At 66.0% G+C, this 55487-nt stretch carries 56 protein-coding genes, 2 tRNA genes and 1 pseudogene (2 of these 59 running past the window's edge); 25 read left to right on the forward strand and 34 right to left on the reverse strand.

The features are described from left to right. On the forward strand, positions 1 to 812 hold the final stretch of the coding sequence (locus E2484_RS06200; protein ID WP_137284358.1) for an outer membrane protein assembly factor BamB family protein. The gene continues 1348 nt to the left of window position 1, outside the view; 812 of the gene's 2160 nt are visible here — the last part of the coding sequence; its start codon lies beyond the left edge, outside the window; it ends in the stop codon at positions 810 to 812. Here the strand turns inward: E2484_RS06200 and E2484_RS06205 are convergent. The 4 genes from E2484_RS06205 to E2484_RS06220 form a co-directional block, all read right to left on the reverse strand. Then, positions 809 to 1048, reverse strand: a complete 240-nt coding sequence (locus E2484_RS06205) for a hypothetical protein (RefSeq protein WP_137284359.1) — start codon at positions 1046 to 1048, stop codon at positions 809 to 811. The two genes, E2484_RS06200 and E2484_RS06205, sit on opposite strands and share 4 nt — an antisense overlap. Positions 1049 to 1142: 94 nt before the next feature. Beyond that, positions 1143 to 1733, reverse strand: a complete 591-nt coding sequence (locus E2484_RS06210) for a uracil-DNA glycosylase (RefSeq protein ID WP_137284360.1) — start codon at positions 1731 to 1733, stop codon at positions 1143 to 1145. A gap of 54 nt (positions 1734 to 1787) precedes the next feature. Beyond that, complete coding sequence (locus E2484_RS06215; RefSeq protein ID WP_137284361.1) at positions 1788 to 2348, reverse strand: endonuclease dU; 561 nt, start codon at positions 2346 to 2348, stop codon at positions 1788 to 1790. Positions 2349 to 2351: 3 nt separating this feature from the next. After that, positions 2352 to 2543, reverse strand: coding sequence for a DUF5786 family protein (locus tag E2484_RS06220; protein ID WP_137284362.1), 192 nt, complete (start codon positions 2541 to 2543; stop codon positions 2352 to 2354). A gap of 83 nt (positions 2544 to 2626) precedes the next feature. On the opposite strand from E2484_RS06220, the gene E2484_RS06225 reads away from it, so the two are divergent. Together E2484_RS06225 and E2484_RS06230 are read left to right on the forward strand one after the other, a co-directional pair. Further along, positions 2627 to 3238 carry an MBL fold metallo-hydrolase gene (locus E2484_RS06225; RefSeq protein WP_137284363.1) on the forward strand — a complete coding sequence of 204 codons (612 nt, stop codon included), beginning with the start codon at positions 2627 to 2629 and terminating at the stop codon, positions 3236 to 3238. Between the two features lie 64 nt (positions 3239 to 3302). After that, complete coding sequence (locus tag E2484_RS06230) at positions 3303 to 3608, forward strand: MazG nucleotide pyrophosphohydrolase domain-containing protein (RefSeq protein WP_137284364.1); 306 nt, start codon at positions 3303 to 3305, stop codon at positions 3606 to 3608. A 169-nt stretch (positions 3609 to 3777) separates the two neighbouring features. Here E2484_RS06230 and E2484_RS06235 read toward each other — a convergent pair whose 3' ends face one another. Next, positions 3778 to 3927, reverse strand: a complete 150-nt coding sequence (locus E2484_RS06235) for a 50S ribosomal protein L40e (protein WP_137284365.1) — start codon at positions 3925 to 3927, stop codon at positions 3778 to 3780. A gap of 368 nt (positions 3928 to 4295) precedes the next feature. Between E2484_RS06235 and E2484_RS06240 the strand changes: the two genes are divergently transcribed. After that, a complete protein-coding gene (locus E2484_RS06240) occupies positions 4296 to 4862 on the forward strand; it encodes a hypothetical protein (RefSeq protein WP_137284366.1) in 567 nt (188 codons plus the stop codon). 28 nt (positions 4863 to 4890) lie between these two features. Next, a complete protein-coding gene (locus E2484_RS06245) occupies positions 4891 to 6213 on the forward strand; it encodes a right-handed parallel beta-helix repeat-containing protein (RefSeq protein WP_137284367.1) in 1323 nt (440 codons plus the stop codon). On the opposite strand, the gene E2484_RS06250 is transcribed toward E2484_RS06245, so the two are convergent. The 6 genes from E2484_RS06250 to E2484_RS06275 all read right to left on the reverse strand — a co-directional run bounded on the left by E2484_RS06250 (position 6214) and on the right by E2484_RS06275 (position 12576). Then, the gene (locus tag E2484_RS06250; protein WP_137285315.1) at positions 6214 to 6726 is read right to left on the reverse strand and encodes a DUF367 family protein; all 513 of its coding nucleotides are present in this window, start codon (positions 6724 to 6726) and stop codon (positions 6214 to 6216) included. A gap of 75 nt (positions 6727 to 6801) precedes the next feature. After that, on the reverse strand, positions 6802 to 8088 hold the full coding sequence (locus E2484_RS06255; protein WP_137284368.1) for a ZIP family metal transporter: 1287 nt from the start codon (positions 8086 to 8088) through the stop codon (positions 6802 to 6804). After that, entirely contained in the window at positions 8089 to 9336 is a 1248-nt protein-coding gene (locus E2484_RS06260) for a multicopper oxidase domain-containing protein (protein ID WP_321111967.1), read from the reverse strand. A 451-nt stretch (positions 9337 to 9787) separates the two neighbouring features. Next, a complete protein-coding gene (locus E2484_RS06265; RefSeq protein WP_137284370.1) occupies positions 9788 to 10951 on the reverse strand; it encodes an acyl-CoA dehydrogenase family protein in 1164 nt (387 codons plus the stop codon). 93 nt (positions 10952 to 11044) lie between these two features. Continuing rightward, on the reverse strand, positions 11045 to 11461 hold the full coding sequence (locus E2484_RS06270; protein WP_137284371.1) for a DUF7344 domain-containing protein: 417 nt from the start codon (positions 11459 to 11461) through the stop codon (positions 11045 to 11047). Between the two features lie 398 nt (positions 11462 to 11859). Continuing rightward, positions 11860 to 12576, reverse strand: a complete 717-nt coding sequence (locus tag E2484_RS06275) for a type 1 glutamine amidotransferase (RefSeq protein ID WP_137284372.1) — start codon at positions 12574 to 12576, stop codon at positions 11860 to 11862. A 225-nt stretch (positions 12577 to 12801) separates the two neighbouring features. Between E2484_RS06275 and E2484_RS06280 the strand changes: the two genes are divergently transcribed. Next, entirely contained in the window at positions 12802 to 13845 is a 1044-nt protein-coding gene (locus E2484_RS06280) for a DHH family phosphoesterase (RefSeq protein WP_137284373.1), read from the forward strand. A gap of 67 nt (positions 13846 to 13912) precedes the next feature. Here the strand turns inward: E2484_RS06280 and E2484_RS06285 are convergent, their stop codons facing one another. Then, a complete protein-coding gene (locus E2484_RS06285) occupies positions 13913 to 15478 on the reverse strand; it encodes a class I adenylate-forming enzyme family protein (protein ID WP_137284374.1) in 1566 nt (521 codons plus the stop codon). Positions 15479 to 15541: 63 nt separating this feature from the next. Then, positions 15542 to 16345, reverse strand: a complete 804-nt coding sequence (locus E2484_RS06290; RefSeq protein WP_137285316.1) for an alpha/beta fold hydrolase — start codon at positions 16343 to 16345, stop codon at positions 15542 to 15544. Between the two features lie 106 nt (positions 16346 to 16451). Between E2484_RS06290 and E2484_RS06295 the strand changes: the two genes are divergently transcribed. Continuing rightward, positions 16452 to 16724 (forward strand): hypothetical protein, encoded by a 273-nt coding sequence (locus E2484_RS06295; RefSeq protein ID WP_137284375.1) that lies wholly within the window; start codon positions 16452 to 16454, stop codon positions 16722 to 16724. A 101-nt stretch (positions 16725 to 16825) separates the two neighbouring features. Beyond that, on the forward strand, positions 16826 to 17989 hold the full coding sequence (locus E2484_RS06300; RefSeq protein ID WP_137284376.1) for an HD domain-containing protein: 1164 nt from the start codon (positions 16826 to 16828) through the stop codon (positions 17987 to 17989). A gap of 4 nt (positions 17990 to 17993) precedes the next feature. On the opposite strand, the gene dps is transcribed toward E2484_RS06300, so the two are convergent. Further along, a complete protein-coding gene (gene dps / locus E2484_RS06305; protein WP_137284377.1) occupies positions 17994 to 18728 on the reverse strand; it encodes a DNA starvation/stationary phase protection protein Dps in 735 nt (244 codons plus the stop codon). A 360-nt stretch (positions 18729 to 19088) separates the two neighbouring features. Here dps and E2484_RS25400 point away from each other — a divergent pair, with 360 nt between their 5' ends. The 3 genes and pseudogenes from E2484_RS25400 to E2484_RS06315 all read left to right on the forward strand — a co-directional run bounded on the left by E2484_RS25400 (position 19089) and on the right by E2484_RS06315 (position 21743). Next, positions 19089 to 19214 (forward strand): hypothetical protein, encoded by a 126-nt coding sequence (locus tag E2484_RS25400; RefSeq protein WP_321111972.1) that lies wholly within the window; start codon positions 19089 to 19091, stop codon positions 19212 to 19214. Further along, positions 19215 to 20446 (forward strand): annotated as a pseudogene (locus E2484_RS06310) (RNA-guided endonuclease InsQ/TnpB family protein). It begins immediately after the preceding gene. Positions 20447 to 20546: 100 nt separating this feature from the next. Then, a complete protein-coding gene (locus E2484_RS06315; protein WP_137284378.1) occupies positions 20547 to 21743 on the forward strand; it encodes a YihY/virulence factor BrkB family protein in 1197 nt (398 codons plus the stop codon). A gap of 64 nt (positions 21744 to 21807) precedes the next feature. Here the strand turns inward: E2484_RS06315 and E2484_RS06320 are convergent, their stop codons facing one another. The 6 genes from E2484_RS06320 to E2484_RS06345 form a co-directional block, all read right to left on the reverse strand. Next, complete coding sequence (locus E2484_RS06320; protein ID WP_137284379.1) at positions 21808 to 22005, reverse strand: hypothetical protein; 198 nt, start codon at positions 22003 to 22005, stop codon at positions 21808 to 21810. A gap of 131 nt (positions 22006 to 22136) precedes the next feature. Next, the gene (gene alaS, locus E2484_RS06325; protein WP_137284380.1) at positions 22137 to 24929 is read right to left on the reverse strand and encodes an alanine--tRNA ligase; all 2793 of its coding nucleotides are present in this window, start codon (positions 24927 to 24929) and stop codon (positions 22137 to 22139) included. 194 nt (positions 24930 to 25123) lie between these two features. Continuing rightward, positions 25124 to 26851: a hypothetical protein gene (locus tag E2484_RS06330; protein ID WP_137284381.1), complete on the reverse strand. Its 1728-nt coding sequence runs from the start codon at positions 26849 to 26851 to the stop codon at positions 25124 to 25126. Further along, complete coding sequence (locus E2484_RS06335; protein WP_137284382.1) at positions 26848 to 27615, reverse strand: ABC transporter ATP-binding protein; 768 nt, start codon at positions 27613 to 27615, stop codon at positions 26848 to 26850. The genes E2484_RS06330 and E2484_RS06335 overlap by 4 nt, the downstream gene beginning before the upstream one ends. Positions 27616 to 27729: 114 nt before the next feature. After that, complete coding sequence (locus tag E2484_RS06340) at positions 27730 to 27912, reverse strand: hypothetical protein (protein WP_137284383.1); 183 nt, start codon at positions 27910 to 27912, stop codon at positions 27730 to 27732. Between the two features lie 153 nt (positions 27913 to 28065). Then, positions 28066 to 29097 carry a replication factor C small subunit gene (locus tag E2484_RS06345; protein WP_137284384.1) on the reverse strand — a complete coding sequence of 344 codons (1032 nt, stop codon included), beginning with the start codon at positions 29095 to 29097 and terminating at the stop codon, positions 28066 to 28068. Between the two features lie 245 nt (positions 29098 to 29342). Between E2484_RS06345 and E2484_RS06350 the strand changes: the two genes are divergently transcribed. Continuing rightward, complete coding sequence (locus E2484_RS06350; RefSeq protein WP_137284385.1) at positions 29343 to 30398, forward strand: polymer-forming cytoskeletal protein; 1056 nt, start codon at positions 29343 to 29345, stop codon at positions 30396 to 30398. Between the two features lie 112 nt (positions 30399 to 30510). After that, a complete protein-coding gene (thiL, locus tag E2484_RS06355; protein WP_137284386.1) occupies positions 30511 to 31419 on the forward strand; it encodes a thiamine-phosphate kinase in 909 nt (302 codons plus the stop codon). A 45-nt stretch (positions 31420 to 31464) separates the two neighbouring features. On the opposite strand, the gene E2484_RS06360 is transcribed toward thiL, so the two are convergent. Both E2484_RS06360 and E2484_RS06365 read right to left on the reverse strand, forming a co-directional pair. Then, positions 31465 to 32613: a site-2 protease family protein gene (locus E2484_RS06360; RefSeq protein ID WP_137284387.1), complete on the reverse strand. Its 1149-nt coding sequence runs from the start codon at positions 32611 to 32613 to the stop codon at positions 31465 to 31467. A gap of 151 nt (positions 32614 to 32764) precedes the next feature. Next, on the reverse strand, positions 32765 to 33880 hold the full coding sequence (locus E2484_RS06365) for a site-2 protease family protein (RefSeq protein ID WP_137284388.1): 1116 nt from the start codon (positions 33878 to 33880) through the stop codon (positions 32765 to 32767). Positions 33881 to 34174: 294 nt separating this feature from the next. Here E2484_RS06365 and E2484_RS06370 point away from each other — a divergent pair, with 294 nt between their 5' ends. After that, positions 34175 to 34792, forward strand: coding sequence for a MoaD/ThiS family protein (locus E2484_RS06370; protein WP_137284389.1), 618 nt, complete (start codon positions 34175 to 34177; stop codon positions 34790 to 34792). Positions 34793 to 34822: 30 nt separating this feature from the next. Here E2484_RS06370 and E2484_RS06375 read toward each other — a convergent pair whose 3' ends face one another. Next, the gene (locus tag E2484_RS06375; RefSeq protein WP_137284390.1) at positions 34823 to 35620 is read right to left on the reverse strand and encodes an NAD+ synthase; all 798 of its coding nucleotides are present in this window, start codon (positions 35618 to 35620) and stop codon (positions 34823 to 34825) included. Between the two features lie 211 nt (positions 35621 to 35831). Between E2484_RS06375 and E2484_RS06380 the strand changes: the two genes are divergently transcribed. Further along, positions 35832 to 35902: transfer RNA gene (locus E2484_RS06380), tRNA-Gly, on the forward strand. Between the two features lie 37 nt (positions 35903 to 35939). Here E2484_RS06380 and E2484_RS06385 read toward each other — a convergent pair. The 3 genes from E2484_RS06385 to E2484_RS06395 all read right to left on the reverse strand — a co-directional run bounded on the left by E2484_RS06385 (position 35940) and on the right by E2484_RS06395 (position 37664). Continuing rightward, complete coding sequence (locus tag E2484_RS06385; RefSeq protein ID WP_137284391.1) at positions 35940 to 36572, reverse strand: hypothetical protein; 633 nt, start codon at positions 36570 to 36572, stop codon at positions 35940 to 35942. 61 nt (positions 36573 to 36633) lie between these two features. Then, positions 36634 to 37341 carry an Nmad3 family putative nucleotide modification protein gene (locus tag E2484_RS06390; RefSeq protein WP_137284392.1) on the reverse strand — a complete coding sequence of 236 codons (708 nt, stop codon included), beginning with the start codon at positions 37339 to 37341 and terminating at the stop codon, positions 36634 to 36636. Positions 37342 to 37391: 50 nt separating this feature from the next. Continuing rightward, positions 37392 to 37664 carry a DUF7577 domain-containing protein gene (locus tag E2484_RS06395; protein WP_137284393.1) on the reverse strand — a complete coding sequence of 91 codons (273 nt, stop codon included), beginning with the start codon at positions 37662 to 37664 and terminating at the stop codon, positions 37392 to 37394. Positions 37665 to 37871: 207 nt separating this feature from the next. On the opposite strand from E2484_RS06395, the gene E2484_RS06400 reads away from it, so the two are divergent. Next, positions 37872 to 39140 (forward strand): aryl-sulfate sulfotransferase, encoded by a 1269-nt coding sequence (locus tag E2484_RS06400; RefSeq protein ID WP_137284394.1) that lies wholly within the window; start codon positions 37872 to 37874, stop codon positions 39138 to 39140. Positions 39141 to 39195: 55 nt separating this feature from the next. Here the strand turns inward: E2484_RS06400 and E2484_RS06405 are convergent, their stop codons facing one another. The 3 genes from E2484_RS06405 to E2484_RS06415 all read right to left on the reverse strand — a co-directional run bounded on the left by E2484_RS06405 (position 39196) and on the right by E2484_RS06415 (position 41926). Beyond that, positions 39196 to 40287 carry a PQQ-dependent sugar dehydrogenase gene (locus E2484_RS06405; protein ID WP_137284395.1) on the reverse strand — a complete coding sequence of 364 codons (1092 nt, stop codon included), beginning with the start codon at positions 40285 to 40287 and terminating at the stop codon, positions 39196 to 39198. Positions 40288 to 40437: 150 nt separating this feature from the next. After that, positions 40438 to 40689: a DUF7123 family protein gene (locus E2484_RS06410; protein ID WP_135853640.1), complete on the reverse strand. Its 252-nt coding sequence runs from the start codon at positions 40687 to 40689 to the stop codon at positions 40438 to 40440. A gap of 412 nt (positions 40690 to 41101) precedes the next feature. Further along, positions 41102 to 41926 (reverse strand): molybdopterin synthase, encoded by an 825-nt coding sequence (locus E2484_RS06415; protein WP_137284396.1) that lies wholly within the window; start codon positions 41924 to 41926, stop codon positions 41102 to 41104. Between the two features lie 554 nt (positions 41927 to 42480). On the opposite strand from E2484_RS06415, the gene pyrH reads away from it, so the two are divergent. The 4 genes from pyrH (at position 42481) to E2484_RS06435 (ending at position 47537) form a co-directional block, all read left to right on the forward strand. Continuing rightward, entirely contained in the window at positions 42481 to 43206 is a 726-nt protein-coding gene (gene pyrH, locus E2484_RS06420; RefSeq protein WP_137284397.1) for a UMP kinase, read from the forward strand. Further along, the gene (lysS, locus tag E2484_RS06425) at positions 43203 to 45056 is read left to right on the forward strand and encodes a lysine--tRNA ligase (RefSeq protein ID WP_137284398.1); all 1854 of its coding nucleotides are present in this window, start codon (positions 43203 to 43205) and stop codon (positions 45054 to 45056) included. Before pyrH ends, lysS begins: the two co-directional genes overlap by 4 nt. 175 nt (positions 45057 to 45231) lie before the next feature. Continuing rightward, positions 45232 to 45567, forward strand: coding sequence for a hypothetical protein (locus E2484_RS06430; RefSeq protein WP_137284399.1), 336 nt, complete (start codon positions 45232 to 45234; stop codon positions 45565 to 45567). Between the two features lie 149 nt (positions 45568 to 45716). Beyond that, positions 45717 to 47537, forward strand: coding sequence for a site-2 protease family protein (locus E2484_RS06435; RefSeq protein WP_137284400.1), 1821 nt, complete (start codon positions 45717 to 45719; stop codon positions 47535 to 47537). 28 nt (positions 47538 to 47565) lie between these two features. Here E2484_RS06435 and E2484_RS06440 read toward each other — a convergent pair whose 3' ends face one another. Next, positions 47566 to 48087 (reverse strand): PadR family transcriptional regulator, encoded by a 522-nt coding sequence (locus tag E2484_RS06440; RefSeq protein ID WP_137284401.1) that lies wholly within the window; start codon positions 48085 to 48087, stop codon positions 47566 to 47568. Positions 48088 to 48216: 129 nt separating this feature from the next. Here E2484_RS06440 and E2484_RS06445 point away from each other — a divergent pair, with 129 nt between their 5' ends. The 3 genes from E2484_RS06445 (at position 48217) to E2484_RS06455 (ending at position 52095) form a co-directional block, all read left to right on the forward strand. After that, a complete protein-coding gene (locus E2484_RS06445) occupies positions 48217 to 49761 on the forward strand; it encodes a heme-binding protein (RefSeq protein WP_137284402.1) in 1545 nt (514 codons plus the stop codon). A 133-nt stretch (positions 49762 to 49894) separates the two neighbouring features. After that, entirely contained in the window at positions 49895 to 50800 is a 906-nt protein-coding gene (locus E2484_RS06450; RefSeq protein WP_137284403.1) for an acyltransferase, read from the forward strand. 338 nt (positions 50801 to 51138) lie between these two features. Next, on the forward strand, positions 51139 to 52095 hold the full coding sequence (locus E2484_RS06455) for an AEC family transporter (protein WP_137284404.1): 957 nt from the start codon (positions 51139 to 51141) through the stop codon (positions 52093 to 52095). Positions 52096 to 52235: 140 nt separating this feature from the next. Here E2484_RS06455 and E2484_RS06460 read toward each other — a convergent pair whose 3' ends face one another. Continuing rightward, positions 52236 to 52937, reverse strand: a complete 702-nt coding sequence (locus E2484_RS06460; RefSeq protein WP_137284405.1) for an enoyl-CoA hydratase/isomerase family protein — start codon at positions 52935 to 52937, stop codon at positions 52236 to 52238. A 71-nt stretch (positions 52938 to 53008) separates the two neighbouring features. Between E2484_RS06460 and E2484_RS06465 the strand changes: the two genes are divergently transcribed. Together E2484_RS06465 and E2484_RS06470 are read left to right on the forward strand one after the other, a co-directional pair. After that, positions 53009 to 53731 (forward strand): DUF7114 family protein, encoded by a 723-nt coding sequence (locus E2484_RS06465; RefSeq protein WP_137284406.1) that lies wholly within the window; start codon positions 53009 to 53011, stop codon positions 53729 to 53731. A gap of 64 nt (positions 53732 to 53795) precedes the next feature. Next, a tRNA-Thr gene (locus tag E2484_RS06470) sits at positions 53796 to 53867 on the forward strand. A gap of 88 nt (positions 53868 to 53955) precedes the next feature. Here E2484_RS06470 and E2484_RS06475 read toward each other — a convergent pair. From E2484_RS06475 to E2484_RS06485, 3 genes are all read right to left on the reverse strand, one after another. Next, positions 53956 to 54627 (reverse strand): halocyanin domain-containing protein, encoded by a 672-nt coding sequence (locus E2484_RS06475; RefSeq protein ID WP_137284407.1) that lies wholly within the window; start codon positions 54625 to 54627, stop codon positions 53956 to 53958. Positions 54628 to 54804: 177 nt separating this feature from the next. Continuing rightward, the gene (locus tag E2484_RS06480; RefSeq protein ID WP_137284408.1) at positions 54805 to 54924 is read right to left on the reverse strand and encodes a CcmD family protein; all 120 of its coding nucleotides are present in this window, start codon (positions 54922 to 54924) and stop codon (positions 54805 to 54807) included. Between the two features lie 5 nt (positions 54925 to 54929). Next, positions 54930 to 55487 carry the 3' portion of a cytochrome c biogenesis protein gene (locus E2484_RS06485; protein ID WP_321111986.1) on the reverse strand. It continues 165 nt past the right edge of the window, so 558 of the gene's 723 nt are visible here — the last part of the coding sequence; its start codon lies off the right edge, out of view — the gene reads right to left on this strand; the stop codon is at positions 54930 to 54932.

Here is a 55487-nt window from a genome sequence, read left to right on the forward strand (position 1 = left end):
GCGACCCCGACGTCGAACTCGGCCGCCTCGACCGACTCGGCCGTGGCCCCGTCACCGAGACGTACCGCAAGCGCGTCCGGACCCCGGACGGACCGAAACTGGTCGCCGAGACGCGCCTGCTCGACGGCGCAGACGCCGAGACCCGGCGAGCGTTCGCCGAGGCGGTCGAACGGTGGGCCGACCTCGACTCCGACGCCGTCCTGCCGATTCGGGACTACGACGTCGGCCCGGACGGAGGCCCCGACACCGACTCGACCCCGTGGTTCGAGACGCCCTACGTCGCTGGCGGGTCGCTGGCCGACTCCTGGCCGATTGGCGACCGCGAGCGCGTCGAAGTCGCCTCCGGCGTCGCCCGGACGGTCCACGCCGCCCACCGCGAGGGCGTCGCTCACGGCCGACTCGTACCCCGACACGTCTTCGTCGGCGTCCCGAGTGAGACCCCACGCGCCCGAATCACGGCCGATAGCGTGCTGGTCGGCGGGTGGTTCCTCGCCGACGCGCTTGCGGGGGTCCGGGACGCGGACGACCCGTACGCTCCCCCGGAGCGCGATTCCGGCGGTTCTGGTGATTCCGGAGATTCCGGTGTTTTCGGCGTCAGCGACGACGTCTACCGCGTCGGTGCGTTGGCGTACCACTTGCTCGCTGGCGCGGTTCCGAGTCCGGACCCGACTCCGGCGAGTTCCCGGAACCGCGTACTCTCCGAGGAACTGGACGACGTGCTGACGCGAGCGCTCGCGGCCGACCCGGGCGACCGCTACGACTCGGCGCTCGCGTTCGACGACGAGTTCCGGTGGGCCGCGTTGGACCGCTAGCGACCCCTGACGGCCACGTAGCAGGCCGCGACGACGAGGCATCCGACGCCCGAGAAGAAGGTGGTCGCGCCCCACGCGAGCGGTGCGAGCGACGCGCCGTGCGAGCGCGGGGAACTGCGTCGCCTGCGCGCATCGAGATATATCAGCGACGCCAACACCAGTGGCACGAGGATGGCCGCGGCGGCGACGGCGAGCGATTCGGACTCCGGGACGAGCGTGGGAATCGGCAGGGCCATGAACCCGTTCTTCCGACGCCCGTTCCATTGTTATGTTCTCGTTACTGTCAGGTTGAAAACAGAAATGCCGAGGCGTGAGACGAACCGAGGCCGCTCAGAAGTCGCCGAGTTGCGATTGCCCGCCGGAGTCGTCGCCCGCCATCGCGGCGGCCTTGTCGAGCGCGGCGTCGAGGGCCTCTTCCTGACTGTTGTCGTAGAGGGTCGCCGCGGGGTGGACGCAGATGAGCAGGTCGCGGACCTCGCCGCCGAGGTCGACCTGCTCGACGCTCGCGGCTTCGGTCGTGACCGCCACGTCGCGGTCCAGCAGGTGTTCGCTCGGGACCTTGCCGAGGGTGACGACGACTTCGGGGTCGACCTGCTCGATTTCGGATTCGAGGTAGGGCCAGCAGTTCTCCAACTCCTCGACGGTCGGGTCGCGGTTCTCGGTCGGGCGACACCGCACGCAGTTGGAGATGCGCACGTCCCCGCGGGCCAGTCCCCTGTCTCGCAACTTGTCGTCCAGAATCGTTCCGCTCCGACCGACGAAGGGTTCGCCCTGCTGGTCTTCCTGCTCGCCCGGTCCCTCGCCGACGAACATCAGGTCGGCGTCGGCGGGACCGGTGCCGTTGACGATCTGGCTCCTGCTGTCTACGAGTGCGGGACAGCGCGTGCATTCGGTGACTTCGAGACCGTCCATTTCTCCCATACGTTGGGCCACGGGTTGGTGGTATTAAGAATCGGTGGCCTTCGCTCGCGGTCGCTACTCGCCGCTCCGCCGGAGTTCGTCGCCTGCCCGTGCCGACAACCTCGCCACCCGCAACGGCTCGGGCCGACCGCCCTCCGGCGTGAAGGCCCGGACCGCGTCCCGGGCCTCGCTCGCATCCACTCCGACCGACCGGACGAAGACGGTCTGGTCGTTGACCGAGAGTCGCTCTCTGGGAGGTTGGCGCTCGAAAATCTCTTTCCGGGCCGCCAGTTCCTCGCCTTCGAACTCGGCTTCGAGGGCCTCGACCAGGCCGGGACTCTCCTCGAACGTGACCGAAATCACGGGCCGCCGCGTCGCGTCCGCCACTCGGTGCAGGTCCACGACGTTGTACCACGCCAGCGCGATGCCCGCGACGAAGACGTATCTCACGTCTTCGCGGCCCAGGCCGGAAAACAGGTCGATGATAGCTTCGGTGGCGTCCGTTCCGCCGACGGTGCAGGTCTCGTAGGCGAAGCCGTCGGTGACGCGACTCGCCCGGGTGACGGCACCCGCCAGCGTGCTACGACGTTCCCGATAGGATTCGGCGATACCCAACGCACGGACGCCGGACTTCACGGGTCAGGTCTCGTTCTGTCCGTCGTCTTTGATGTCCTGGAGACGGTCGATGAGTTCGTCGTTCGAGGCTCCGATCTCGAAATCGACACTGCCTTCGTGGGAGTTTTCTTCGGTGTCGACGCCGTTGTCGTCGTCGAGGTCGGCGTCGTACTCCTGGTTTTCTTGTTCGGATTCGTCGTAGCTCCCAAATCCCATGACTGTTCGAATGTAAGCGCTTCGACCACTAAAGTCTCTTGCTGCCCGTCAGCGTTTTGAGGGGTGCGGCCGAACAGCCCGGCATGCAAGTACACGACGTCACCGCGGAGGCGGAGACGTTCACCTGTAACGCCTATCTCGTCGAGGGTGACCGGACCGTTCTGGTAGACGCCGGGAGCATGCCCGGCGTCGTGGACGCCATCGCCGAACACGTAGAAGACGTAGACGCGGTGGCGTTGACCCACCAGCACGGCGACCACGTGGCCGAGCTCGACGCCGTGCTCGACACCTACGACTCGGAACTCCTCTGTTACGACGACCACCCCCGACGGACCAGGAAACTCGAAGACGGCGACACGCTCCGAATCGGCGACGAGGAGTTCGAGGCGGTCTACTCGCCGGGCCACGCCGACGACCACCTCGCGTTCGTCTCCGAGTCGACCATCTTCAGCGGCGACGTGGTCGTGTACAACGACGGCGCGTTCGACGACGGGAGTTTCGGCCGGACCGACATGGCCGGGCAGTCCCGCGAGCGAGAAATCGAGAGCATTCGGACGATTCTGGAGCGACTGCCGGAGAACGTCGAACACATGTACGCCGGGCACGGCGACGAGTTCCACGGGAACGTGCGCGAGGTCGTGGAGCGTTCCCTGGAGCGGGCCGAACGTCGGGAACCGAAGTATCCCGACGAGTAGGCGTCGGCCGACGAGGAATCGACAATCGTTTTATCCTTCGGCATCCCGTTCCGAATCCAGACAGATGAAAGCCCAACGGAAAGTCGCGGCGTTCTTCGCGGAACACGACGTGGAAGGCGAACCGGCCTATCAGATTCTGGACCTCGCGTCGGAGGTCGGCGAAATCGCCAAAGACGCCGCTAACTCCACCGACTACGGGGCTGCGCCCGAGGAGTTGGACGTGAAGACCGACGAACTCGGCGACGCGCTGTTCTCCCTGCTCGCGGTCGCCGAATCGCTGGACGTAGACGCCGACGAGGCGCTGGACGAGGCGCTGGCGAAGTACGAGAAGCGAATCGAGGAGACCGGCGACCCGAGTTCGGGCAGGTAGCGACGCTACCTCCTTCCACTTCGTCTTTCCTGTAGTTCACCGCCGCGTTCTCCGGGACACTCCGAGAAGACGCGCTCGTCAGCAGTTCGGTCTCTGGATTCGAGCGAGGAGAGAAGTAACTAACTCCGACGACTACCCGGTAGTGAGACCGACGGCGGCCCGAGCGACCTCAGGCGTTGCGCGGTTCCTTGCTCTTCGGTCGGAGGTTGCCGTAGCCGCACTTTCGGCAGTTGTCGGCGCCGTTGGGGTTGCGAGCGTTACACCGCATGCAAATCGTCTTGTCGAGGATTCGCGCTTCCGCTTTCTCGAAGCTAGCCATACCGACGCGTTGGCCGTCATCGCATTTAAGTCTTGCAGAGTAGCGCGGGCGACGGTCGGCCGACCCGTCGCCGTCGCGGAACGACGGCGTTCCGCGAGAGCACGACCTCCCGTCGCTGTGGCCGTATTATCGATGCTTTGAGAAATAATTGCACTCGTTAGACACGACTACGCAGTTCCGTACGTCCTGACGACTTCCCTCCTCGACCGCGTGAAAACCTCACCAGTGAAAGCCTCATCCGCGAAAACCTCACCTTCGAACGACGACGCGACAGAGACGCCCGCAGCCGGTGGGTTTCTTCGTATAGACTGCGTGACCTCTCGGAAACCATCGAAAAGCTATACCACCGTCTCCGGCGTGGTTCGGCCATGGCCGACGTCTCACACGGCGCGGCCGAACTCGCACTCGTCCTCCTCGCAGTGAGCGTAGTCGTCGCCGCTCCCGCTGAGACGACCACCGCTACCGACGCACTTACCGCCACTACCGACGTAACTGCCGGAACGATACTCGACGATTCCTCGACGGTCACGACACTCGACCGGGCGGAAGACCCGGCCGACGAGACCACGAGGCAGTCCGGGCCCGTCAACGTGACTCGGAAGTCGGGCGTCGAGATCGAGTTCGCCTGCGACATCGTTCGGGTGTCGGTCCCGGAGGACACGGAGTACTCGCTGGTCGTCCACTACTTCGTCGCCGAGACCGGCGACTACGACCGAGGTCTGGTCGGCCCGGTCGAGGGAACGGTCGAGGAACCGTTCGACGCGGAAATCGTGTTCTTCGAGGTCAACGTCCTCGTCGGCGGGTCGGTCGTCGCGTCGGGATTCATCCCCGACGCGTGCCCGAACACGCCCGGGTTCGCGCTCGCCGGTTCCGACTCGCTCCCGACCACCGACTCGTCCTGCACCTCCGACTCGTCGCTTCCCGGCGACAAATGATAACTTCCCGTCCGGTGACTTCTGCGCCATGCCAGACGGAACCGCCGCCGCGCTCGTCGCGCTGGTGGCCGTCCTCGGGGTCGTCGGCCCCGCGGGTACCGCCGCGGGCATCTCGGCAGACCCCGGTCCAGCGCACGCCGACCGACCCGACCAGACGGACCGAGACGCGACCGAGATTTCCGGTTGCACCACCGTCACGGAACCCGGCGTGTACGTCCTCGCGGGCGACGTGACGAACGGGTCTCCGAGTCGCCCCCGGACCGGTCTCGGGGCCTGCATCGCAATCCGGGCCGACGACGTGACGCTCCGGGGTAACAGCCACACCGTCGCGGCAGGCGACGGCGGACAACCTGGCGTCGTCGGCGTGCTGGTCGGCGGGCGCGAGCGCACCTCGAACGTCACTGTCAGGGGCCTCACGACGACGGGATGGGGCGCTGGCGTCGCCGTCATCGGAGCGGCCGACTCCACGTTCCGGAACGTCTCGGCCGTGAACAACCTCGGCGACGGATTCTTCGCGGAGCGCGCGCCCGGCGTCGAAATCCGCGGCGGGACGGTCCGAGGGAGCAACACCGGCGTCTTCGTCCGCAATGCTCCCGGCGCTCGCCTTGCGGGCCTGACCGTCGAGGAGAACGTCGCGGGCGTCTCGGTTCGGAACTCGGACGGCGCGACGGTCGAACGCGTCGTTGCCGGCCGAAACCGAGCCTACGGCGTCGGTCTCTTCAGGTCGGCGAACGCGACGGTCGCGGACTCGACGATTGCCGGGAACGGCTTCGCTGGCGTGGCGCTGTCGCGCGCCGACGACAACCTCCTGCGAAACCTCACGTTAGCACCGAGATCGTCGTCCGGCGAGGGCGACGCCGTGGGTGTCTACCTGAACGACTCCACCGGCGTCGCCCTCGTCGGCGTCTCGGTGGCCGACTCGCCGGGGTGGTCGATGTACGCGACCGGCGGTTCGACCGCCGCGGGCGAGCGCGTCAGACTCGGCGAGACGTGCCTCTCCTTCGAGAATCGCGACGTGGCGCTCGACTCGGCGACCGACGCGCCACCGCTTCCGACCGAGCGACAGGTCGTCGCGGGTCCGATTCTCGCCGTTCCGACCGCGGCCGACGCGCGACTGTCGCTGTCGGTCGGCTACGACGACGCCGCGGTCGAGCGCGCGAGCACGACCGAGGACACCCTCTCGCTCTGGCGATTCGACGGCGGCGAGGGCTGGCGGCGAGTCGAGTCGGTCGCGGACGCCGAGCGAAACCGCGCGTCGGCGACGTTCGGCAATCTGAGCCGAAACGGGACGGTCGTCGCGCTCGTGGGTGAGGGACTCGCGGAGGCCGAAAACGAGACTGACGCGGAGTAATCAGTTCGCCTGCTCTTCTCCGGCGTCGAGGTACTCCTGCTGGATTTCGACCACTTCGGTCGAGTCCTCGCAGTCGGCGTATCGCCGGAGGGGTTCGGCATTGAGTTCGAGGAAGGTCTCGCCCCACGTAAATTTCGAGAGTATCTGCTCGGCCTGCTCGCGGTCGCCCAGAATCACGAGCGCGGCGGCAAACGCCTCGACCGTATTCAGACGGAAGGGCTTGCCGTAGTTGACGGGGTTGGCCGCCACGAGGAACGGGAGTGCGCGGTGGACGCCCGGCATCTCGAAGAGGGCCTGTCCGGCGGTCTCCCACGAGCAGTCGAGCGCGACCAGCGTGTCGGTCTCGGCGCGGTCGGCCGGGGAGAGCGCCTGCTCGGCGTGGGGGTTCAGCACGATGCCGTAGGGGGTCGCTCCGGCGCTCCGGTGGAGTTCGGCGAGGTCGAACCGCGCCAGTTTCCGGGCCGTACACTTGTCGGGGTCGTCGTCGCCCTCGTAGCGGACGTGGAGATTCACTTCTCTGGCGGGAGGTTGGTGGCAGGCGGTGAAAAGTGACTCGTTCACGGTGGCTGTCGTGGGTCGCGGAAACGGTCAGAGCGCGACCAGCAAGTCGGTCACGTACATGATTCCGAGACCGCCGAGGAACGCGAGGAGATTGGTCGCGCTCGCCACGCGACCGCCCGCGCTCCGGACCATCCGGACGATTTCCCAGTCGACCTGCGCGATGGCACCCACGCCGACCGCGAGGAAGAGCGCGCCGACCGTCGGCGAGTACGCGAGGCTACCGATCCACCCGCCGAGGATGACCGGCGCACCGGCCAGCAGGCCGAGCGCCACGAAGTGGTACCATCCCGGTCGCTCGCCACTGGCGACCGGCGCGACGACCGCTGGACCCTCGGTCACGTTGTGGAGCATGAATCCGACGACCAGGAACGTCCCGAGCGAGACGCGGCCGAGCGCGAACGAACTCCCGATGGCGAGTCCCTCAGCGAGGTTGTGGAGGCCGATTCCGAGCGCGACGAGGTAGGCGACCCACAGACCGCGGTTGGCCCACGCGACACCCGCGTCGGACCGCCTCTCCCGCCACGCGCTCATCGACTGGACGAGCAGGAACGTGCCAGCGGCCCCGAGGACCACGAGTGCGGTCCCCTCGAACGCGCTGGGGACCTCCTCGGCGAGTTCGAGTGCCTCGAACCCGGCGTCCACCGCGAGGAACGCCAGAATCCCGGCGGCGAACACGAGGACTGCGTGGAGCCAGCGGTCGCTCATCGATTGGATGTAGGGGAACCACGCCATCCCGAGCGCGACGGGGACGACGCCGACGAACAGGCCGATAATCGCCAGCGTCCAGAGCAGGTCGAGGCTGAATCCGGGCGTCTGACTCGGTGCGACGATCGTGTGATGGAACGTCGCGCCGTCGGAGAGAACGAGTGCCGCTTCGAGGTCCCAACCGGGGTTCCAGTGGTAGGGGACGACGACGCGGGCGGTCTCCATCGGGGCGAGCGTCCGGTCGCCGCCCGCCCCCTCGACGCGGAAGTTCCAGTAGGCCTCGCCCACGAGCACCTGCGAGATAGTCACGGACTCGGGACCGTTGTTCGTCACGTGGAGCACCATCGTCTCGTCGTTCGGGAGCGTCGTGTGCGTGACCGCGACGTCCGGGAGCGGTTGGCCGCTCTGGACCCCCGCCAACGGTGACGTGAACACGAACAGGCCGAGAACGAGCGCGAGAAGTGCGAGCGGCAGGAGCGCGCTCACCCACCGCGGAAGCCCGAAGGGCCGGGGCCGCTCCCGGTCGGTCGCGACGCCGCCGTCGGTCGTTGCCTCCGGTCGGTTCGAGTCGCCGGTCGTCGTCTCGGAGCGGAGAGAGTCGTCCCTCATTCAGACCACCTCGAAGAAACTCATCCAGCCGAGTTCGGCGAACTCCGACTGGTGGGCGTGGAACATGTACAGCCCCGGTTGGTGGTCGGAGTAGTCGAGTTCGACGATGCCGCGCTGAGCCTGACACTGCATGACGGTATCGATAGTATCGTGCGTCGGCGTCAGGGCCGTCCCGTGGTCGTAGTAGTCGAAGAACTGCGAGTGGGTGTGCAACGAGTTGACGGGGTCGAACTCGGTCGTGTTGACGAGATAGACCCGCTGGCGTTCGTTCTTGTCTATTTGGATGGGACGCTTGGTCTCGCCCGGTTGCCAGTTGCCCTCGCCGTCGGTCTGGCCGACGCCGTAGGCGAAGGCGCGGGTGTTCGCCGCGTACACCTCGTTGTCGCCGTCGAAGTTGGTGTCGAACGAGTTCATCACGACGACCATCTCGTCGACCGCGTCGTTCTCGGAGTATTCGTGGTTCCGACTCTTTGCCTCCTCCACGAGTCGCGTGCGGAACTCGTCGGTAATCGGTCCCCGATAGTCGGTGTACTCGCGGGGGTTCTTCCGGACGCGCTCGGGGTCGGGGTCCACGACGATAGTGCCGTAGAGGCCCCGATGGAGGTGTTCCTTCAGCGGAAGCGAGTGGCAGTGATAGAAGTGGACGCCGGCGGGTTGGGCGATCCACTCGTACGTGAACGACTCGCCCGTGTCGAGCACGCCCGGTCCGTTCTGGGGAGTTCCGTCCATCCGCGGGTTCAGGTTCTTGAGGTGGGGATGGATGGTGTGGGCGTGGCGGCCGAGATTCCGAAACTCGATCCGTATCAGGTCGCCCTCGACCGCCCGAATCGTCGGTCCCGGCACCTGCCCGTTGTAGCCCCACGCCGAGAACTCGACGCCCGGCGCGATGGATATCCTCGTGTCGACGGCGGTGAACTCGAACTCGCGGACGGTCCGGCCGTCCTCCTCGGAGACTCGCTGTGGGACGGCGTCCTGTCCGCTCCGCCCCGTGTTGAACGTCCGCAGGAACTCGTGCGGGTCGAAGTCCGTGTCGCGATACTCGTCGACGGCACCGAAGTTGCCGTGTTCGCGATCGTCGTCCTGATGTTCTTCGTCGGCAGTACCGACGCCGGCCAGCGCCCCGGCCCCCGCGACGCCGAGACCGCCGAGGACCGTCCGACGCGAGACGGGCGCGTCTACGCCCGTTATCGACTCTCTCAGTCGCGTTTCGAGCACCTCGGTCAGCGACCCGGCCTCGTCGTAGTTCATCGAGGGCACCTGCGGTCACCCCTGTCGAGTCCGCGACGTCCTTCGCTCACACTGCCCACCATGCGTTTCGTCGACATGGCTATCGCTAGTCTTTGCGGTGCCAAACAGAATAAATCTTGCTACCACATCTATTTTTTAGACGTCTCTAATTAAGACCGCGCCGACCGACAGTAAGTTGCCGGGCCGAAACGGAGCGTCATCTCCCCGTCCCGCACGACGGAAGCGCTCGCTCGAAAACAGAGACGTGTCCGGACCAAGACCGGAGGCCGGTTCGTCGTCGACACCGACGTCCCCGGACCGACGACGGTCCGCGCGTGGTTCGTGAGTCCCTCGAAAGCGGACCCCGGTCGACTCACGGGAATTCCCGCTGTATTCGGACCCTATCGCGTCACTCAGCGGCGGGAATACCGGTTGCTCACTGGTATCGCGGTGTTACTCGTGCCGCTTCGCGTCACTCGTAGGCCGCGATACCAGTGAGGTCCTCGCCCAGAATCAGGGTGTGAATGTCGTGGGTGCCCTCGTAGGTGTAGACGGTCTCCATGTTGGCCATGTGGCGCATCGGCGGGTAGTCGGTCGTGATACCGTTCCCACCGAGCATCTCGCGGGCGACCCGCGACTGGTCGCGGGCCATCCGGACGTTGTTGCGCTTGGCCATCGAGACGTGCTGAGGTCGCAGGTCGCCGCGCTCCTTCAGGTCGGCGAGTCGGTGCGCCAGCAGTTGGCTCGTCGTGATCTGGGTCGCCATCTCGGCGAGCTTCTGCTGTTGAATCTGGAACCGACCGATGGGACCGCCGAACTGGTCGCGCTCGGTGGCATACTCGCGGGCCGTCTCGAAGCTGTCGCGGGCCGCGCCCACCGCTCCCCACGCGATGCCGTACCGGGCCTGCGTGAGACACGAGAGCGGGCCTTTCATCCCCTCGACGCCGGGGAGGACCGCGTCCTCCGGGACGTACACGTCGTTCAGTCCGATTTCGCCCGTGACCGAGGCTCGCATCGAGAGCTTCTCATCTATCTTGTTGGTCGTCACGCCATCGGTGTCGGTCTCCACCAGGAAGCCCCGGACCGGGTCGTCCTCCGCCGAGCGGTCCCGCGCCCAGACGACCGCCACGTCGGAAATGGGGGAGTTGGTAATCCACGTCTTCGAGCCGTTGAGGACGTACTCGCCCGCGTCCTTCTCGGCGTACGTCTCCATCCCCGAGGGGTTCGAGCCGTGCTCGGGTTCCGTCAGGCCGAAACAGCCCACGAGTTCGCCCGTGCCGAGACCCGGAAGCCAGCGTTCCTTCTGCTCCTCGGAACCGTAGGCGTAGATGGGGTACATCACGAGCGCGCCCTGCACGCTCGCCATCGAGCGAATGCCGGAGTCGCCCGCCTCCAACTCCTGCATCAGGAGTCCGTAGGCCTTCTCGCTCACGTTCGGCAGCCCGTACCCCTCCAGGTTCGGCGCGTAGAAGCCGAGTTCGCCCATCTCGGGGACGAGTTCGGTCGGGAAGGTGCCCTCCTCGAAGTGGTCGGCGATGTCGGGCTTGACCTGCTCCTCGACGAACCGGCGGGCGGTGTCGCGAATCATCCGCTCCTCCTCGCCGAGGTCGTCCTCCAGTGAGACGTAATCGAGCATGACGGGAGTTGTGGGCGGAACCGTGAAAAACACTCCTACTCGCTCGCAAGTGTTTCCGAGTCGTCCAGCGTCCGGGTAGACGCCGGCCGGCCGTCACACGTCGACGTTCTCGTCTCTACTGGCCGCGATGTCGAGATACGCGTCGGCCTGTTCGGCGTAGGGGCCGCGCTCGACCAGCGAATCATCCTCGTCGTAATCGACGAGGCCCATCATCGACAGTTTCGGCAACTGGGAGTGGCGAAGCGAGGTGAACACGCGGCTGCAGTGCTCCTCGGACACGAGGTCGATGGGCTTGTTGGTCTCCCACGACGCGACGGTGTCCACCAGCTCGCGGAGGTCGAGAGGACCTTCTGCTTCCCGCAGGGCGACGAGGACGTACCGACTGCGCTTCGAGGACAGCGCGTCGAAGACGTTGTCCTGCGACAGCGGGGGAACGTCGAAGTCGGGTTCCCGCGGGGACGGAGCCGGTGACGCCGAACGTCCGTTACTGTGGGCTGTGTCGTCTTTCATTTCCCTATGATAGTCACCGAACGGGGGTGGCTTTGGTGGTTCACTAGTAATGGTCTTTAAATAGTGAATGCTACCAAACCGTCGGAGTGCGTAGACGTACCTCCGTGAGATGTCCAAGCGAGACGGTAGGTAGGGCTTTCGGTTCCGGCTATCGACGGACACGTGCGAGGCGCTACGTGAGAGACCACGGAAGTGCTATCGGTGGTCGTCGGAGCGCTCGCGGTAGTCGCGTTCGAATTCGCCAGTACCTCCTCGTCGCCCCGACCAGCAGCTAGTCCTACCAGACGAACAAATACGAAAACTAAAGAAACATATGTATTTCTCTGGAGTTTGTAGAAATGGGCGAGGAACGTAAGAACATTTCCGAAACGATTCTACTCTACGCCGAAACGATTCTACTACGCTGAGACGGCCTCGTTTCCGCCCGAAGCGTCCGCGTCGCGCACCTCGCGGACGTACTCGCAGAAGTTCTCGAAGACCAGTTTGGCCTCGCAGGCCGCCCGGTAGTTCTCGTCGTTGATGCCCGCCAGCACCTCCGCCATGCGGTCGTCCGGCAAGTCCTTGCCCTTCGTGACCGACTCGGCGGTCTCGGCGTCGTACTCGGGGTGGAACTGGACCCCGAACACTCGGTCCTTCCTGAAGGCGTGGTTCGAGTAGTCGTTGGCCGCGATCTCCTCGGCACCCGGCGGGAGTTCGGCCACCGCGTCGGAGTGGGTCGTGAAGACGGTGAACCGCTGGTCGATGCCGTCGAACAGCAGCGAATCGCCCGTGTGTTCGACTTCACGGTAGCCGATTTCGTACTCGCCCATGTCGCTGACCTCGCCGCCCAACACGTCGGCCAGCAGTTGGTGGCCCCAACAGACGCCGAGGCAGGGCAGTCCCGCGTCGATGGCGTCTCCGACCCAGGCTTTCGTGGGCGCAATCCACTCTTCGTCCCAGTAGACGGACGACCGAGACCCGGAGACCACGACTCCGTCGAAGTCGAGGGTCTCGGGCAGTTCGCCGCCCGTCGCGTCGAACTCCACGAGGTCGGCGTCCAACTCCCGCCGGAAGTTCCGCCGGGTGTCGGTGCCGTCGTGGGCGGCGTTGACGAACGCGATTCGCAGTCGACTCATTATCGGACACAAAACACTCCCGGGTCAAAAGAGGTTCTGCTATGGGGAGTTCTGCCGGTATCCGTGACCGACGGTGATTTCGGACGACATCTGAGGACGAGCGCATCCTGATCGTCGGCGGCACCGAGCGCACCGCGACGACGGTGACGCGGAGCTCGACGTGTCCGAACCCCGGCGCCAGAACCATGCACAACCTCTTGGCGCTGTACCGACAAGATAGGGACGATGACCGAAGCCGAGACGCTTTACAACCTCCTCACCGAGAGCGAGGAACTCACCATCGTCTGTCACAACAACCCCGACCCGGACTGTCTGGCGAGCGCGCTCGCGCTCGGTCGAATCGCCACCCACGCGGGCATCGACGAGCGTCGCATCCTCTACAGCGGAGACATCTCCCACCAGCAGAGTCGAGCGTTCGTCAACCTGCTCGAACTGGACCTCAAGCAGTTCGACGCCGAGACGGTCCGCGACCGGGCGGAGGACTCCCTCGTCGCGTTCGTGGACCACTCGATACCGGGCGTGAACAACGAGGTCCCCGAGGACGTGCCGATAGACGTCGTTATCGATCACCACACCGCCGAGGGAATCGAGGCCCGATTCGTGGACCACCGCGAGGGCGTCGGCGCGACGGCGACCATCCTCACCGAGTACGTCCGGGACCTCGGCGTCGAACCCGACGAGATACTGGCGACGGGACTGCTGTTCGCCATCCGGCGCGAGACGCTCGGGTTCCTCCGCGGCGTGACCCGCGACGAGTACGGGGCCGCCCAGACCCTCCACGACCACGCCGACCTGGACATGCTCCGACGGCTTTCGACTCCGGCGGTCAGCGGCGCGACCGTGGACGCCATCGCGGACGCGGTGGACAACAGAACCGTCCGCGGGTCGGTACTCATCTCTCACGTCGGCCGGACGAGCGAACGCGACTCGCTCCCCCAAGCGGCCGACTACCTCGCCACGCTGGAGGGCGTCGAGACGGCCATCGTCTTCGGTATCGTGGACGACGAGATAGAAATCAGTGCGCGCTCGACCGACTCCCGGGTCCACATCGGCAACGTCCTCGACGACATCTTCGAGGACGTGGGGAGCGCTGGCGGCCACCGAGAGATGGCCGGTGGCCAGATTCCGCTCGGCGTCTTCGCCGACTTGGCCAGGTCCGAGACCGGACCCGAGTTCGTCGACATCGTGGCGCGAGTGGTCACGAACCGCCTCGTCACCGGACTCAAACTCGGCGACGAGGCGTCCGAATCCGGAACCGACGCGGCGTAATCTCGGACGACACCCCGGCGAGGAAAACCGGCGAGTCGAACCGCCGACCCTCACTTCTCGCCGACCCTCACTCCTCGTCGAATCGCTCCTCGCCCGAGAGGTCGCGCCGAAGCGCCGCCCGGTCGAGTTCGCCCGTGGAACGACGGGGAAGCGACTCCACCCGATTTAGCTCCCGAACCGCCACGTCTTCGGGGAGTTCTTCGCCGAGGGTCCGGCGGAGCTCGCCCGGTTCGGCGTCTCCGACGAACGCCGCCAACACGCCCTCTTCGGCGGGAACCACCCCGGCGGCAGTCACGCCCTCTCGGGTCTCCAGCGTGCGCTCGACCTCCCGGGGGTGGACGCGGGCCGACGCGGAGTCGAGGGTCTCCCCGGCGCGTCCGAGGAGGTAGTAGTCGCCGTCTTCGCGGGAGGCGAGATCGCCCGTCGGCACCCACTCCGGGAACGTCTCGCCGCCGTCTCCGTCGGTCGCCAGATACCCCCGCGCCGTCACCGGCCCGCGGAACTGGAGTTCGCCGACCTCGCCGTCGGAGACCGGAGTCCCGCCCTCGTCGGCGAGTCGAACGTCGCAGTCGGGGAAGGGCCGACCCACGCAGTCGGGGTCGGAGTCGAAAGTGGAGTCAGAGTCGGAAGCGGGGTCGAAGTCGGCCGAATCGCTCGACCGGCCGGGGAACGCGACGAGGTTGTTCGGTCCGGTCTCGACCCGGCCGTAGGTCCGGACCACGGGAGCGCGCCGGGCCAGTTCCTCGCGTGCGTCCGCGGGGAGCGGAGACCGCGTGCCGACCCACTCGACGCTCCCGAAGTCGGTCGCCTCGAACGCCTCGCTCTCGACGAGTTCGCGGTACTCGGTCGGACCTGCGAACAGCGCGGTCGGACTCTCCTCGTCGACGACCCCGAGGGCGTCCTCGGGGGCGAACGCCCGGAGCAGGACGACCCGCCCGCCGACGTAGAGGAGCGGCAGAGTGAGTCGGTGGAGGCCGTCGGTGTCCGAGAACGGCAGGACGGCGGGCGCGCAGTCGTCCCGGCCGAGACCCCACGCCGCGACCGCGGTGACGCAGTTCCACTCGACCGCCCGCGCCGAGAGGTCCACCACGCGCGGGGCCGTCGTCGGGTCCTCGTTCAGCGACTCGCCGGGCCGGTTCGCGCCCTCATCCTCTCCGACGGCGGGCCGGTCGGCCTCGGCTTTCGTGTGGAGGTAGACCAGCGAGTCCTCGGGGTCGCGGTCGGCGCGCTCGTAGTCCTCGCCGTCCCCGCGGCCGAACTCCTCGAAGGTGTGAGTCAGGTCGCTCGGCAGTTCCCGAACGAGGTCGCGCTGTGCCGCCTCGTGGAGGACCACCGCGGGGTCGATGGTCTCCAGCGGTCGCTCGACGGTCGCGGGCGTGAGTCGATGCGAGACCGGAGCGAAAATCGCGCCGAGTCGCCGGACCGCGAACAGGAGCGCCAGCGTCTCGACTCGGTTGCGCGAGACGACCGCCACCGGGTCGCCCGGTCCGACGCCGAGCGCCGAGAGCCTGCGCGCCATCGCGTCGGCCTCGGATTCGAGGTCGGCGTAACCGACCCGCCGGTCGGCGCTCGCGTCCACTATCGCGGTTCGGTTCCCCCAGAGTGCGGCCCGGCGTTCGAGCGAGAGCGTCATGAAGTGAGGTTCGACATCCCCGAACGTAGGCGTTGTTGCGGACTCGGGCCGGTAGCCGCAGGCTCACTCCTCGGCGTGGTCCGTCAAGAACCCGACCAGCGCGTCGTTGACCGCCTTCGAGCGCTCCACGAAGAAGAGGTGCTCGCCGGGGAACTCTCGGAACTCGCCCTTCGGAAGTCCGTCGGCGAGCAGGCGACCGTTCTCGGCCGAGACCACCCGGTCGTCCGCGCCGTGGAGGACGAGCGCGGGGACCGTACTCTCGTAGAGGCGGTCGCTCACGTCGAAGTCGGCCATCGCCTCGAAGTGGGCGCGCTGGACTTCCCGGTCGGCGTCCTCGTCGCGTCGCCACGAGACGATTCGCTCGACCAGTTCCTCGGTCTCCAGCAGTTCCTCGCCGGAGACCGGTTCGAGCGACTCCCGGAGGGCGTCGGGGTCGTCGGGACTCGCTTCGAGTCGCTCCAGAACGTCGTCGGGAGTCGGCGTCGCTCGCGGACCGCCCGGCGAGGTGCCGAGGAGGGTCAGCGTCCGGGCGCGCGAGAAGTCGAGCGCGTACCGGAGCGCGACCATCCCGCCCATGCCCGCGCCGACGAGGTGGGCCTTGCGCGCGCCGTGGTCGGCGAGGACCGCTTCGAGGTCGGCCGCCATCGCCTCGATGCCGTAGGAGTCGGTTTCGTCGGAGTCGCCGGTCCCGCGCGTGCTCGGTATCACGACCTCGAAGGGACCCGCCAACGCGGGGAACTGCCAACTCCACTGCCACGCGCCGTAGCCTGCATCGGCCAGCAGAACGACGGGCACGTCGCTCTCGACCGCGCCGTCGCCGCCGACCTCGTAGTGAATAGAGACGCCGTCGTTGTCCGCGTAGGGCATGATCGGGGGTTCGGGGCCGCGGCGTTTCATCGTTTCCTTCGGGCGGCGAGGGACGGTCGTGACGTGAATACATTTTTGAACCGAGCGGAAGTATCGGGAGTCAGACGTGTCAGATAACTCTTCGGTCGGCGCGTCGGCCTCGCGCTCGGCCGTGCGGCGACTCGCTCCGGCGACCATCGAAGGACCGCTCTCCGACCTGCTGGGCCTCTTCTCGGTGACGCGACTCGGAGGCGTGGCCGTCGCGGGCGTGGTCGCCTACTTCCTGTTCGTGATTCCCGACGAACTCGCCGTCGTCCTGACCGCGGCGATGGTCGGCGCTGTACTCACCGGACTCCTCCCGCTCGCTATCGTCTTCGCCGTCGTGCGAAGCCCCGTCTGAGCCGTCGTCGGTTCAGTTCTGAGGCGGTAGGTGGTCGTCCGACGCGGCGCGCGGCCGGGGACTGCGCCAGAACTTTGTCGGCCCTACGTCAACCCGCGGGCATGAAGGCCATCAAGGACAGCGTCCACGACCACATCCCCATCTGCGACCTCGCTTCGGACCTGCTCGACACGCCCGAACTCCAGCGCCTCCGCCACATCAAACAACTCAGCACGGTTCGACTCGTCTACCCTTCCGCGAACCACACCCGATTCGAGCACAGCCTCGGCGTCTACTACCTCGCCCGCGAGGCGCTCTCCCTGCTCGGCGTCGACGGCGACCGCTCGAAGGCGGTTCGGGCGGCCGCCTTGCTCCACGACGTGGGTCACGGACCCTACGGCCACCAGACCGAGGGCATCATCGAGCGCCGACTCGGCAAGCACCACGACGAGGTGAGCGACCTGCTCGCGTCCGGGCGACTCGCCGAGGTGCTGGAGTCGCACGGTCTCGACCCAGTAACCGTCGCCGATCTCGTGGCGGGCGACGGGAAGTTGGGCCAACTCGTCGCCGGGGAACTCGACGTGGACCGGATGGACTACCTCGTGCGGGATGCCCACCACACCGGCGTCCCCTACGGCACCATCGACCACTCGCGTCTGCTGGCCGCCCTCCAGTTCCGAGACGACCACCTCGTCCTCTCGGAAGGCAACGTCCAGACCGCCGAGGGGACCCTCGTCGCTCGCGCGCTGATGAACGCCACGGTCTACCGCCACCACGTCTCGCGCATCGCGGGCGCGATGCTCGAACGCGCGGGCGAGCGCCTGCTCGACGCCACCGACCTCGACGCGACCCAGTTCGCCCGGATGACCGACGGCCGACTCCTCGCGGCGCTCCGGGACTGCGAGGAGACCGCCGACGCGGCCCGCCGCCTCGAACACCGGGACCTCCACAAGCGCGCGGTCTGGGCGAAACTCGACGCGGTGCCCGAGGAAGTCGTCGCGGCCGACCGCGAGACGGTCCGGGGCTTCGAGCGCGAGATCGCGGCGACGGCCGACGTGTCGCCCGAGGCCGTGCTGGTCGATACCCCCGGCGAACCGAACATGCCCGAGACCTCGACCCGCGTGGTCGTGGACGGCGAGGTCCGGCGACTCGCCGACGAGTCGCCGCTGGTCGAGGGTCTGCGTGCGGCCGGGCGCGCCCAGTGGCGACTCGGCGTCTACGCGCCCGAGGAAGACGTTCCCGAGGTCGGCGCGGCGGCCGAGCGAGTCCTCGGAATCGAGGCCTGAGCCGTCAGTACTGCGGTCTACGGCCGTAGTTCTGCTGTGATCGCGTCCCACCCTGCGATTGCTGGCGATACTGGGACGGATGGCCTCCCTGCGACGGACCGGGGCCCTGGGACTGCTGGCCCTGCATCGACGCCCCCGGACTGTTCGGAATCGCGTCGGGGTTCACGGCCTGTAGGTGGGCTTCGAGGAAGTAGAGTTGCTTGTCGGTCTCGCGTGAGAGTTCGGTGTACATGTCGGCGGTGTCCTCGTCGTCGTGCTCGACCGCGGCCTCGATTTCGGCCCGGAGGTTGTTGGCGTGGATGCCCACGCGCTCGACCAGCGCCGCGACGTACTCCGGCCCGGTGGTCACGTCCGGCGGAATCTCAGGAATCCGGCTGTTCGCCGCGGCGACTCGGACAGTGCCGGTCGCCTCCCCGCCAAGCGCCGTCGCGCGCTCGGCGATGACGTCGGCGTGGTCTTCGAACGTCTCGGCTATCTCGTCGAACAGCAGGTGCAACTGGTAGAAGTTCATCCCCTTGACGTTCCAGTGGGCGAACTTGGACTGGGTCATCAGGTCGGTGGTGTCGGCGAGGCTCTGGTTGAGCATCCCCACCACCGCCTGTCGAGTCTCGTCCGGCAGGCCCACGGCCGTTCGGAACGTCTGTGGCCGTCGCTGGCCACCCTGCTGGGACTGGCCCTGCCACTGCTGTCCGCTCCGTCCGGACTGTTGGCTTCGCTGTGACTGTCTGTACGTACTCATGGTTTCTCCCTCACACCGAAGACGACGACTCGGGGTAAGAAGGTTCTGGGGCGCGACCCGAAACGGCCTCGATTCCGAGAGGTCGGCGCGCTGTTTCGGCACATTCGAGACTTCTGCAGTGACGTTTAACTGTTTTCAGGCGCTAAGTCCCCTTCCTCAAGGAGCAACGCAGGGAGCGAAGCGACCGAGTAGCGTTGACGAGAACAAAGTTCTCGTTCGCACATCAGAACGCGGAGCGCTCTGAGGACGCAGTAGGGAGGGGATACAGCGCCGTCATCATCTCACAAACAGCCTACTACGACCGGCCCACAGGCCCACGCAATCGCAACCCTTCTTTGTGTAATTTGTGTATTATATGTTGTGACGTCTCGCAAAAACATCTCTATCCGTGACGACCAAGAGGAGTGGATTCAGGACAACCACCTAAATCTCTCCTCGTTCGTCCAAGAGAAACTGGACGAACTCATAGAGGAACGAGAATCATAGATGCACTACAACTACAAGTATCGGCTCGACCCACCAGAAGCCCTCACCGAGACGCTTCTGCATCACGTCGATACTTGCAGACAACTCTACAACCATGTCCTCTACAAACTCAACGAGGCAGACGAGATTCCAGCACGCTACAAGGTGCAGGGCACGCTCCCCGACCTCAAATCGTGGTGGGACGACCTGAACAACGTTCACTCGAAAGTGGTGCAGATGGTCGTCAAGCGCGTCTACGACAATCTCTCCACACTCAAATCGCAGAAGGAGAACGGACGTGCTGTGGGAATGCTCAACTGGAAACCTCCTCGGGAGTATCGGTCGCTCACCTACAACCAGTCCGGCTTCCAACTTAAGAATACGAGTGGTCGGCCTGTCCTGTGGTTGAGCAAAATCGGTGAGATTCCGATTCGCCTCCACCGAGACATTCCCGAGGACGCGAGTATCAAACAGGTCACGGTCAAGCAAGAACCAACGGGCGAGTGGTTCGCCACCTTCGGCATCGACGTGGACGAAAATACTCCCGAAAAACCGAAGAATCCAGAGCAAGTCGTCGGGATTGACGTAGGAATCCTGAAGTACGCCCACGACACCGATGGAACCGCCGTCGAGTCACCAGACTTCTCCGACGAACGCGACCGATTAGAACGCGGGCAACGCAAACTCTCACGGAAGGAACACGGCTCGAATAGCTGGGAGAAACAACGCAAGACGGTCGCTCGACGCTATGCCGACTTGAAGCGGAAGCGTCGAGACTTCCTTCACAAGTTGTCGAACTACTACGCCCGTGAGTACGAGCTTGTAGCGGTCGAGGACTTGGACGCGAAGGGACTGGTCGAACTACCGGGTAACTCTCGGAACAGAGCCGGGGCCTCGTGGGGGACGTTCCTTCGAATGCTCGAATACAAATGCGAGCGCGAAGAGCGCACTTTGTCGCCGTAGACCCCCGAGGAACGACGAAAGAGTGCGCGTCATGCGGAACGAAGACGGACAAACCGCTGTGGGTGCGTGAGCATTCGTGTCCGTCGTGTGGGTTCGAGGCGGATAGAGATGCAAATGCGTCGTGGAACATTCTTTCTCGCGGTCTCGAAGATGTAGGAGTGGGACACTCCGAATCAACGCCTGTGGAGACTGCGCTCCCTACGGACACCGATTCGGTGTCTGCAAAGCGCGTCATGGAAGCAGGAAGCCCCACCCTCAAGGAGCGACCCGCGTCAGCGGTGAGCGAGTAGGGTGGGGTAGTTCACGAACGGAATATACGTGTTAGGTGACGAATTAGAGTACCCGAAACGGTCAACGACGTTTTACCCCGTCCAACCGTGAAAAAGTAGCATGGGGGTTCGGGGGAGCGGCGTCTGGAGCGAGAGCAAGCGGGTCGTCCGCGAGTCGTGGCGGGAGATACACGACGAGAACATCACGTTCATGGCGGGGAGCATCGCCTACCACGCGTTCGTCTCGATGCTTCCGCTGTTGCTCCTCGCCGTCGTGGCCCTCGCGGCGTTCGACGACGAGGCGCTCACCGCGTCGCTGGCCGAGACCAGCAGACCGTTTCTGACGCCCTACGCCCGGGAGCTACTGGTCGAATCGATCGACGTGACCGCGACGCGAACGAGTCTGTCGGTAGTCGGCATGGTGACGCTCCTGTGGGGGGCCTCGAAAATCTTCCGGGGACTGGACGTGGCGTTCTCCGAGATTTACGACACCCACGTCGACAAGACTCCGCTCGAACAGTTCGAGGACGCAATCGTCGTCTTCGTCGCGCTCTCGCTCGCAGTCTTCGCCTTCCTCGTCGCAGGAGCGGTGGCCACGCTGGTTCCGTCCCTCCCGTACCCGGCCGTTATCAACCCGCTGTTGCTCGTCGCGGGTTTCGCAATCGCGTTCTTCCCCATCTACTACGTCTTCCCCGACGTGGACGTGACGCCGCGGGAGGTCCTCCCCGGCGTCGCCGTCGCCGCCGTCGGGTGGACCACGCTGCAGGCGCTGTTTCAGGGATACGTCACGCTCGTCGCGCGCTACGAGGCCGTGTACGGCACTCTGGGAAGCGCGTTCCTCCTGCTCATCTGGCTCTACTTCAGCAGTCTCATCCTCCTCGTCGGTGGAGTCGTCAACGCGGTCCTCGCGGGACGGACCGGCGACGAACACGCGCTGGACGTCTTCGACCGAGAGTCGAGCGAAACCGGCGACGACGGACCCCTCCGCCACCGCCCGAACGCCGCACCGGAGCGCGCTCGCACCGACGCCGACGGCCGGTTCGGTTCGTCCGATAGGACCGCCCGGGAGTCCGGTAGTCCCGACAGTTCCCATTCGACCGACTGCGCCTCGACCGTCGAACGCGCGCGCTCCCCCGAGGAACTCGTCCGGGCGTACGAGGAACTCGACGCCGACTACCAGCGACTGCGCGAGGAGGTCCAGCGTCTGAACGCCCAGAACGAGCGACTCCGGCGCGCGAACGACGCCCTGAATCGGCGGTTGGCCCGCCGTCGCCGGTCGGTCGTGGCGAAGGCCAAACGCTGGCTGTTCGAAAAGTAGCCCTGGAGAACTGCCGACGGGACTCGGTCGGGCCAGAACCGAGACCGGAACCCGGTCCGAGACGTCAATCGGCGTAGAAATCGACGAGCGCGCGTTCGAGTTCGCGGCCGGGCGCGTCGCGGTCCACGTCGGGTATCGAAGCGGACGCGTCGTGCGTCGGGCGCGGTTCGTCTGCGTCGTCGGGGGGAGACGGTCGGAGTTGGTCGGCGTCGTCGGACGGCGAGGTACCGGATTCGCGTAACGATGGCTCGTCGGTCGTCACTGTTAGACTCCGTCGAAGCTATTTCGACTCCCCCTACTTGTGCGTGTCGTGGTCGCAGTCACGTGATATGAGTGACCGATACGTGAGGGGGATTCTTGGCCGGACCCGCCGCTCCGTCCGGCCGAGACCTATCAGGCGTTCAGGACCTGCTTCAGCACGTCCGGGGCCTCCTCCAGCGCGTCGTCCAGTTTCTCGGCGTCCGGGCCGCCGCCCTGTGCGAAGTCCGGCGGACCGCCACCGCCACCGCCGACCTTCTGTGCGAGTTCGCCGACGACCTCTCCGGCGTTGACGCCGACGCCCTCGGGGACGGCCACTACGAACGTCGCGCCGTCCGCACCGCTTCCGATGACCGCGATTTTACCGTCCTCCACGAGCGCGTTTGCGGTCGCCCGGAGTTCGTCCATATCGGCGTCGAGGCGCTGAATCACGGCCACGGTGTCGCCGACTTCGACCTCCTCGCCACCGGCGCCGCCAGAGGCGCGGGCCTCGGCGAGTTGCTCTTTGAGGTGCTCTATCTGTTTGCCGCGGCCCTTCCACTCGTCGAAGAACCGCTGGGCGGTCTCTGGCACTTCCTCGGGGGCCACGTCGAGGATCTCGGCGGCCTCGGCGAGCGCGGTTTCGGTGCGCTGGGTCGCCTCGATGGCGGCGTCGCCCGCGGCGAAGGTGATGCGTTCGACGCCGTCCTGCACGCGCTCGGTGTTCAGGATCTTGATGGTACCCACGTCGCCCGTGCGCCGGACGTGAGTGCCACCGCAGGCCTGCACGTCCTCGGCGACATGGATGAGTCGGATGTTCTGGCCCGGCGGGATGCCGCCCTGATACAGGTCGAAGCCGTATTCCTCCTCGGCCTCGTGGCGGTTGGGCCACTCCTGCTGGACCGAGGTGTTCTCCATCACGAGTTCGTTGGCGACCATCTCGATCTCGTCTCTGGTCTCCCGGTCGATGCGCTCGTAGTGACGCACGTCGATGCGCGAACTGTCGATTCCCTTCTGGGCACCCGCCTGCCGGACGTGGTCGCCAAGCACCTCGCGGGCGGCGTGAATCACGATGTGGGTCGCGGTGTGGTGGCGCATCAGGCGACGGCGGCGCTGGCGGTCTATCTTCCCGCGGACGATGTCGCCTTTCCCGACTTTCTCGTCGGTCCGATGGAGGACGACGCCGTCTTCGACCTGCACGTCGCTGACCTGCACGCTCCTCTCGTCGGTGGTCAGGGTCCCGCGGTCGGCGGGTTGGCCACCGCCTTCGGGGTAGAACATCGTCTGGTCGAGGACCACGTCGTAGACCGGTTCGGCCTCGTCGCCCTCGCCTTCGCGCTCGAACACGTCGAGGACCACGGCCTCGAAGTCGGTGCCGTACTGGTCCTCGTAGAACTGGCGCTCGGTCTTGGGCAGGTCGGCGAGGCGGTCGTCCTCGTCTTCCTCCTCCTCGAAGGCCTCCCCGGAGTCGTGGCGAGAGGCGACGACGCTGTAGAAGTCGTCGGGTACGGCTACCTTCGTGCCGAAGTCCGCGGCGATCTCCTCGACCATGTCCGGCTGGATGCCGTGGGAGTCGTAGAGTTCGACCAGTTCCTCGGTCGGAATCGGCTTGCCCTTCTCGGCGTACTCCTTGGCGAGGCGCTCGACCCGGCGACCGCCCTGTTCGAGCGTCTCGCGGTACTTCTCGACCTCGGTCCGGACGATGTCCCGGACGGTGTCGCGGTTCTCGTACTCCAGGCGCTCGGCCTGCATGTCCACGAGTTCGTCGAGCGGCGCGTCCACGCCCACGTTGTCACAGAGGCGCTTGGTCCGTCGGAGGACCATCCGGGCGAGGTAGCCCGTACCGACGTTGCTCGGGACGATGCCGTCGCCGAGCATGTACGCGAGGGTCCGGCAGTGGTCGGCGATGGCGTAGATGTCTTCGAGGGGTTCGAGCAGGTCTTCGAGGTGGGACTTGGACACGTCCAACTCGCGGGCGATGTTGTCCCTGGCGGCCTCCATGTCCTCCGCCTCGTCGATGTCCATGTGGCCCGCGAGCTTCGAGGCGCGGTGGACCAGCGTCTCCTCGTCGTCGGAGTGGTCGATGCCCGCGTTCTGCTTGAGGAACGAAATCATCTCGGGGTAGACCGCCTCGTAGACGGTCGGAGTCCCCTGAGACATCCACGTCCAGCGTTCGAGACCGTAGCCGGTGTCCACGATGTAGGTGTCCATCTTGGAGTACCGGTTGCCGTCCTTCATCTCGTACTCGCCGTCGGGGTCCTGCTCCATCGACATGAAGACCAGCGTGGCGAGTTCCGCGCCCTTGTAGATGACCTCGATGGCGGGTCCGGCGTTGCCGCCGCCGACCCACGGGTCCTCGATGTAGGTTATCCCGTCGAGGTCGGCCCCCATCGACTCGAAGAACTCGTCGCAGTACCGGACCGTCTCGTCCTTCCAGTAGACCTCTCCGGAGTAGGCGTACTCGTCGCCGACCTCCTCGCGGGCGTTGAACGCGTGGTGGGCCATCATCTCGAACGCCATCGTGTGACGACCCGTCTTGCCCACGTTGTCGATGTCCTGCATCCGGATGCAGGGCTGGCTGATGGTCAGGGGGTTGGCGGGCGGCGGCGTCTGGCCCGACGTCACCAGCGGTTGGAAGTCGTAGATGGACGCCTGCGTGAGCAGTACGTCGTCGCGCCACCGGTTCGCGGCCACGGGATAGGGTTCGATTCGCTCGTGGTCGTTCTCCTCGAAGAACGAAAGGAACGCCTCCCGCATCTCTTCGAGCGTGTAGGCTTCCGGAAAGCCAGGGTCGTCGATGAACTGGTACGTCTCGCAGGGCGGTTCGCCGCAGGTTTCGCGGTCCTCGTCGCGGGTCCAGAAGAAGTCACCGCACTCGGTACACTCCTTCCTGACGAACCCCTCCTCCTCGAAATAATCGAGGCGGTACTCCTCTTCGAGCTCACTCATTATTATCCGTATTTCGCCAACGAACGGGTAAAACAGTTCCGCAACGAGTGCTGTGGCCGTCTCGTCACACCCGCATAGCGAACTGTCGGAATCGTAAATACACGTTTTAGAAATGTATTTGAGTCTTAGGAAAACACGTACCTTTCCGTCGTCTCGGAAGAGCGTTGGACACTCGTCGGTCACAGTTCGCCGCCTCAGTCCAGCGCGTACTCCTCGAACTTCTCGGCGGCCCACCGAAACCCGACCACTGGACCGACACCACCGACCAGCACCGCCAGGCCACCGCCGACCACCCGGACGGCGACCTGCGGAACCCCGAGGAGTTCGCCGACGAGTCCGGCAATCGGTCCGACCAACGCGACCATCGCGCCGACAGCACCACCGAGAAGAACCAGCGAGTAGGCCGCGAACGCGCCCTTGCTCGGCATCGTGACCTCCCTGCTCCGGAACACCTCGACCGTACCGAACCGCGGAAAGAGGACGCCGATACCCACCGCGAGGACGGTTCCGGCGACGACGAGAACGGCGCTTGCGGCAGTCAGCGCGAGCGAGTTGACCGTCGAGAGGGGACTCAGCGCGCCGGCGATTCCGGCCGCCAGCGCCACGACCGGAACGCCGACCAGCGCCGACGAGAGGACGTGTCCGACGACGAACTGTCGTCCGTCGATGCCCGAGAGCAGGGTGGTCGGCAGGACCGACCCCTCGTCGCCGAGGGGGTTCAACGCCGTCGCGCCCGCGGCCCACGTCCCGTAGAGCGCGACCAGCACCGGCAGAGAGGTGGGTACCCCACTCTCGAAGGCAGTCCGGAGCGGCGCGTAGAGGAAGAACAGGGGGTACGCGACGTAGAGGAGTCGAATCGGCGCGCGCTTCGACCGTCGCCACACTGCCAGCGTCACGGTCCGCGTGGGTCGCGCGAGCAGTCCCGAGAACGCCGCCGAGAGTACGCGCTCGCCGAACCCCGGGCGCGCTTCGGGAGCGTTCGTCACGTCGGACGCGGACGCGCCCGCAGTTCCGTCCGCATCGCTCGCGCGCGACGTGGGCGACGCGCGATAGTCGTTTCCGGTACTCTCCGCCTTCTCGTCGCGCCCGTCTCGTGCGCGGTCGGTGTACCACAGCGTCGTGGCCGACCGAATCCCGACCCCCGCGAGCGCGGGGACCAGAACCGCGGCGAGCGCGGCCGCGCCCAGCGCGTAGGTCGGAACCGCCGCGATTCCCGGCAGGCCGAGCAGGGCGGCGTCGCCGAACCACGCCAGCGGCGTGTCGCGGAGCGCGCGCTGGAGGCCGGTGACCACCTCGTCGAACGCCTGCGACGTGACCGCGAGGAAGTAGAGACCGAACGCCGCGACCAGCAACGCGGTCTTGTGGCGGGCCAACCACGGCGACTTGAGCGTGACCCACTTGACGCCGATGCCGACCGGGAATCCGACGGACACCGCGACGGCGAGCACGAGCGCAGCCGTCGCGGGAATCGCGACCAGCGGTGCGACCACGCCCGCGCCCACCGCGAGCGCCGCGGCAACCGTCAGCACCGGAATCGACGCGACGAGCGCCATCCGGACGTACTCGGCGAGCAGGAGACCGAGCGCGGCGTCTCGCGCGGGGACGGTCGTCAGGACTCCGTCCGGAGATTCGAGTTCGCCCTTCTTCCCCGCCGACCGGGCCGCTGCCAACACCGCGAGACCGACCCACCCGACCGCACTCCCGCCGCGAACGAGGTCGAGGACCGAGACGGGGACCTCGGGGAGCGCCCGGCCGAGTTGGTAGGCAACGAAGCCACCGCCGACGGTCGGCAGGGCGACCCAGAACAGGAGCGCGATTCCGAACGCGGCGGCGCGCGTGTTGCTGGACCGAATCGCCCGGACGCTCCGGCGGACCTCGACGCGGGCGATTCGGGTCGCGTGCGAGAGGTCCGGGGCCTTCATCGCGCGAACTCCGAGGAGCGTTCGGCCTGCTCGCTCGTCACTTCGAGGAACACCTCTTCGAGGGTGGACTCCTCGCCCGACTCGGCCCGGTGGGTCAGCGACTCGGGCGACCCCTCGGCCACGAGCCGGCCCTCGTGGAGGACTCCGACGCGGTCGGCCAACTCCTCGACCACGGGCAGGACGTGGGTCGAGAGGAAGACGGTCATTCCTTCCTCGCGGAGTTCGGAGACGAGGTTCCGGACGGTCCGGGCCGCCCGCGGGTCCAGTCCCGAGGTCGGTTCGTCCAGAAACAGCACGTCGGGGTCGTGGACGAGCGCCTGAATCAGCGCGGTCTTCTGCTTCATCCCCTTCGAGTAGGTCGAGATGCGGTCGTCGGCGTCGTCGGCGAGGTCGAAGCGAGCGAGCAACTCGCGGATGCGCTCGCTGGCCCGACTCTCGGGCAGGTCGCGGAGTCCGGCGACGTACTCCAACTGCTCGCGGCCGGTGAGTTCGTCGTGAATCGGTGGCTCTTCGGGCAGGTACCCGAGGTGGTCGACCACGGCGTCGCGGTCGGTGACGGGTTCGCCCGCGACCCACGCCTCCCCGGAGGTGGGCCGGGTCAGGGTCGTCAGCATCTGCATCGTCGTGGTCTTGCCCGCGCCGTTCGGCCCCAGGAAGCCGAACACCTCGCCGCGCTCGACCTCGAAGGTGAGGTCCCGAACCGCGGCGTCGTCGCCGTACCGCTTGGTCAGCGACTCGGTTCGGATGGGAGCGTTCGGCGTCATTGTCGAGCGACGAGAGGGCTGGCGGTCGTCGGAGCGAGAGGGCCGTGGCTCATGGCACACAGTTGGCCGACCAGTGACAAAAGTCTGGTTCGTGGCGACGCCAGCGAAAATCGTTCAGTCGTCCGCAGGGGACGCGGTGTCCTCCGGTGGCGACGAGACGGTGTCCGACCGCGAACTGAGCGGTTCGGACCCGCAACTGACGCAGGCGAAACTGCCGTCGACCGTCTTGACCACGGGCGCGTTACACTCGATGCACTTCAACCGCGCGTCCCGTGCCTGTCGTGGATACCGTCCCATGATGTACTCACGTCGGAATACGGTGGTCCGGAGTATAAGCGGGGCGGCCGTTCCTAACGGTTTTTCCGGTACAACGTGGCCTTTCTCGGTGGAAACGGTTTTCTCGACCGAAACCGCCGACGAAACGAGCGATTGCCGCCGAACAGTCCGAGACTAACTGTCTTCGAGCGACAGTGACGCCAGCAGTGCCTCTAACTGGACGCGCTCGTTCGCGCCCTCGGTGATGCGGTAATCGACTTCGCCCACGCGGTCCATCAGGCGCACTGTTGCCTCGTCGTCCAGGTCGAACTCCCAGACCGACCGGTGGAGTTGGTCGATGATGTCGCCGCCCGCCATCCCCTTGTTCGTGAGCAGGTCGTCCAGAATCGAGCGCGCCTTGCTGAAGTCGCCCTCGATGGCGTGGGTGACCATCTCGGCTATCTCCTCGGGGCGGGCCGTGCTGGTGATGGTGAACACGGCCTCCTCGTCCACGACCTCGCCCATCACGGCCGCGGCCTGGAGGGCGTTGATGGCCTTGCGCATGTCGCCGTCTGCGGCGTAGACGAGCGCGTCCACGCCGTCTTCGGTCGTCTCGATGCCCTCCTCGGCCGCGATTTTGCGCGTCTGTTCGGCGATGGCCTCGTCGTCGATGGGACCGAACCGGAAGGTCGCGCACCGCGACTGGATGGGGTCGATGATCTTGCTGGAGTAGTTACACGAGAGGATGAACCGAGTGTTTGACGAGAACTGCTCCATCGTTCGGCGGAGCGCCGACTGGGCGTCCGACGTGAGGGAGTCGGCCTCGTCAAGGAAGATGATGCGGTAGTTGTACCCGCCGAACGACGACCGCGCGAAACTCTTGATGCGGTCCCGAACCACGTCGATACCGCGCTGGTCGGAGGCGTTGAGTTCGAGGAAGTTCTGCTCCCAGTCGTCACCGTAGAGCTGCTTGGCGATGGCGACCGCACTGGTCGTCTTCCCCACTCCTGCCGGTCCCGAAAACAGCAGATTCGGCAGGTCGTCCCGCTCTACGTATCGCTTTAGCCGGGCCGTGATGTCGTCGTGGCCCGCCACCTCGTCCAGGGTCTCGGGTCGGTACTTTTCGATCCAGATCTCGTCCCGCCCGGCGTCGGCCACCTCGGACCCGGCCGCCTCGTCGGGTTCGCTCTCGGCCTCGTCGCCGGCCTCGCTCTCGACCTCACTCATGTGAGACACGAGGTGCTTGCCGGTCTTAAACTCCCCGAGGTTCTCGCACGACGAACGAGGGACTGTTCGACCACCGACGCCCGACCGCAGGCCGACCGTGGGCCGATTACGAGGGACCGCAGGCCGATGACGAGGGTCCGCAGGTCGACCGTGGCCGACAGGATACCGACCGTAAGAGGACCTTAACCCCGGAGTCGGGTCGTAGCCGCGCAATTACTTTCTGCCGGGGTAGCGACAGGTTCGACATGGACAAGCGACTCGTCCTCGCGATCGCGGTGGTTCTCCTCGTCGCGGCGGTGCCCGCGCCCGTCGCGGCCGACGAGACTCGGACCGGCGGGACCGTCGTCGTCGAGGAAGGAGAGACGGTCGACGACGACCTGTCGGCGTTCGGCGGTACGGTCGTCGTCCGCGGGACGGTGAACGGCGACCTCGACGCCTTCGGGGGCAACGTGTTCGTAGACGGTCGAGTGAACGGCGACCTCGATGCCGTCGCGGGCAACGTCCGCATCAACGGAACCGTGACCGGCGACGTCAGTGCGGTCGGCGGTAACGTCCTCCTCGCGCAGGGCGCTCGGGTCGGCGGCCAGCTGGAGGCCGGAGCAGGGAACGTCGTCGTGAACGGCGAAGTCGGCGAAGACGCGCGGGTCGGCGCGGAGACCATCGGCCTCGGGTCGAGCGCAGTCGTCGGCGGCGACTTCGTGTACGACGGGAATCTCGACCGAGCCGAGGGTGCCCGAATCGACGGCGAGGTGCGCCGAGAGTCGGACCTCGGCGTGAACGTCGGCTTCGACGGACGGCTGTTCCCCGACTGGGTCGGCTGGGTGTACGGCTTCCTCGTGAACCTCGTCCTCGGGGCAATCGTCCTGCTGGTCTTCCCGCGGTTCTCGGCGAACGCCGCCGGGCGAGCGACCGAGAGTCCCCTGCGTTCATCCGGCGTCGGTCTCCTGCTGTTCGTCGGGATTCCGGTACTGGCGGTCCTGCTGTTCGTCTCGCTCGTCGGGATTCCGTTGGGCCTGCTCGTCGTTCTGCTCTACCCGCTGTTGCTGTGGCTCGGGTACGTCTTCGGCGCGTTTGCGCTCGGAACGTGGGCGCTCGGTCTCGCCGACTCCGACAGCCGATGGCTGGCGCTGTTGGTCGGTCTGTTCGTTGTCTCGGTGGTCGGTCTCGTCCCGATAGTCGGCGGTCTCGTCCAGTTCCTCGTCCTCCTGCTCGGACTGGGCGCGTTCGCGCTCGGCGTGTGGCATCGCTACTGGGGACGCCGGGAGCGGCGGGCGTCCGATTCCACGGTAGAGACGACGTGAGGCCCGGAAAACTACCCGGATCGGTTTAGGCGAACTCGGGAAAAGTCGAAGACACGCTATCTCGCGAATCCGAGACCGCAGACCTTTCACCTCGGGCCAATAACCACGACGCATGGACGAGCGGGCCGCACTATCGCTTCTCGCAGATCGACTCCCGCACGCGGGCGACGACGCGGCGGTAGTGGACGGACAGGTCCTCACGACCGACATGCTCCACGAGACGACCGATTTCCCCGCGGGAACCACGCGGTACACCGCTGGCTGGCGGTCGGTCGGCGCGTCGCTGTCGGACGTGGCCGCGATGGGTGCAGAGGCGACCGCCGCCGTCGCGATCTACGCCGCGCCGGAGTTCGACGGCGAGGACCTCGAAGCGTTCGTCGCGGGCGCGAGCGACGTCTGCGAGGCGGTCGGCGCGGAGTACGTCGGCGGCGACCTGGACGAGAGCCGGGAGTTCACCGCGGCGACGACCGCGCTCGGGCGGACAGACGACCCCGTTCGCAGGTCGGGCGCGCGACCGGGCGAGCGGGTCTGCGTGACGGGTACCCTCGGCCGCACGGGCGCAGCGCTCCGACTGTTCGAGCGTAGCGACGGCGACCGCGGCACGGACGAGCGAGACGACGGAGAGCGCGCCAACGACCTCTTCCGGTTCGAGCCGCGAGTCGCGGCGGGCAGGGCGATCGCGCCGCACGCCACTGCGATGATGGACTCCAGCGACGGACTGGCGCGGTCGCTCCACCAGCTCGCGGAGGCGAGCGACTGCGGATTCGCCGTCGAATGGGACGCGCTTCCGGTGGACGAGGCGGTCCGCGAGGTGGCCGACAGCGAGGGCGAGGTCCGGGAACTGTCCGTCTTCTTCGGTGAGGACTTCGAGTTGGTGTTCACGGTGCCCGAGTGCGACCTCGCGGCGGTCCGCGACGCGTCGCCGACGCCGATTTCGGTCGTCGGCGACGTGACAGAGACGGGCGTCGAGATGGACGGCGAGGAGCTAGCGGACCGCGGATACACGCACGGCGAAGAGTAGTTCTTTCTCGAAGCCGGTCCAGATAGTGCCGATTGTCTACAGCGATTACATTGCAATCCGCGGGTTCACGGCGCTTCCAGCTTCCCGACGAATCCGTATCGCAGACGATAGCTCGGTCGCGGTGAGCATACCGACGATGCGGCCGTTCTCCTGGACGAGCAGGGCGTTCGCACGGGCGCGGTTCATCGTCCCGATGGCCTCGAACAGCGGGTCGTCGGCCGAGACGCGCGGCAGGTCGGTGGCCGCGATGTCACCCACCGTCGCACCGTCCCGTCCGCGAGCCCTCTTGGTGTCGTCGAGCGAGACGACCCCGGAGACCGGTCCGGTGCCGTCGGTCACGAGGTAGGTCGTCCGTCGCTCCTCCATCATCCGGTTCAGGAAGTCGGGGACGGGCGTGTCGGCCGACACCGACTCGACGTCCGTCGTCATCACGTCTCTCACGGTGACACCGTCGAGCAGCGAATCGAGCGCGACGAGCCGCGACTCGCTGTTGGCGGCGCCGTACACGAACAACGCGAGCAGCAGTAGCAGCGGACTGAACGAGAGGATGCCGAGGACGGCGAACCCGAGCGCGAACCCGGAGCCGATTCGGGCCGCGGTTCGCGTCGCGGACGCGTAGGGCCGCGACCGGGCCAACAGCGCCCGGAGGATGCGACCCCCGTCCATCGGGAACGCCGGGAGGAGATTGAACACGGTGAGCGTGACGTTGGCCACGACGAGCCACCCGAGAACGAACGCGGCCACCGGGAGCGAGGACGGGACAGCCAAGACGGCGACGTAGGCGACGGCGGCGACGCCGACGCTCGCTATCGGTCCGGCGATGGCGATCCAGAACTCCTTGTGCCACTCCCGCGGAATCGCCTTGAAGCTGGCCAGCCCGCCGAGGATCCAGAGGGTGATCGATTCGGTCTCGACACCGTACCGGCGGGCCGCCCAGGCGTGACCGAGTTCGTGCACCGTGACGCTGGCGAACAGTCCGACAGCCGCGAGGACGCCGATGAGCCACGGCGTGTTTCCGCTCCGGAGCACCGACACCTGCAGGGTGTCGGCCGCGAATCCGTTGATGATGCCCGCGTACAGCGTTATCTGGTCGCCGCTCCCGATGAGCCACGCCAGCACGGGAAGAAAGACCAGCAGCGAGACGTTGACGCGGATGGGGATGTCCCATACCGTCGCAACTCTGTAGTTCCACATAGGTTCTCCTTCACAGTAAGCAGAATTGTATCTATCGGGTGAAACGTACGGCCGTCGAGCAGGTGACGACTTCGCATCGGAGAGCCGGCCGAAGCGGAGCGGCTACGGCGGCGGTTACAGGGTCGCGACGGGAGCGACTAGCGGCGCGGCGTCACGTGATTATCTCGATTGGAACCGGCGTGAAGCACAGCACGCCCAGCACGAAGGTCAGAATCCCGATCGCCTTCCGTTTCACGTCCAGTCCCTCGTCGTCGATGGGGTTCGCCGGGCCGACGTAGGCGACGTACGTCGCCAGTAAGCCCCAGAACACCCACAGCACCGAGGCGTTGCTCACGTTCTCGACGTAGAAGACGTAGGCCGCGAGTCCGAACAGCGCGACGGGAACCAACGCGGCGACGCGCTCCTGTTCTTTGCCCAGAATCGCCCGGACGATGTGGCCGCCGTCGAGTTGGCCCACCGGGATGAGATTGAGGAAGGTGATGAACATCCCGACCCAGCCGCCGATGACGACCGGGTTGACGGCCTGCCCCGGGCCGTAGCTCGTCGGTTCGTCGAGAACCCACGCGATGAGTTCCAGAAGCGGCGGATAGCCGAACTCTATCTGGATCGTGTCCGGGTTGTTCATCAGGCTCGTCGGGACCGGTTCGGGCGGGAGCGAGAGCCCGATCGCCGTCACCGCGATGGTCGCCGCGAGTCCGGCGAGCGGTCCGGCGACGCCGATGTCGAACAGCGCCTTCCGGTCGGGCATCTGGCCTTTCATCCGGATGACCGCGCCCATCGTCCCGATGAGCGACGGCATCGGAATGAAGTACGGCAAGGTGGCGTCGACGCCGTGGTACCGGGTCATCACGTAGTGACCCAGTTCGTGAGTGAGTAGCACACCGAGGACCGCGGCGGTGAACGGCCACGCGTCGAGAACCGCCAGCGGGTTCTCCACGGCGTCGATGTGGTACCACGCGGTGCCAGCGTACAGCGTCGAAACCACCGTCAGGAGGAAGAGGACGACGTTCGTCCACGGAACTCCGTCGATGCCGGTGTCGGCGGGTTCGGCCACGAGGACGTACTCGCCGGTCTCGGTGGTCAGTTGGACTTCGTACCCGTGTTCGCGGAACAGAGGCCACGCGGCGTCGATAAGTCGCTCGCGGGGCACCAGCGGCTCGCCGTAGTACATTAGCCGGTCGCCGTCGCGGCGGGCCTCGTAGACGCGAAATACGGAACTCAAACGCTCCAGCGATGGACCGTCGGCGGGCGGGTCGGTCGAACCCATTCACCTTCGGTTACGGCGTGAATGTTGATAAACCCCCGGACGGAGCGGTGGAAATCTACTCCGAGCCGGCGTTCGACCGAGAACGCCCGCCGGAGAGTTCGGTCCGCAGACACGCAATGACGCAACGCTGGCAAGAAACGTATTTCTGCGTTTCTTTGGGAAATTAATATCGTTCTATTAGACTTGTATCTATTTCTCTGACCGGCGCAAAGGTTGAATGGTTCGGGAGCGTACCCCGTGCTACGAGTATGGGGAAGTGTAACAGTACGGTGCGGTGGGAACGGAGGGGAAAGTGTGGACGAGTGTAACCACTGCGGAGCGACGTTCGACGACGAAACGGCGTACGTCGAACACCTTCGGGACGAACACGCCGACGAACTCGGTCGGATAGAACGGCGTCGGGTGGACGAACTGGAGTCCGACGACGGCGGACCCGACGCCGCGATGTACGGTGCCGCGCTGGGCGTGCTCGCGCTCGGCGGCCTGCTGGCGTATCTGATACTCTTCTCGGGCGGCGCTCCCGGGTCCAACGGTCCGGGTGGAGCGGCCGGGGCAGACGGTCCCTCCGCGGTGGGGTCGGTCCACTATCACGGGACGATAGACGCCACCGTCGGCGGGCAGCAACTCAACTTCAGTCGCCAACGGTTCCAGTTGCAGGCCGACGCCTTCCACTTCGAGAACGGCGACGGCGAACAGTGGCACGTCCACGCCGAAGAGGTCACGCTCGCCTACGCGATGCAGACGCTCGGCATCGACGTGACGAACGAGACCGTCACCTACGACGGGACGACCTACGGCGACGACCCCAACGAGACGGTCGTCGTGAACGTGAACGGCGAACCGGTGACTCCCTCGGAGTACGTCCTACAGAAGGGCGACCACGTTCGTATCGTGGCGAACTCCTCCGACTAACTGCCGATTCGTGTCGATCGCGGACCGGCGTCAGTCCAGCGGGTCCGGCGACGGCGGAACCCGACGCTTGTGTTCGCTCCGCTCGTACATCTCCCTGACGCGTCGGACCTGTTCTTCGGTTATCTCCTCGACTTCGCGGGCGGTCGCCGTGACCGACAGCGGACCGTCGACGTGGAGCGCGAGGATGGCGTCCAGAGTGTCGTAGTCGATGCCCATCTCCCCCTCGTCGGTCTGGCCCGCCCAGAGTCCGGCGGTCGGTGTCTTCTCGACCAGTTCCTCCGGAACGCCGACGTGGGCCGCCAACTGACGGACCTGCTGTTTGTAGAGGTTCCCGATGGGGTGGCAATCCACCGCGCCGTCTCCGTACTTGGTGAAGTAGCCCACCTGCGCCTCGCTCCGGTTGCCCGTGCCGAGTACCAGCGACCCCTCGTGGTTGGCGACGAGGTAGTTCAGGACTGCCCGCGTGCGCGCCCTGGCGTTGCCGACCGCCGTGTGGTCGTCTTCGACTTCCGGGACGGCGTCGAGGAACCGGTCCACGATGGGGTTTATCTCCAGCACGTCGTAGGGAACCCCCAGTTCCTGTGCGACCCACTCGGCGTCGCTCATGTTGTCCTCGTCGCTCACTTCTCCCGGCATGACGAGGCCGTGGAGGTTCTCCTCGCCGAGCGCCTCGACGGCGAGGTAGGCGGTCAGCGTGCTGTCGATGCCCCCGGAGAGTCCGAGGACCGCCTGCTCGCTACCGGCTTCCGCGGCGGTGTCGCGGATGAACTGGACTATGTGTTCTCGGTGAACTTCGAGTTCCTCCTCGGAGAATCGCAAGTCGATCATGGCCGAGGGTAAGGTCGGCGACGATAAAAAATGGGTGGCAGGCCGAAATTTCTGGACGATTGGGCGAATCTACGCCGGTCGAAGGGTTGGGCTGAAGCGCTACGTTGAAGTGCTGGGGACGTGAATCGAGAGACGGAGACCGAACCGAGCGCCGATGGTGAGCGAGTCCGCAGGATTTGCGAGCGTCGGGGCACGAGTGAGCGAACGCAGTGCGCCGGTGGTCTAGTGGTAGGACATGAGCTTCCCAAGCTCATAGCCCGGGTTCAATTCCCGGTCGGCGCATTTTCCGTCTACAATCACCGTCGAGTGACTTCACTGCTCAAATCGCTACGAATCCGACGTACACCTCACCCGATTCCGAAACGTGAACCGAGAGCGCGTGGTCGGGGTCTCTCACCTCGACCTCCCACTGCTCGGTCGCGGTCACGTCGCCCACCTGGACCGTCGCCTCGTACGCGCCGGCGTGCGGGAAGGAGAACTCGAACTCCCGCGACTCGTTCGAGGAGAGTCGAACCGCCTCGGCGAACGCCACGGCCGAGTCGTTCGTGGCGATGACGCGGACCGTGACGTTCCGTGCAGTCCGACCAGTGTTCGACACCCGGACTTCGTAACCCACGTCTCGGTTGTACGTTGCGACGGTCTCCTGCGTCGTCGCGTTTCCGTCGGTCGTCGCGTTTCCGTCGGTCGTCGCGTTTCCGGTCGCTCGCTGTACCGTCTCGTTTCCGGCGACCGTTGCGTCGCTCCCCGTCCCAGTCTGGGTCGTCCCGGCGGTTCGATTCGCTCCGCTCTCGGCGGTCGTCTCGTTCGACGGCGGCGCGGCTATCACTCGTTCCGAATCCCCGGTCGAGTCGGTCGTGCGGTCGGTCTCCTCTCCCCCGGCAAGCGGTCCGCTACATCCGGCGAGAACGACGACGAAAGCCAACAGCGCCACGGCCCCTATCCGCTTCGACATCTACCGTCCGTAGGGGAAGTCCTGGCAAGTGCCTTGTGGAGCGTGACGGTCGAAGAACGGGTCACTCGAAACCGTTCTCGACCAGTTCCAGCACCTCGGCGGTCTCCGATTCGCCGAACTTCATCGGCCGTCGCCACCACGGTCCCTTCCCGGAGTCGCTCGACAGGTCGGTCACGACGCGGTTGGCCTCCGACCCCTTCTCGGCAGAACTCAGCGGGACCGCCGTCTCGTAGAGACCCGACTCCGCTCGGTCGCCAGCGAGCAGGACCGCCGCGTCGAACTCCTCGCGCTTGACGTGGGCGTTGTTCCGGAAGGTCGCGCGCTCGTCCTCGGGGAGGTCCACGTACTCGTCGCCCGCCACGGGGTCGCGCGCGAGGCGGAACTGCCCGACGAGATACGCGCCCCAGTCGGGCGCGATCCACTCCCGTTCGGGGTCGCCGCGGGTCGTGAGCGTCGCGTAGAAGAGGGCGTAGTCCCCCTCGCGCAGGTCGAGTAGCGGCCGGGCCTTCACGCCGTAGGGGTCGCCGTAGGTGTAACGCTCGCACTCGGGGTACTCGGCGAACTCCGGGTCGAGGTGGACCGGCGCGTCGGCGCTTCCGGCGGGTAGTTCGGTTTCGAGACGCAGGTCGGCGTAGGTCGGAACCGACCCGACGGTCGGCGCGTCTTCGGGAATCGGGACGAACTCGAAGGACCCGTCCGGGTAGACAGGACCGCGGACGCCGGGCGCGTTCGTGTTAGCTCCGACGTTGATGGCGACGGCGCGGGGCATACCTGACGCTCCGGGTCCGAGAGAGAAAGGAGTACCGTCACGCTCCGGCGCTACCGCGCCGACATCGGACTCACGCAGTTTCGGCAGTAGGTGTAACCGGTGTCGTTCTCCGCGCCGCATCGCGGACAGACCACGACCGACGGGTCGTCGCTTCGCTGTCGGTCGTCGAACTCCCGCATCTCCTCGATGGGGGCCGGTTCCCGGTTCGGCGGCGTCGACCGGAACAGCGGCGCGTCCTCGTCGCTTCGCAGGTATCGGTAGATGAGCAACTGGAGCAGGGAGAAGAGGAGCACGTACAGCACGATCCAACCCCAAACGCCCATATCGTGTCATATGGTGTCATGGTACTTTGCTCTTCTGACGCCGTCCAAACCGAGCGAGGGGGGACGAACGACGCCGGCCCGCTCCGGTTCGGGGCGGCCGAACTGAAATTATCTCCCGTAGGAGGTGACGCCGACGCGAACGACGACTTTCGAGGTCGGCGAACGCAGACCGCCAACCCTTAGCCACACTAGCCGACAGAGGGGAGCATGGAGCGACGACGACGGATGCGGTATCTCGGGTGGTTCGTACTTCTGCTGGCGCTGGTCTTCGGCGTACAGGGGTTGGCCGCGAATCAGGGCGTCTCGGCCACCTCGAACGCCGAGGGACCCTACGAGGGCCACACTCTCGTCAGCGTCCAGAGCTACGGGTTGGACGGGAAACTCCTCGAACTGAACGAGGACGGCGAGGTCGTCTGGGAGTTCGACCCGCCGAACTCGCGGGTGTTCGACGCCGAGCAGTTGGACAACGGCAACTTCCTGGTGGCAGTGACGACCGAACTTTCGCCCCAGGAGTGTCCCGACGACCAGTTGACGGTCGCCTCCGAGCAGTGTATCGAGGCCCAAGTCGTCGAACTCGACTACGAGACCAAGGAGGTCGTCTGGAACTACACGTGGTACGACGAGTACATCACCCACCACGAGGTTCACGACGTGGACCGCCTCGAAAACGGCAACACCGCAATCGTGGACATGGGCAACGACCGGGCGTTCGTCGTGAACGAGTCGGGCGAGATTACGTGGGAGTGGCACGCCGAGAACCACCTCGCGCAGGGTACCGAGTTCCACGAGGAGTACGGCGGCCCCGCCGACCCGGGCGGCGAAGCCGACTGGACCCACATGAACGACATCGATAAGTTGGAGAACGGGAACTTCCAACTGTCGGTCCGGAACTTCGACGTGGTAATCGAGGTCGACCCCGAGACCAAAGACGTCGTGAACGTCGTCGGTGAACCCGGAAACACCGAGATTCTCGACCACCAGCACAACCCCTACGAACTCCGGAACGGGACTGTTCTGGTCGCCGACAGCGGGAACGACCGCGTGGTCGAACTGAACGCGACGACCGACGAAGTGGTCTGGCAGTACGGCGGCCGAGGCCTGCTCCACTGGCCGCGGGACGCCGACCGACTGCCGAACGGCAACACGCTCATCGTGGACACCTTCAACAACCGCGTAGTGGAGATAGACGAGGACGGTGAGATCGTCTGGTCGTACTCGGGCGTCCAGATGCCCTACGCCGCCGACCGCCTCTCGGTGCCCGAGGAGGACCACGAGACGGTCCCCGGAACGGAACTCCGGAGTCGCTACGCCGACACCGACTCGGTACAGGGCACGCTCGAACAGGCCGAAGCCTACGCCGCGTTCGTCTTCCCGTCGTGGGTCGAACTGCCCGAACTCCTGACGCTCGCGGGGATGGTTCTCGGGACGGTCTGGTTACTGCTGGAAGGGTCGGTCGCGGTCGTTCGTGGCGACTGATTCGTGGCGAGTGACTCCCAGCGAGTAACTCCCGACCACCGGAACGAGATTCTCGTCAGACGGGCTGGATTCGAAGCACTCGGTCGTCCTGCGGCGCGGGCGTCCCTCTCCCGTCTCGGTTGCTCGTCGTGACGTAGAGGTGGTCGTTCGGCCCGGTGAAGACGGTCCGGAGTCGGCCGTATCTCCCGTCGAGCAGGCGCTGTTGGTCGGTGACTTCGTTCCGGTCGTTTATCCGGACCCGGTGGAGGTGGGTCCCGGCGAGCGTTCCGAAGAAGAGGTCGCCACCCCAGTCGTCGACCGGACCGTGATAGAACGCGGCGCTTCCGGGCGCGATAGTGGGCGTGTAGGCCGCGATGGGGTCGGTGAACTCGTCGCCCTCGGTCGGTCCCATCGCTTCGGGCCACCCGTAGTCGTTGCCGGCCCGGAGGACGTTGAGTTCGTCGTCGGTCGAGGGGCCGTGTTCGGTGCTGAAGAGGGTTCCGTCCCGCCACGCCAACCCCTGCGGGTTTCGGTGGCCGTAGGTGAACACGGCGTTTCCGAAGGGGTTGTCGGGGTGCGGGTCGCCGTCCGGGGTCAGTCTGAGAACCTTCCCGGCGAGCGAGTCGCGGTTACGTGCGCGACTCCCCTCGCTCGCGTCGCCGGTCGTGACGTAGAGCGCGCCCTCGGGGCCGAACGCGACGCGGCCGCCGTCGTGGACGGACGAGGCCGCAATGCCGTCTATGACGACCGTTTCGCGGGCGAAGCCCTCGGAAATGCGGTGGCGAACGACCCGGTTGGCGAGTCCGCTCTCGCCCTCGTAGGTCTGATAGGTGTACGCGAGGTCGGGGTCGTCGGGGTGAATGGCGAGTCCGAGCAGGCCGCCCTCGCCGCGGGCCGCCACGATGTCGGTGAGGTCGGCGACCTCCTCCTTGCGACCGTTCTCGTGAGTGACGCGCTGGACCCGGCCCGGCCGCTCGGTGAGGTAGAGGTCGCCGTTTGGCGCGAACGCCGCGCCCCACGGCACCTCCAGTTCCATCGTCACCGTCTCGGTGCGAAACGGGGGTTGGTCGGTGGTCGTGGTCGGTTCATCTCCGGCGGTCCGCAGACATCCGGAGACTCCGACCGCTCCCACCGCCGTCAGCGACCGCAGGTACGCGCGCCGCTCCATGCGTGCAGCAACGGGAGGGTAGGAGAAAAATAGCGCGGTTCTCCCGACGAATGGCTGCGAGCGGAAACTACACCGAAAAGGGGAACCGTCCGAGTGGGGACCAGACGGACGGCGTACGCAGTGATTCGGCTACGTGCGGGGACAGCGAACTTACGCGGAGCAGACGCGCCACGTCGTGGCGCTCGTGTACGACCACTTCTCGATTTCGAGGTCGGTGGCCGAATCCTTGAGTTTCACCATCAGTGCGCCGATCTCCTTGGCCGAGAGACCCACTTCGTCCGCGATGAACTTGCTCTTGAAGTACATCTCGCCGTCGTCGGCTTTGCTCCGGAGGAACTGCTTGAGGCGCTGTTCCTTGGACTGCGGTTCAGGGGCATCGGAGGGCTGGGTAGTTGCGCTCATCGTCGTTTCCACGTAGGAGACGGGGGATGATATAAAGGGCAGACGGTTACGGTCGTTTTCCGCGGATTTGAGTAACGGAAGCTACACGAACCGGGAAAATGGGCTGAAATCCTCTTTTTACGACTTTTTCTACGGTCTTTACACCGTTCAAAACCGGACCTAAGCCTTTGTTTCGAATATCTCGTATCGGGTTGGAAACGTCGTACGAACGACTGACAACGGGTGGAAAAGCGGGAAAATAGGTGCGGTCGGTGGCGTTGTCGGCGGCGCCGTCGGAGCCGTCGAGATAGTCGGCAACGCGGCTAAAACGTTCGTTGGGACGGTTGGAAACGTCGGAATCGAGAGATTCACCCTTCAGCGCCGAGGAATTCGGCCAGTCACGGAAAGTCGGGGAGTTGGAGCGGCCGAAGGGCTACGACCGCTCGTGGACCCAGAACTGCTCGTCGGTCGTGACCTCCTTCTTGAAGATCGGCACCTCGTCCTTGAGGCGGTTGATACCGTCTTCTACCGTCCGGAACGCCTCTTCACGGTGGCCAGCCAACACGACGACGAACACGATGTCCTCGCCGTACTCGATGACGCCCGTTCGATGGTGCATCGCCACTTCGTAGACGCCCTCGCGCTCGGTCAGTTCGTCGCTGATGGCCTCCATCCGGTCGTCGGCGACGCCCTCGTACTTCTCGAACTCGAGGAGTTCGGTCGGCTCGTCGTCGTCGTCCTCCTTCGCGCGCACCCGGCCCGTGAAGGTAGCGATAGCGCCCGAGTAGGGCGCGTCATCGGATCGCTTGACCTCGGCGACCAGCGATTCGAGGGTCTCGTAGGGTTCGGTCCCGGCGAGCGCGGCGCGGACCTCGGCGGGGTCTACGCTCGCGGCATCGGCTGCGCTCACTAACACGTCGCCCGCGGCGTCGGAGGTGACGTCGGACTCGGTGGTGGATTCGGCGTCGCCGATTCTCACCTGCGGTACGTCGGCCTCGGGGAACCCGACGAGGAGCGCGTAGTCGTGGTCGGGCGCGAGGTCGGCGAGCAGGTCAGACAGCGACCGGTCGCCTCCGGAGGCCGACCAACCGTCCTCGCTGAGTTCGTACCTCGCGGCCGCGGGACCGTCGTTCGGTTCGACGTTCGTCTCGGCCCGGCGAATCTCCGCGACCCGGCCTTCCTCGCCGAAGCGACTCGCCAGTCGGTCGGCGACCGTGCGCGTGGCCGCGTCGGGGCCGACGACGCTCAGTACGTACATGCGGCGATTTTGGACCGCGGCGCGCTTGTAGCCTTCGGTGAGTTCGGGATGTGCGGGGTTCGCATCGGTATCGCTCTCGCGGAACGGCGGTGTACGTCGGGTAAAAGTTAGTTACTGCCGACGCCACTGAAGACCGCACGCCACTGCAACCGCACAGCGACCGCATAGCGACCGCACTGCGACTGCACCGTGACCGTACCGCGACCGCGGACCTCACGCCTCCCCGGCCTCGGCGGCCGCGTCCGCGGCCGCCTCCCTCGCGCGGTTGGCGCGGCGCACGGTCGAGCCGCGCCAGAACGCGCCGAGAGGAGGGACGAAACAGTGCTAGCTGTTTTTTAGGCTACTATATAATTGCTTCAGATAAATTTGAAAGAGTCTAAGTCGTATTCTCATTTCTATACGGTGACCGCTCCGGGTTCGTCCGGTCTCTCGCACGCGGCGTGGGTGACGCGAACGAGACCCGACCCGGAACGTCGGGCCGATGACGAAAGTCGGGTCGTCGCTTCCGACAGTTGGCAATCCTTAAGGCCGCGTCCGGGCTATTCCGCCACAGAATGAAAGTAGTCGTCTCCATCGGCGGGAGCGTACTCGCGCCTGACCTCGGCTCCGAGCGCGTCCGCGACCACGCCGACGTAATCGAGGATCTCGCTGCCGAAGGCTGTACCGTCGGGACCGTCGTCGGCGGCGGTGGCGTCGCCCGCGAGTACATCGCCAGTGCCCGCGAACTGGGGGCCAACGAGATAGAACTCGACGACATCGGCATCGACGTGACTCGGCTGAACGCCCGCCTGCTCATCGCGGCGCTGTCCGAGCAGGCCGCGCCGAGTCCGCCCGAGGATTACGAGTCCGCGGGCGCGGCGATGCACCGCGGCGACATCGCCGTCATGGGCGGAGTCACGCCCGGACAGACCACCGACGCCGTGAGCGCGGCGCTGGCGGAGTACACCAACGCCGACCTGCTCGTCTACGCGACCAGCGTTCCCGGCGTGTTCAGCGACGACCCCAACGAGAACCCCGACGCCCAGAAGTACGACGAACTCGACGCCGGTGAACTCGTGGACGTAATCGCGGGTCTCGAAATGAACGCCGGAAGCTCCGCTCCGGTGGACCTGCTGGCCGCGAAACTCATCGAGCGGTCGGGCGTTCGCACCATCGTCCTCGACGGCACCGAACCCGAGCGCATCGCCGACGCGGTGCGGTACGGCGACCACGACGGTACCGATATCGTGCCCGAGGGCGCGGACGACCAGATGACCTACTGGGCCCGAGACGAGCGATGAGCGACGATTCAGCCGACGACGACCCCGCCAGCGACGAACCGACCGCACGGGAGATGCACTCCGACGACGACCCGTACGTCCTCCAGGGCCCGCAACCCCACTCGTTCTGGGCCGAGTCGGTCGCCGAAAAGATTCTGGAGCGGGTGGAGGACGACCCCGACCGCGACCCGAGCGACCCCATCGTCGTCAAGGGCGGCATCTCGCCGTCCGGCGTCCCGCACCTCGGCAACATGAACGAAATCGTCCGGGGCTACTTCGTCGCCGAGGCCCTCCGAGAACGGGGCTACGAGGTCCGGCAGGTGTTCACCGCCGACGACCGCGACCCCTTGCGCAAACTCCCCCGAAAGCTCGCCGACCTGGACGGCAACATCGTGGAGTTGGGCGACGTGAACGCCGGAGCCTTGGGTCGTAATCTCGGCAAGCCCTACACCGCGATTCCCGACCCCTTCGGGTGCTGTGACTCCTACGGCGAACACTTCTCGAACCTCATCGAGCGGAGCGCCGAACTGCTCGGCATCCCGGTCGAGATGGTCTCGAACACCGAACTCTACGAGTCCGGCGAGTTCGAGGACGTGACGCGCCACGTCCTCGCCAATCGGGAGAACGCCCGCGAGGTCCTCTCGCACTACCAGGACAAGGTGGACGAGGAGTACGTTCCGTTCAACCCCATCTGCGAGGACTGCGGCAAGATCACCGAGACCGTCACGGACGTCGACCTCGATTCGGGAACCGTCGAGTACGTCTGCACCGACATGGAGGCCGGCGACCAGACCATCGAGGGCTGTGGCCACGAAGGCACCGCCACCTTCCGGGAGGGCAAACTCCCCTGGCGCTTCGAGTGGCCCGCCCAGTGGCAGGTCCTCGGCGTGGACCACGAACCGTTCGGCAAGGACCACGCCGAAGGCTCGTGGCCCAGCGGGAGCGACGTGGCCCGGAACGTCCTCGACGTCGAACCGCCGGTTCCGATGGCCTACGAGTGGTTCACCCTGGACGGCGAGGCGTTCTCGTCGTCGTCGGGCCACGTCGTCATGGTCCAAGACGTGCTGGAGATGATAGAGCCGGAAGTCCTCCGGTACTTCTTCACCAAGGACCCGAGCAAGGCCCGGGACTTCAGCGTCGAACACTTCGACCAACTCGTGGACGACTTCGACGAGTTCGAGCGCGTCTACTACGGCGAACACGAGCGCGACGAACGGACCGAGGCCGACGAGAAGGCCGAGGAGATCGCGGCGGCCGCCTACCCGCCGGTCGTTCGGCCGACCGTGGCCACGCGGTTCGACGAAGACGGCGACCCGATTCTTGACCCGGACCGCGCGAGCGTCCCCGTCGTGAACGACATCGAGCGAGCGCAGGCGAACGAACTCGTGGACGGGCCGTTCGGCGAGCGCGTCCGACTCCCCTACACCTTCGCGGCCGTCCTCGGCATGACCGACGACCCCGATCTCCGAGAGACCATCGCCCGCCGCGAGGGTCACGTTCCCGACGGCGCGCCCGAGTGGGTCACGGAGTTCGCGCTCTCGCGCGTCTCCCGCGCCCGCGAGTGGGCGCGCCGAACGGGCAACGAGTTCGACTACGAACTCAAGCGCACCGAGATGCCCGAGGTAGACCTCGACGCCGACACCGAGGCGGCACTTGACGAACTCGCCGACTTCGTGGCGGCCCACGACGACCCCGACGAGATTCAAGGTGAGATTTACGAGACGGCCAAGCGCCACGACATCCCGATCGGGGAGTTCTTCTCGGTCGGCTATCGCCTCTTCTTCGACGACGAGGAGGGGCCGAAACTCGGCCCGTTCCTCGCCAAACTCGACCGCGAGTTCGTGCTGGCCCGTCTGCGCCGCGAGGAGTAGCGAATTTACCCCGCTCGCGGACGGTTCGGCAGTAGCGGTCTGCGCTCCCGCCCGACGGTGATTAGGAACCTGATAGTTCGTTTCAGGGCCAGCATAACAAAGTGGCCAGCTATCGTTATCTCAGACGGAAAGTCGGGCGACGCCGTTATGTTCGCTCCGACCCAAGGAGATTACTATGGCAATAATCGAACTCAACCTCGAGAAACCCGCGCTGAAGCGAGTCGAATCACTCGAAGAGGAACAACTCGAAGAGAGTCGGACGGAGACCGAGGTCTACCCCGAGGAGACCACCGAGATGGTCGAGACCGAAAGTGAGTCCGACCTGACCAGCGGGTCCGAAGAGACCAGCGAGTCGTCCGGCGGCAAGGGCCGAATCCGCAAGTACGGTCGCCGGATGGTCGTTCTCGGCGGCACCGCGGCGGGCGTCGCCGCCGCCCGGAAACTCCGCCAGCGCCGGAAGTCGAAGGGCCAGCAGCAGGAACTCGAAGAAGACTGGCAGACCGCCGAGTAGGAGAGCAAACGTTCGCCGAATAGCCGCGTGGACGCTCGCCGAATAACCGAGCGAACGCTCGCCGACCAACCGACGCCCGTCCGTCGGGTCGCGGGTCGTTCGTGGGCGTTCCCAAACGCCTTTGACTGGCGCGTTCTTTCTTTCGTCCGATGAACACGCTCGTGTGGGTCCTCGTCGGAATTGCGGTCTACTGGCTCGGGGTGTTACTCCTCAATTCACAGGGGCTTCTGCCGTCGTACGTCGGCACGCAGGGGCCGATTCTGACCATTCACACCCAGCGCGGCAAGAAGTTTCTCGAATGGATAGCCCAACCCAAGCGAATGTGGCGCGCGTGGGGTAACTTCGGACTCGGCATCGCGCTGGTCGTGATGGTCGGAACCTTCCTCCTCCTGGTAGTGCAGGCCGTCGCCGTCGTCCGGAATCCGCCACCCGCCACCGCGGCGACTCAACCGCAGAACGTCCTCGTGATTCCCGGCGTCAACCAGTTCCTCCCGCTGTCGGTCGCGCCAGAAATCCTGTTCGGCCTGCTCGTGGGACTCGTGGTCCACGAGGGCGGCCACGCCATCATGTGCCGGGTCGAGGACATCGAAATCCGGTCGATGGGACTGGCGGCCCTCGCAATCCTGCCGATCGGCGCGTTCGTGGAACCCGACGAAGAGAGTCGTGCGAACGCCGACCGCGGGAGCCAGAGCCGGATGTTCGCGGCGGGCGTCACCAACAACTTCGCGGTGACGCTGGTCGCGTTCCTCCTCCTGTTCGGCCCTGTCGTGGGGTCCATTGCAGTCGCGCCCGGCGCGGCGGTCGGCGGTTCGTTCGACGGGTCGGCCGCCAAACAGGCCGGCATCGACAAGGGCGACCGCATCGTCGCGGTCGGAGGCGAACACATCGAGAGCAACGCCGACCTCGACGCCGCGCTGTCGCGCACCGACAGCAGGACGGTATCGGTCACGCTCGCCGACGGCGAGGAGAAGCAACTCCGGCAGTCGCTTCTGGTCACGGGCATTCACCCCGAGTCCCCGTTCACGTCGGCGATTTCGGTGAGTCGCGACAATACGACGACCGTCACCGCAGTCAACGACACGGCGGTCCACAACGAGACCGCGTTCCGAGAGGCGGTCGCCGACCGACCGGTCGTCACGCTCCGAACCGAGAGCGGTGAGACCGTCACCGGTCCGGTCGGCGTACTGGCGACCGTCCAATCCGACGGCCCCGGCGCGGACGCCGGGATGCCAGCAGACAGCACGGTGGTCATCACGGCTATCGACGGCGAGCGAGTCCTCAACGCCTCGGACCTGAGTGCGACGACCGACCGGTACGAGACCGGTGACACCGTCACCGTGACCGCCTACTCCGAAGGCGAGTCCGGCGACTACGACCAGCGCGACGAGTACGAGGTCACGCTCGGCGAGGGCAACGACGGCAGTCCCATCGTCGGCGTCTTCCCCATGCAGGGGTACAGCGGCGTGACGTTCAGTAGCTTCGGCGTCAAACTCTACCCCGCAGGCCAGTATCTCGACCTGCTCGGCGGGAAGTTCGGTGACTTCGTGGGCGGCATCGGCGGTCCGCTCGTCTCGTTCCTCTCGGGCATCCTCGGGGTTCTCCTACTCCCGTTCGCCAGCGTCTCGCTCGGCGCGACCTACAACTTCGCAGGGTTCGTGGCGTGGAACAGTGGTTTCTACACCGCCGCCGGCGGCCCGTTCTCGTTCCTCGGCGAGTGGGGCCTGTTCCTGCTGGCGAATCTGCTGTTCTGGACCGGGTGGGTGAACCTGAACCTCGGGTTCTTCAACTGCATCCCGGCGTTCCCCCTCGACGGCGGCCACATCCTCCGGGCGAGTACCGAGGCGGTGGTCTCGCGGCTTCCGACCAGTCAGGGTCGCCAGTTGACGACGATGGTGACGACGACCATCGGACTGGTGATGCTGATGAGTCTGCTGTTGATGGTGTTCGGGCCGCAACTGCTGTCGGGATGAGTTGAACAGGTTCGGCCGTCCGTTCTGACTACTCCTCGTCGTCCAGTCCCATGCGCTCGGCGAACTCCTCGGGCGTGTCCGGGATGCGCTCGAAGTCGCCGAAGTCGCGTTCGTAGTGGCGAATCAGTTGCTCGATGATCCAGGCGTTGAACTCCTCGTCGAACCGCCACTCGTCGGGTCGGCTATCGACCTCGAAGCGGTCGTCGGTGGCGAACGCCGCGAAGACGTGGTAGAAGCCGAGGATTACGTCCGCGAAGTCCCGCGCATTGCCGCCGGTCTCCTCGCGCTTCTCGGCGAGTTCCTCGCGGCCCGCGTCGGTGAGTTCGAAGTACTTGCGGTCGGGTTCGTCCTCGCGCTCGATGCGCTCGGCCCACTCTTTCTCCTCGAACTTGTAGAGGATGGGGTAGACAGAGCCGTAGGAAGGTTCCCAGTGGCCGCCGCTGATGGACCGAATCTCCTTGAGTATCTCGTATCCGTACCGCGGTTTTTCCTCCAGAAGTTCCAACACGAGATACGCGATGAGGCCTTTCGGCGGGCCGCTTTTCCGCATTGGCCGAAGATTCAGACCGTATTTTTGAAAGGCTTTCGGTCGGGGTAACGAGCGTTTCGGGCGTCTCGACCGGAACGTAGACCGCTGCGACTCAAAAACCTATTACCCCATCGGGACCGAGGAGAAGATATGACGAGAGAACCCCCGGAGACGAACGAGGGTTGGTACGCGCTACACGACTTCCGAACCGTCGATTGGGACGCGTGGCGGGACGCGCCCGAGCGCGAACGCGAGACCGCCCTGGAGGAGGGCGTCTCGTTCCTGCGCGACCGCGTGGACGTGACCGACGCCGAAGATGGGTCGTCGGCGGTGTTCTCGATGCTCGGTCACAAGGCCGACCTGCTGGTGGTCCACTTCCGGCCGACGATGGCCGACCTCGACACGGCCGAGCGAGCCTTCGAGGACACCGCGTTCGCGGCGTACACCGACCAGTCGAACTCCTACGTCTCGGTGACGGAGGTCGGCGGCTACACCAACGAGGAGATGACCAAGGAACCGTCGGAAATCGAGGACACCGGTCTGGCGCGCTACGCCGAGAGCAAACTCTACCCCGAGATTCCCGACAGCGAGTTCGTCTGCTTCTACCCGATGGACAAGCGCCGCGCGCCGGAGGAGAACTGGTACGACCTCCCGTTCGACGAGCGCGCCGAGATGATGGACACCCACGGCGAAATCGGCAAGACGTACGCGGGACAGGTGTCGCAGGTCATCACCGGTTCCATCGGCATGGACGACTTCGAGTGGGGCGTGGACCTGTTCAGCAACGACCCGACCAACATCAAGGACCTGCTCTACGAACTCCGGTTCGACGAGAGCAGTTCGAAGTACGCCGAGTTCGGTCCGTTCTACTTCGGTCGGCAGTTCCCGCCCGAGGACCTCCCCCAGTTCATGGCGGGCGAGGCGGTCCCCGCGGAGGACGCCGACGAGGGAGAGTCCGGCCACCCTCACGGTGAAGGCGGCCACCCCCACAGCGAGGGCGGCCACCCCGGAGAGAGCGAAGACCACCACGGTCACGGCGACGGCGAGGGCCACCATCACGGCGGCGAGTCCGGAAGAGGTCACGGAAGCGACGGCGCCGGCGAGTCGGGAAGCATCCGCGGCGAACTCGAAGACCTCGACATCTACGCGGGTCAGCCCCACGGCGAGGACGTGTACGCGATGGTCCTCTACTCCGAGGCCGACCCCGACGAACTGTTCGAGGAGGTAGACGGTCTCCGGGGCAACTTCGACCACTACGACACCCACGTCAAGACCGCACTCTACGAGAACCGCGACGCCGAGGGAGCGCGTTCGGCGGTCGTGAGCATCTGGGAGACCCAGAGCGCGGCCGACACCGCGGGCGGATTCCTCGCCGACCTCCCCGGCATCGTCGCCAGAGCGGGCGAGGAGAGCGGCTTCGGTACGCAGGGAATGTTCTACACCGTCAAGCCCGACAAGCGTGAGGACTTCGTGGAGAAGTTCGAGACGGTCGGCGAAGTCCTCGAAGGGATGGACGGCCACCTCGAGACCGACCTGCTGGCGAATCGCGAGGACGAGAACGACATGTTCATCGCCAGCCAGTGGGAGTCGAAAGACGACGCCATGGCGTTCTTCCGTAGCGACGCCTTCTCGGACACGGTAGACTGGGGCCGGGACGTGCTGGCCGACCGACCGCGACACGTCTTCCTGGCCTGATTCGGCACGCCGTTTCCTACCGGAAGCGTCGGGGTAGCGACGACCGAGCGGTTCCGGCGGTTCCCACCACAACCAAAACCCCCATCAAGTCAGGACGAGTAGTTTTCGAGAGATAAGCGACGGAGGACTCTGTATGACCAAACGACACGTATCCCTCTCCGACGAGATGGAGGCTTCACTGGAGGAGTTCATCGCAGAGGTAGACCAACGACTGGCGAGCGACGAGGACACCTGTAGTGTGGTCGAGGAGGTGTTGGTGGACCTCCACGGCGACCGGGGTGCCTACGACCGGTGGCAGAGCGGCGATCCGGTCTCGCCAGCCGAGAAGGTCCGCCTCCAGAGCTACGACCCGTGTAACGCGACCCTCGAAAGCGAGTACTACGCCGAGAAGGACGAGGAGAAGTTCCAGCAGTCCAAGCACCTCCAGTGGCTCTGGCGGCAGTTCGACGCCACGCCGATGGCCGACAACGTGGAGTTCGCGCTCCGGTTTCGCGGGATGCTCGCCGACCACCTCTTCGCCGACTGCGGGGACGACTGCCGGTTCTTCAAGGGCATCACGTTCACCTACGGCCACAACATCACGGTCGGGGACAACGTCGTGGTCCACGACGACGTGCATCTGGACGACCGCGGTGAGTTGACCATCGGCGACCGGGTGTCCATCTCCGACTCCGCTCACATCTACACCCACGACCACGACGTGGTGGACCAGACCGAGGTGAAGAACTACCACACCGTCATCGAGGACGACGCTCGTGTCACCTACGACTCGATGGTGCGAGCGGGCGTCCGAATCGGTGAGAACGCTATCGTCGGCGCGAAGTCCATCGTCCGGCGCGACGTGCCCGCCCACCACATCGCGGTGGGCCAACCGGCCAAGAGCGTGAAGATCAAGCCCGGGTGGGAGGGCGTGGCCGAGTCGGTGGACGCCGACGTGGAGACCGACAAGGAAGCGCGGCGCATCGAGTACGACCTGCCCGACGACTTGGAGGTCTACGACGAGTTTCAGCGCGACCTGAGTCCGCCGGACGAGGAGTGAACGCGTCGTTTTCGGGTCGTCGGTCGTGAGTCGGAGACGGTACACCTCGTCTTCGCCGTTTTGTGGAGTTTCGTCGGTGAGGACGTCGTAGAGTTAACTACTGCTTGGCCCGAGGAGTCTACCGAAACTACACCGCACTGCCACCGCGACCGCCTCAGACCTCCCACGCGTCGCTCGCGCGCCGGAACTGACGAAACATTTCTTTACAATTGTTAAAGATGTACGAAAGATTCCATAAAGCTCGTAGAGATGGTTCGACCGCCGAGAGTGCCGACGATTCACCGCACGCCTAGCCGCCTTCGACACCTTTGTAACCACAAACGAACACCCTCCGAGACGTGTCACTCGTCTCTGCGCTCGGGACGGCCATCCTACCGGTTCTGTCGGTCGCGGCGGTCGGCTTCCTGCTCGGGAAATCGCGCGACGTGGACGTGGACCCGCTGGGGACCGTCACCCTCTACGTCCTGACGCCCGCGCTCATCTTCCACAGCCTCGCCACCTCCGAGATCTCCGGCGGACTGGCCGCGAAGCTAATCGGCGGCGTCGTGGTGTTCACACTGGCGATGGTCGGGTTGGCCGAGGGCGTCGGGAGACTGCTCGGCGAGACCGAACCCGCGCTGAGCGCGCTCGTCCTCTCGTCGTCGTTCCCCAACGCGGGCAACTACGGCATCCCGCTATCGGCGTTCGCGTTCGGCGCGGTCGGGCGCTCGACCGCGGTCCTCTACATCGCGGGCCAGTCGGTGCTGATGTACACCGTCGGCGTCTACCTGGCCTCGCGCGGCGACGAGAGCGACCTGCGTTCGGCCGCAATCGAGGTGTTTCGCCTGCCGCTGGTCTACGCCGTCGTCGCGGCGTGGCTCGCGCGATGGCTCGGAGTCGTGCCCGCCAGCGACACCGCCGCGATGGAGACGCTGAAGTTGGTCGGCGACGCCGCAATCCCGGTGATGCTCCTGATGCTCGGCATCCAACTCGCCAACACTCAGCACGGCGCGGCCATCTCGCGGGTCGGCGTCTCGAACGGACTGAAACTCTTCGTCGCGCCGCTGGTCGGCGTCGGGGTCGCCCTCCTGCTCGGTCTCGGGTCGAACCCGGCCGTCGCGCGAGTGTTCGTGCTGGAGTGCGGGATGCCCGCCGCGGTCACGCCGCTGATTCTGTCCATCGAGTACGATTCCGGTGGTGACAGCGGGCTGACGGGTCCGGAGTACGTGAGTACGGCCATCTTCGCGAGTACCGTGGCGAGCGTGGTGACGCTGACGGGGCTAATCGCGCTACTTCAGTCCGGAATGCTGATCTGATATCGTCGGTGTCGAGGACATCCGTGCGGGACGGTGACGGAGAACTGCGAGAAGCTACCTACTCCGTGAGCCGATGGTAACTGCACGCCTCGGAGTAGAACGTCGGAGAGGGCGCAGCGCGGGAACGCGACACCCGACGCTCACGAGTCGCGCTGGTCGGCGATAGCGTCGGCGTGGCGCTCGACGAGTTCGCCGAAGACCTCAGTCTCGCGGCGTTCCTGCATCTCCGGCGGCGAGTCGTCGCGCATCCGCTCCTTGACGACGCGGAGGGTCTCGGGGTCGTTGTCGGCGAGTTCGTCGGTGACCGCTCGCGGGTCGTCGGTCACGCGAGAGACCAGTCCCATCCGGCGGGCGGTCTCGGCGTCTACGGTCCGACCCGAGAGCGCGAGGTCCAGCGCTTCGCCCTCTCCGACGACGCGGGGCAGGCGAACGGTTCCGCCCCACGCGCCGAACAGGCCGAGCTTCACGCCGGGTTCCGCGAAGGTGGCCTCGGGCGTGGCGACCCGGAGATCGGCCGCGAGCGCCAACTCGACCCCGCCGCCGCGCGCCGGGCCGTCGATGCCCGCGACGACCGCACTCTCGGCGGCCTCGATGGCGTCGGCGACTCGCTGGCCACGCTCGGCGAACGCCTCGGCTTCCTCCCGGTCGAGTCCGGCCACCACGTCGAGGTCCGCCCCGGCGCAGAACGCCGGCCCCTCGCCTCGGAGGTAGACCACCGGCTGGCTGGCGTCCGCCACGGCGGTTTCGAGCGCGTCGAGTCCGTCGGGCGTGAGCGCGTTACGTCTGTCGGGCCGGTCGAGCGTCACGACCCGCACCCGGTCGCAGTCCTGAGTTCGAATCACGGTCGCATCACGTTCGCATCTCGGAGTTGCTTTCCAAAGGTCTTTGGCGATTCCGTCGTAAGGGTCGGCCAATGGAAGCGGCCGTCCGGGCACGAAAAGCAGGACGAGAGGCGGTGCGAGACGTTGCGCCCGACCGACTCCGCGAACGCATCCACGCCCTCCTCGACGAGTCGGCGATGGTGCCGGGCGTGCTGGCGCTCACGTCCGCACGCGCCGTCGAGGACGCGAGCGCGACCGGAGGCGCGAAGGCAACGAGGGGGACGCACGACAGCGACGGAACCGGACCCGGCCCCGTCGGCGTCGAAGAGCGCGCCGCTGGCGTCCAACTCATCTACGAGGGACTGCGTCTCACCCGCGCGCTCGCCGACGAACCGCCGTGGGAGCGCGACCCGCCACACACCGACAGCAACATCGACATCCTCGCCGCGGACGTGATGGTCGCTCGCGGGTTCTCCCTGCTCGCTCGAACCGAGGCCGCCGACAAGGCCGTCGAGACGGTCCAGTCGTTCGGCCGCGACGAGACCGACGGCCAGCAGGGCCGCCCGGCCGCCCAGCACGCGCTGGAGACCGACGTGTTCGAACTCGCGGTCGTCGCGGGCACGACCGCGTTCGGGGCCGACCCCTCCGACGCACTGCTGGCCTACGCCGCCGAACTGGCCGAGTCGCTCGACGGCGACCACCCGGAATCGCCCGAGCCAGTCGTCGACGACGTAGAACAGGCCGTGGCCGACGCGCCGGACCCCCGGAAGTTCGGCCCGGTCGACGACCCGCGCCCCTCGGCCACCGACCCCTAACGCGAATCGAAACGCCTAAAGAGGTTTCCGGGCATACGATGAAACGCGCCGAATTGCGTAGTGCGCCTGGGTAGCTTAGAGGTAAAGCGCGTCCTTGGTAAGGACGAGAGCCCGGGTTCAAATCCCGGCCTAGGCTCTTTTCACGCACGTTACACCGCGAAGTTCTATCTCTACGTTTCGAGCGAAGATTCCGACCGAAAGAGACGGTACTGACGCATCGATACTCACTCGGCGCGGTCGCGGTCGTCACCCCGGAGGAGCAACAGCACGCCGAACAGCACGGGTGACAGCAGACCCATCACGATAGCCGTCACGATGGTCGCGGCTTCCAGCGAGGGGAGTCCGTCGCCGCCCTCGGCAGCGTGGTCGCCGCCGCTGTCGGACCCGCCGTCGGACCCGCCGCCGAGTTCGCTCGGGTCGAGACCACCGGAACCGCCAGCGACGACGGCCCCTTTCATGCCCAGCGTCTCGTGTGGGCTACAGAAGTACTTGTACGTCCCTTCGGACTCGAAGGTGTGTTCGAAGGTCTGGCCCGCTTCGGAGACCAGTTCGCTCTCGAAACTACCGTCGTCGGCGACCACGTTGTGAGACCCGCCGTCGCCGGTCCACTCCCAGACGACGGTCGTTCCGGGGTCTACGCGAATCGCCGCTGGCGAGAACGCGAGCGCTCCTCCGTTGCCCTCCGCGCCGACCCGAACCGTCACTTCGTCGCGGCCGGTGAAGTCGTAGGTTCCGTCGAAGTTGCTCGTGTTGTCGAACCAGCCATCGTAGTTCGGTTCGCTCTGTGCGGACGTTCGGTTAGCCACGCTTGCGACCGCGGTCGACGTCCCGACTGCGATGGCACTACGTCGGAGAAACGTTCGCCGGTCGGACGGCGTGCCGATGTGAGAGCTCATCGTCTCCACTGTATTGTGCAGTTATGATAAAACATCGGTAATCCGCCTCGAAAGCGGAAACTCGAACGTCGCGATACGACCGCCGAGGTGCGTGAAAAACCGACAGAAGTCCGGACTGGGTCGCGTTAGCGCCATCGTGACGCCGAGGGTATTTCGGTGAGAGCGAAAGACTCCAGATCAGTTTCCGACGTCGGTCACGCGCTGTTCAAGTCGCCGTAGCCGTCGCTGGAGGTACGCCACGTACCCGAACAGCGAGACGAACAGCGTCGTGTAACCCGCGAGGAGTAACGGTTCCATGCTTGTCACCTCCTGGGGGTGTGAAGCCGAAGTATCTTGTCTTCCAGTTCGTGCATCTCGATTCGGAGTCCGAGGAGATAGAGGTAGAGCAACGACGCCGCGACCAGCGAGACGACGAGCGTCGTCGGATCGATGTTGGCGCTGACCTGCGGATTTCCGAGCGTGGTCTCGTGGAACGTCGGGGTCCACAACCGGGTCGAGACGTACGAAATCGGCACGGTCACGAACCCGATGACGCCGTACACCGCGGCGTATCGCTCCTCGCCGTCGCGTTCGGTCGAGGAGTAGATGAGGAGGTATCCGGCGTAGATGAACCACACGACGAGGAACGTGATGAGTCGCACGTCGGTCCACTCCCACCACGAGTTCCATATCACTTTCCCCCACATGCTTCCGAGGACGAGCGTGAGCGTGGCGAACAGGAACCCGATTTCGCCGGAACTGTGGGCGAGTCGAGCCCAGTATCGGCCGCGATACCGGAGGTGGAGGACGCTTCCGAGGAACGTCGTCCCGAACGCCGCGGCCGCGACCCACGCCAGTGCGATGTGCCAGTACGCGAGGAG

The organism is Halorussus salinisoli (assembly GCA_005239435.1).
GTDB classification, from domain to species: domain Archaea; phylum Halobacteriota; class Halobacteria; order Halobacteriales; family Haladaptataceae; genus Halorussus; species Halorussus salinisoli.

Coding starts and splice junctions, on each gene's coding strand:
- E2484_RS06230 (WP_137284364.1), top strand. CDS start 3,303: ATGAAAGCCCAACGGAAAGTCGCGGCGTTCTTCGCGGAACACGACGTG.
- thiL (WP_137284386.1), top strand. CDS start 30,511: ATGGACGAGCGGGCCGCACTATCGCTTCTCGCAGATCGACTCCCGCAC.
- E2484_RS06265 (WP_137284370.1), bottom strand. CDS start 10,951: ATGCTCGATTACGTCTCACTGGAGGACGACCTCGGCGAGGAGGAGCGG.
- E2484_RS06245 (WP_137284367.1), top strand. CDS start 4,891: ATGCCAGACGGAACCGCCGCCGCGCTCGTCGCGCTGGTGGCCGTCCTC.
- E2484_RS06335 (WP_137284382.1), bottom strand. CDS start 27,615: ATGACGCCGAACGCTCCCATCCGAACCGAGTCGCTGACCAAGCGGTAC.
- E2484_RS06255 (WP_137284368.1), bottom strand. CDS start 8,088: ATGAGGGACGACTCTCTCCGCTCCGAGACGACGACCGGCGACTCGAAC.
- E2484_RS06390 (WP_137284392.1), bottom strand. CDS start 37,341: ATGCCCCGCGCCGTCGCCATCAACGTCGGAGCTAACACGAACGCGCCC.
- E2484_RS06435 (WP_137284400.1), top strand. CDS start 45,717: ATGAACACGCTCGTGTGGGTCCTCGTCGGAATTGCGGTCTACTGGCTC.
- E2484_RS06235 (WP_137284365.1), bottom strand. CDS start 3,927: ATGGCTAGCTTCGAGAAAGCGGAAGCGCGAATCCTCGACAAGACGATT.
- E2484_RS06285 (WP_137284374.1), bottom strand. CDS start 15,478: ATGACGCTCTCGCTCGAACGCCGGGCCGCACTCTGGGGGAACCGAACC.
- E2484_RS06275 (WP_137284372.1), bottom strand. CDS start 12,576: ATGAGTCGACTGCGAATCGCGTTCGTCAACGCCGCCCACGACGGCACC.
- E2484_RS06475 (WP_137284407.1), bottom strand. CDS start 54,627: ATGAGCTCTCACATCGGCACGCCGTCCGACCGGCGAACGTTTCTCCGA.
- E2484_RS06375 (WP_137284390.1), bottom strand. CDS start 35,620: ATGATCGACTTGCGATTCTCCGAGGAGGAACTCGAAGTTCACCGAGAA.
- E2484_RS06330 (WP_137284381.1), bottom strand. CDS start 26,851: ATGAAGGCCCCGGACCTCTCGCACGCGACCCGAATCGCCCGCGTCGAG.
- pyrH (WP_137284397.1), top strand. CDS start 42,481: ATGAAAGTAGTCGTCTCCATCGGCGGGAGCGTACTCGCGCCTGACCTC.
- E2484_RS06430 (WP_137284399.1), top strand. CDS start 45,232: ATGGCAATAATCGAACTCAACCTCGAGAAACCCGCGCTGAAGCGAGTC.
- E2484_RS06315 (WP_137284378.1), top strand. CDS start 20,547: ATGGGGGTTCGGGGGAGCGGCGTCTGGAGCGAGAGCAAGCGGGTCGTC.
- E2484_RS06415 (WP_137284396.1), bottom strand. CDS start 41,926: ATGTACGTACTGAGCGTCGTCGGCCCCGACGCGGCCACGCGCACGGTC.
- E2484_RS06220 (WP_137284362.1), bottom strand. CDS start 2,543: ATGGGATTTGGGAGCTACGACGAATCCGAACAAGAAAACCAGGAGTAC.
- E2484_RS06260 (WP_321111967.1), bottom strand. CDS start 9,336: ATGAACTACGACGAGGCCGGGTCGCTGACCGAGGTGCTCGAAACGCGA.
- E2484_RS06350 (WP_137284385.1), top strand. CDS start 29,343: ATGGACAAGCGACTCGTCCTCGCGATCGCGGTGGTTCTCCTCGTCGCG.
- E2484_RS06300 (WP_137284376.1), top strand. CDS start 16,826: ATGAAGGCCATCAAGGACAGCGTCCACGACCACATCCCCATCTGCGAC.
- E2484_RS06240 (WP_137284366.1), top strand. CDS start 4,296: ATGGCCGACGTCTCACACGGCGCGGCCGAACTCGCACTCGTCCTCCTC.
- E2484_RS06400 (WP_137284394.1), top strand. CDS start 37,872: ATGGAGCGACGACGACGGATGCGGTATCTCGGGTGGTTCGTACTTCTG.
- E2484_RS06340 (WP_137284383.1), bottom strand. CDS start 27,912: ATGGGACGGTATCCACGACAGGCACGGGACGCGCGGTTGAAGTGCATC.
- E2484_RS06405 (WP_137284395.1), bottom strand. CDS start 40,287: ATGGAGCGGCGCGCGTACCTGCGGTCGCTGACGGCGGTGGGAGCGGTC.
- E2484_RS06210 (WP_137284360.1), bottom strand. CDS start 1,733: ATGGGAGAAATGGACGGTCTCGAAGTCACCGAATGCACGCGCTGTCCC.
- E2484_RS06345 (WP_137284384.1), bottom strand. CDS start 29,097: ATGAGTGAGGTCGAGAGCGAGGCCGGCGACGAGGCCGAGAGCGAACCC.
- E2484_RS06290 (WP_137285316.1), bottom strand. CDS start 16,345: ATGCCCTACGCGGACAACGACGGCGTCTCTATTCACTACGAGGTCGGC.
- dps (WP_137284377.1), bottom strand. CDS start 18,728: ATGAGTACGTACAGACAGTCACAGCGAAGCCAACAGTCCGGACGGAGC.
- alaS (WP_137284380.1), bottom strand. CDS start 24,929: ATGAGTGAGCTCGAAGAGGAGTACCGCCTCGATTATTTCGAGGAGGAG.
- E2484_RS06440 (WP_137284401.1), bottom strand. CDS start 48,087: ATGCGGAAAAGCGGCCCGCCGAAAGGCCTCATCGCGTATCTCGTGTTG.
- E2484_RS06205 (WP_137284359.1), bottom strand. CDS start 1,048: ATGGCCCTGCCGATTCCCACGCTCGTCCCGGAGTCCGAATCGCTCGCC.
- E2484_RS06280 (WP_137284373.1), top strand. CDS start 12,802: ATGACCGAAGCCGAGACGCTTTACAACCTCCTCACCGAGAGCGAGGAA.
- E2484_RS06410 (WP_135853640.1), bottom strand. CDS start 40,689: ATGAGCGCAACTACCCAGCCCTCCGATGCCCCTGAACCGCAGTCCAAG.
- E2484_RS06480 (WP_137284408.1), bottom strand. CDS start 54,924: ATGGAACCGTTACTCCTCGCGGGTTACACGACGCTGTTCGTCTCGCTG.
- E2484_RS06465 (WP_137284406.1), top strand. CDS start 53,009: ATGGAAGCGGCCGTCCGGGCACGAAAAGCAGGACGAGAGGCGGTGCGA.
- E2484_RS06365 (WP_137284388.1), bottom strand. CDS start 33,880: ATGGGTTCGACCGACCCGCCCGCCGACGGTCCATCGCTGGAGCGTTTG.
- E2484_RS06445 (WP_137284402.1), top strand. CDS start 48,217: ATGACGAGAGAACCCCCGGAGACGAACGAGGGTTGGTACGCGCTACAC.
- E2484_RS06225 (WP_137284363.1), top strand. CDS start 2,627: ATGCAAGTACACGACGTCACCGCGGAGGCGGAGACGTTCACCTGTAAC.
- lysS (WP_137284398.1), top strand. CDS start 43,203: ATGAGCGACGATTCAGCCGACGACGACCCCGCCAGCGACGAACCGACC.
- E2484_RS06395 (WP_137284393.1), bottom strand. CDS start 37,664: ATGGGCGTTTGGGGTTGGATCGTGCTGTACGTGCTCCTCTTCTCCCTG.
- E2484_RS06385 (WP_137284391.1), bottom strand. CDS start 36,572: ATGTCGAAGCGGATAGGGGCCGTGGCGCTGTTGGCTTTCGTCGTCGTT.
- E2484_RS06270 (WP_137284371.1), bottom strand. CDS start 11,461: ATGAAAGACGACACAGCCCACAGTAACGGACGTTCGGCGTCACCGGCT.
- E2484_RS06450 (WP_137284403.1), top strand. CDS start 49,895: ATGACCAAACGACACGTATCCCTCTCCGACGAGATGGAGGCTTCACTG.
- E2484_RS06360 (WP_137284387.1), bottom strand. CDS start 32,613: ATGTGGAACTACAGAGTTGCGACGGTATGGGACATCCCCATCCGCGTC.